The sequence below is a fragment of the Nocardia donostiensis genome, from assembly GCF_002081715.1.
Classification (GTDB): Bacteria; Actinomycetota; Actinomycetes; order Mycobacteriales; family Mycobacteriaceae; genus Nocardia; species Nocardia donostiensis.
This window is the reverse complement of record NZ_MUKP01000013.1, coordinates 1-54,759: the sequence shown is the minus strand read 5'-3', so window position 1 is coordinate 54,759 and position 54,759 is coordinate 1. Positions and strand designations below refer to the sequence as shown.

Annotated in this window: 60 protein-coding genes and 1 pseudogene (1 of these 61 only partly in view); 25 read left to right on the top strand and 36 right to left on the bottom strand. The window is 65.8% G+C overall.

Annotation, left to right across the window (positions count from 1 at the left end):
* From B0T44_RS11225 to B0T44_RS11215, 3 genes are all read right to left on the bottom strand, one after another.
* A protein-coding gene (locus B0T44_RS11225) for an SUKH-4 family immunity protein (RefSeq protein ID WP_077119383.1) crosses the window boundary here: on the bottom strand, nucleotides 1-15 show its 5' portion. It extends 564 nt beyond the left edge of the window; the window shows 15 of its 579 coding nt (coding positions 1-15); its start codon is at nucleotides 13-15; the stop codon falls past the left edge of the window.
* A gap of 55 nt (nucleotides 16-70) precedes the next feature.
* A complete protein-coding gene (locus tag B0T44_RS11220) occupies nucleotides 71-385 on the bottom strand; it encodes a GNAT family N-acetyltransferase (protein WP_077119381.1) in 315 nt (104 codons plus the stop codon).
* A 189-nt stretch (nucleotides 386-574) separates the two neighbouring features.
* A complete protein-coding gene (locus B0T44_RS11215; RefSeq protein ID WP_077119379.1) occupies nucleotides 575-943 on the bottom strand; it encodes a VOC family protein in 369 nt (122 codons plus the stop codon).
* A 58-nt stretch (nucleotides 944-1,001) separates the two neighbouring features.
* Here B0T44_RS11215 and B0T44_RS11210 point away from each other — a divergent pair, with 58 nt between their 5' ends.
* Complete coding sequence (locus tag B0T44_RS11210) at nucleotides 1,002-1,202, top strand: hypothetical protein (RefSeq protein WP_077119377.1); 201 nt, start codon at nucleotides 1,002-1,004, stop codon at nucleotides 1,200-1,202.
* Nucleotides 1,203-1,210: 8 nt separating this feature from the next.
* Here the strand turns inward: B0T44_RS11210 and B0T44_RS11205 are convergent, their stop codons facing one another.
* Nucleotides 1,211-1,702 (bottom strand): SixA phosphatase family protein, encoded by a 492-nt coding sequence (locus tag B0T44_RS11205; RefSeq protein WP_077119375.1) that lies wholly within the window; start codon nucleotides 1,700-1,702, stop codon nucleotides 1,211-1,213.
* Nucleotides 1,703-1,874: 172 nt separating this feature from the next.
* Here B0T44_RS11205 and B0T44_RS11200 point away from each other — a divergent pair, with 172 nt between their 5' ends.
* Nucleotides 1,875-3,545, top strand: a complete 1,671-nt coding sequence (locus tag B0T44_RS11200) for an FAD-dependent oxidoreductase (protein WP_077119373.1) — start codon at nucleotides 1,875-1,877, stop codon at nucleotides 3,543-3,545.
* Between the two features lie 64 nt (nucleotides 3,546-3,609).
* On the opposite strand, the gene B0T44_RS11195 is transcribed toward B0T44_RS11200, so the two are convergent.
* Nucleotides 3,610-4,404 (bottom strand): acyl-[acyl-carrier-protein] thioesterase, encoded by a 795-nt coding sequence (locus B0T44_RS11195; protein ID WP_217697533.1) that lies wholly within the window; start codon nucleotides 4,402-4,404, stop codon nucleotides 3,610-3,612.
* A gap of 300 nt (nucleotides 4,405-4,704) precedes the next feature.
* Here B0T44_RS11195 and B0T44_RS11190 point away from each other — a divergent pair, with 300 nt between their 5' ends.
* Complete coding sequence (locus B0T44_RS11190; RefSeq protein ID WP_077119369.1) at nucleotides 4,705-5,679, top strand: NADPH:quinone oxidoreductase family protein; 975 nt, start codon at nucleotides 4,705-4,707, stop codon at nucleotides 5,677-5,679.
* A 76-nt stretch (nucleotides 5,680-5,755) separates the two neighbouring features.
* Here the strand turns inward: B0T44_RS11190 and B0T44_RS11185 are convergent, their stop codons facing one another.
* A complete protein-coding gene (locus B0T44_RS11185) occupies nucleotides 5,756-6,280 on the bottom strand; it encodes an Lrp/AsnC family transcriptional regulator (protein WP_077119367.1) in 525 nt (174 codons plus the stop codon).
* A gap of 175 nt (nucleotides 6,281-6,455) precedes the next feature.
* Between B0T44_RS11185 and hppD the strand changes: the two genes are divergently transcribed.
* The 9 genes from hppD to B0T44_RS11140 all read left to right on the top strand — a co-directional run bounded on the left by hppD (nucleotide 6,456) and on the right by B0T44_RS11140 (nucleotide 14,420).
* Nucleotides 6,456-7,655, top strand: coding sequence for a 4-hydroxyphenylpyruvate dioxygenase (gene hppD / locus B0T44_RS11180; protein ID WP_077119365.1), 1,200 nt, complete (start codon nucleotides 6,456-6,458; stop codon nucleotides 7,653-7,655).
* A gap of 37 nt (nucleotides 7,656-7,692) precedes the next feature.
* Entirely contained in the window at nucleotides 7,693-8,220 is a 528-nt protein-coding gene (locus tag B0T44_RS11175) for a DUF3558 domain-containing protein (RefSeq protein WP_077119363.1), read from the top strand.
* A gap of 7 nt (nucleotides 8,221-8,227) precedes the next feature.
* A complete protein-coding gene (locus tag B0T44_RS11170) occupies nucleotides 8,228-8,779 on the top strand; it encodes a DUF3558 domain-containing protein (protein WP_254854225.1) in 552 nt (183 codons plus the stop codon).
* Nucleotides 8,780-9,111: 332 nt separating this feature from the next.
* The gene (gene rpsL / locus B0T44_RS11165) at nucleotides 9,112-9,486 is read left to right on the top strand and encodes a 30S ribosomal protein S12 (protein WP_077119361.1); all 375 of its coding nucleotides are present in this window, start codon (nucleotides 9,112-9,114) and stop codon (nucleotides 9,484-9,486) included.
* A gap of 1 nt (nucleotide 9,487) precedes the next feature.
* The gene (rpsG, locus tag B0T44_RS11160; RefSeq protein WP_077119359.1) at nucleotides 9,488-9,958 is read left to right on the top strand and encodes a 30S ribosomal protein S7; all 471 of its coding nucleotides are present in this window, start codon (nucleotides 9,488-9,490) and stop codon (nucleotides 9,956-9,958) included.
* Nucleotides 9,959-10,096: 138 nt separating this feature from the next.
* The gene (fusA, locus tag B0T44_RS11155) at nucleotides 10,097-12,199 is read left to right on the top strand and encodes an elongation factor G (protein WP_077119357.1); all 2,103 of its coding nucleotides are present in this window, start codon (nucleotides 10,097-10,099) and stop codon (nucleotides 12,197-12,199) included.
* A gap of 88 nt (nucleotides 12,200-12,287) precedes the next feature.
* Nucleotides 12,288-13,478 carry an elongation factor Tu gene (gene tuf, locus B0T44_RS11150; protein WP_077119355.1) on the top strand — a complete coding sequence of 397 codons (1,191 nt, stop codon included), beginning with the start codon at nucleotides 12,288-12,290 and terminating at the stop codon, nucleotides 13,476-13,478.
* Between the two features lie 109 nt (nucleotides 13,479-13,587).
* A complete protein-coding gene (locus tag B0T44_RS11145) occupies nucleotides 13,588-14,070 on the top strand; it encodes a DUF6247 family protein (protein ID WP_077119353.1) in 483 nt (160 codons plus the stop codon).
* Entirely contained in the window at nucleotides 14,067-14,420 is a 354-nt protein-coding gene (locus tag B0T44_RS11140) for a hypothetical protein (RefSeq protein WP_077119351.1), read from the top strand. The genes B0T44_RS11145 and B0T44_RS11140 overlap by 4 nt, the downstream gene beginning before the upstream one ends.
* 10 nt (nucleotides 14,421-14,430) lie before the next feature.
* On the opposite strand, the gene B0T44_RS11135 is transcribed toward B0T44_RS11140, so the two are convergent.
* The 4 genes from B0T44_RS11135 to B0T44_RS11115 form a co-directional block, all read right to left on the bottom strand.
* Entirely contained in the window at nucleotides 14,431-15,387 is a 957-nt protein-coding gene (locus B0T44_RS11135; protein ID WP_081514181.1) for a hypothetical protein, read from the bottom strand.
* 111 nt (nucleotides 15,388-15,498) lie between these two features.
* Nucleotides 15,499-16,707, bottom strand: coding sequence for a lipase family protein (locus B0T44_RS11125; RefSeq protein WP_077119344.1), 1,209 nt, complete (start codon nucleotides 16,705-16,707; stop codon nucleotides 15,499-15,501).
* Nucleotides 16,708-16,794: 87 nt separating this feature from the next.
* A complete protein-coding gene (locus B0T44_RS11120; protein ID WP_077119342.1) occupies nucleotides 16,795-17,412 on the bottom strand; it encodes a TetR/AcrR family transcriptional regulator in 618 nt (205 codons plus the stop codon).
* Between the two features lie 33 nt (nucleotides 17,413-17,445).
* Nucleotides 17,446-17,802: an SPW repeat protein gene (locus tag B0T44_RS11115; RefSeq protein WP_077119534.1), complete on the bottom strand. Its 357-nt coding sequence runs from the start codon at nucleotides 17,800-17,802 to the stop codon at nucleotides 17,446-17,448.
* A gap of 236 nt (nucleotides 17,803-18,038) precedes the next feature.
* Between B0T44_RS11115 and B0T44_RS11110 the strand changes: the two genes are divergently transcribed.
* The 3 genes from B0T44_RS11110 to B0T44_RS11100 all read left to right on the top strand — a co-directional run bounded on the left by B0T44_RS11110 (nucleotide 18,039) and on the right by B0T44_RS11100 (nucleotide 20,830).
* A complete protein-coding gene (locus B0T44_RS11110) occupies nucleotides 18,039-19,238 on the top strand; it encodes an NAD(P)/FAD-dependent oxidoreductase (protein WP_077119339.1) in 1,200 nt (399 codons plus the stop codon).
* A 10-nt stretch (nucleotides 19,239-19,248) separates the two neighbouring features.
* Nucleotides 19,249-20,010 carry a glutamate racemase gene (locus B0T44_RS11105; RefSeq protein ID WP_077119337.1) on the top strand — a complete coding sequence of 254 codons (762 nt, stop codon included), beginning with the start codon at nucleotides 19,249-19,251 and terminating at the stop codon, nucleotides 20,008-20,010.
* 91 nt (nucleotides 20,011-20,101) lie between these two features.
* A complete protein-coding gene (locus B0T44_RS11100) occupies nucleotides 20,102-20,830 on the top strand; it encodes a DNA alkylation repair protein (RefSeq protein WP_077119532.1) in 729 nt (242 codons plus the stop codon).
* 171 nt (nucleotides 20,831-21,001) lie between these two features.
* Here the strand turns inward: B0T44_RS11100 and B0T44_RS11095 are convergent, their stop codons facing one another.
* Complete coding sequence (locus B0T44_RS11095) at nucleotides 21,002-22,057, bottom strand: ferredoxin--NADP reductase (protein ID WP_077119334.1); 1,056 nt, start codon at nucleotides 22,055-22,057, stop codon at nucleotides 21,002-21,004.
* Nucleotides 22,058-22,142: 85 nt separating this feature from the next.
* Nucleotides 22,143-22,751, bottom strand: a complete 609-nt coding sequence (gene mftR2, locus B0T44_RS11090) for a mycofactocin system transcriptional regulator MftR2 (RefSeq protein ID WP_077119332.1) — start codon at nucleotides 22,749-22,751, stop codon at nucleotides 22,143-22,145.
* Nucleotides 22,752-22,963: 212 nt separating this feature from the next.
* Here mftR2 and mftA point away from each other — a divergent pair, with 212 nt between their 5' ends.
* The 6 genes from mftA (at nucleotide 22,964) to B0T44_RS11055 (ending at nucleotide 30,323) form a co-directional block, all read left to right on the top strand.
* Nucleotides 22,964-23,113, top strand: a complete 150-nt coding sequence (mftA, locus tag B0T44_RS28695; RefSeq protein WP_077119330.1) for a mycofactocin precursor MftA — start codon at nucleotides 22,964-22,966, stop codon at nucleotides 23,111-23,113.
* A gap of 13 nt (nucleotides 23,114-23,126) precedes the next feature.
* Nucleotides 23,127-24,635 carry a mycofactocin radical SAM maturase gene (gene mftC / locus B0T44_RS11080; RefSeq protein ID WP_077119327.1) on the top strand — a complete coding sequence of 503 codons (1,509 nt, stop codon included), beginning with the start codon at nucleotides 23,127-23,129 and terminating at the stop codon, nucleotides 24,633-24,635.
* Nucleotides 24,636-24,851: 216 nt separating this feature from the next.
* Nucleotides 24,852-26,249 (top strand): mycofactocin biosynthesis glycosyltransferase MftF, encoded by a 1,398-nt coding sequence (mftF, locus tag B0T44_RS11075; RefSeq protein WP_077119323.1) that lies wholly within the window; start codon nucleotides 24,852-24,854, stop codon nucleotides 26,247-26,249.
* Nucleotides 26,250-26,261: 12 nt separating this feature from the next.
* Entirely contained in the window at nucleotides 26,262-27,740 is a 1,479-nt protein-coding gene (gene mftG, locus B0T44_RS11070; protein WP_077119320.1) for a mycofactocin dehydrogenase MftG, read from the top strand.
* Between the two features lie 1,186 nt (nucleotides 27,741-28,926).
* Complete coding sequence (locus B0T44_RS11060) at nucleotides 28,927-29,142, top strand: MbtH family protein (protein WP_077119315.1); 216 nt, start codon at nucleotides 28,927-28,929, stop codon at nucleotides 29,140-29,142.
* Nucleotides 29,143-29,300: 158 nt separating this feature from the next.
* Nucleotides 29,301-30,323, top strand: a complete 1,023-nt coding sequence (locus tag B0T44_RS11055; RefSeq protein WP_077119313.1) for an alpha/beta hydrolase — start codon at nucleotides 29,301-29,303, stop codon at nucleotides 30,321-30,323.
* A 28-nt stretch (nucleotides 30,324-30,351) separates the two neighbouring features.
* Here B0T44_RS11055 and B0T44_RS11050 read toward each other — a convergent pair whose 3' ends face one another.
* The 7 genes from B0T44_RS11050 to B0T44_RS11020 form a co-directional block, all read right to left on the bottom strand.
* Complete coding sequence (locus B0T44_RS11050) at nucleotides 30,352-31,659, bottom strand: TetR/AcrR family transcriptional regulator (protein ID WP_077119311.1); 1,308 nt, start codon at nucleotides 31,657-31,659, stop codon at nucleotides 30,352-30,354.
* A 41-nt stretch (nucleotides 31,660-31,700) separates the two neighbouring features.
* The gene (locus B0T44_RS11045; RefSeq protein ID WP_077119308.1) at nucleotides 31,701-33,659 is read right to left on the bottom strand and encodes an acetoacetate--CoA ligase; all 1,959 of its coding nucleotides are present in this window, start codon (nucleotides 33,657-33,659) and stop codon (nucleotides 31,701-31,703) included.
* A gap of 31 nt (nucleotides 33,660-33,690) precedes the next feature.
* Nucleotides 33,691-34,524: an HpcH/HpaI aldolase/citrate lyase family protein gene (locus B0T44_RS11040; protein ID WP_077119306.1), complete on the bottom strand. Its 834-nt coding sequence runs from the start codon at nucleotides 34,522-34,524 to the stop codon at nucleotides 33,691-33,693.
* Nucleotides 34,521-35,006 (bottom strand): MaoC family dehydratase, encoded by a 486-nt coding sequence (locus B0T44_RS11035; protein ID WP_077119530.1) that lies wholly within the window; start codon nucleotides 35,004-35,006, stop codon nucleotides 34,521-34,523. Before B0T44_RS11035 ends, B0T44_RS11040 begins: the two co-directional genes overlap by 4 nt.
* 20 nt (nucleotides 35,007-35,026) lie before the next feature.
* Nucleotides 35,027-36,187 (bottom strand): acyl-CoA dehydrogenase family protein, encoded by a 1,161-nt coding sequence (locus B0T44_RS11030; protein ID WP_077119304.1) that lies wholly within the window; start codon nucleotides 36,185-36,187, stop codon nucleotides 35,027-35,029.
* Between the two features lie 166 nt (nucleotides 36,188-36,353).
* Nucleotides 36,354-38,426 (bottom strand): acetyl-CoA carboxylase biotin carboxylase subunit, encoded by a 2,073-nt coding sequence (locus B0T44_RS11025; protein WP_077119528.1) that lies wholly within the window; start codon nucleotides 38,424-38,426, stop codon nucleotides 36,354-36,356.
* Nucleotides 38,427-38,431: 5 nt separating this feature from the next.
* On the bottom strand, nucleotides 38,432-40,051 hold the full coding sequence (locus B0T44_RS11020) for a carboxyl transferase domain-containing protein (RefSeq protein ID WP_077119302.1): 1,620 nt from the start codon (nucleotides 40,049-40,051) through the stop codon (nucleotides 38,432-38,434).
* 92 nt (nucleotides 40,052-40,143) lie between these two features.
* On the opposite strand from B0T44_RS11020, the gene B0T44_RS11015 reads away from it, so the two are divergent.
* Entirely contained in the window at nucleotides 40,144-40,731 is a 588-nt protein-coding gene (locus tag B0T44_RS11015) for an SACE_7040 family transcriptional regulator (RefSeq protein ID WP_081511943.1), read from the top strand.
* A gap of 32 nt (nucleotides 40,732-40,763) precedes the next feature.
* On the opposite strand, the gene B0T44_RS11010 is transcribed toward B0T44_RS11015, so the two are convergent.
* The 11 genes from B0T44_RS11010 to B0T44_RS10960 form a co-directional block, all read right to left on the bottom strand.
* A complete protein-coding gene (locus B0T44_RS11010; RefSeq protein ID WP_077119298.1) occupies nucleotides 40,764-41,057 on the bottom strand; it encodes a gas vesicle protein K in 294 nt (97 codons plus the stop codon).
* A gap of 19 nt (nucleotides 41,058-41,076) precedes the next feature.
* The gene (locus B0T44_RS11005; protein WP_077119296.1) at nucleotides 41,077-41,304 is read right to left on the bottom strand and encodes a gas vesicle protein; all 228 of its coding nucleotides are present in this window, start codon (nucleotides 41,302-41,304) and stop codon (nucleotides 41,077-41,079) included.
* Entirely contained in the window at nucleotides 41,301-42,083 is a 783-nt protein-coding gene (locus B0T44_RS11000) for a GvpL/GvpF family gas vesicle protein (protein ID WP_077119294.1), read from the bottom strand. Before B0T44_RS11000 ends, B0T44_RS11005 begins: the two co-directional genes overlap by 4 nt.
* Nucleotides 42,076-42,468, bottom strand: coding sequence for a gas vesicle protein GvpJ (gvpJ, locus tag B0T44_RS10995; protein WP_077119291.1), 393 nt, complete (start codon nucleotides 42,466-42,468; stop codon nucleotides 42,076-42,078). Before gvpJ (B0T44_RS10995) ends, B0T44_RS11000 begins: the two co-directional genes overlap by 8 nt.
* Nucleotides 42,465-42,791, bottom strand: a complete 327-nt coding sequence (locus B0T44_RS10990; RefSeq protein WP_425436837.1) for a gas vesicle protein GvpO — start codon at nucleotides 42,789-42,791, stop codon at nucleotides 42,465-42,467. Before B0T44_RS10990 ends, gvpJ (B0T44_RS10995) begins: the two co-directional genes overlap by 4 nt.
* Before the next feature lie 8 nt (nucleotides 42,792-42,799).
* A complete protein-coding gene (locus B0T44_RS10985; protein ID WP_077119289.1) occupies nucleotides 42,800-43,066 on the bottom strand; it encodes a gas vesicle protein GvpG in 267 nt (88 codons plus the stop codon).
* Nucleotides 43,067-43,069: 3 nt separating this feature from the next.
* The gene (locus B0T44_RS10980; protein ID WP_077119285.1) at nucleotides 43,070-43,861 is read right to left on the bottom strand and encodes a GvpL/GvpF family gas vesicle protein; all 792 of its coding nucleotides are present in this window, start codon (nucleotides 43,859-43,861) and stop codon (nucleotides 43,070-43,072) included.
* Nucleotides 43,861-44,265, bottom strand: coding sequence for a gas vesicle protein GvpJ (gene gvpJ, locus B0T44_RS10975; RefSeq protein WP_175648088.1), 405 nt, complete (start codon nucleotides 44,263-44,265; stop codon nucleotides 43,861-43,863). Before gvpJ (B0T44_RS10975) ends, B0T44_RS10980 begins: the two co-directional genes overlap by 1 nt.
* On the bottom strand, nucleotides 44,262-45,476 hold the full coding sequence (locus tag B0T44_RS10970) for an SRPBCC family protein (RefSeq protein WP_217697534.1): 1,215 nt from the start codon (nucleotides 45,474-45,476) through the stop codon (nucleotides 44,262-44,264). The genes gvpJ (B0T44_RS10975) and B0T44_RS10970 overlap by 4 nt, the downstream gene beginning before the upstream one ends.
* 9 nt (nucleotides 45,477-45,485) lie before the next feature.
* Nucleotides 45,486-46,046: a hypothetical protein gene (locus B0T44_RS10965; RefSeq protein ID WP_077119283.1), complete on the bottom strand. Its 561-nt coding sequence runs from the start codon at nucleotides 46,044-46,046 to the stop codon at nucleotides 45,486-45,488.
* A 138-nt stretch (nucleotides 46,047-46,184) separates the two neighbouring features.
* Nucleotides 46,185-47,579: an MFS transporter gene (locus tag B0T44_RS10960; RefSeq protein ID WP_077119280.1), complete on the bottom strand. Its 1,395-nt coding sequence runs from the start codon at nucleotides 47,577-47,579 to the stop codon at nucleotides 46,185-46,187.
* Between the two features lie 371 nt (nucleotides 47,580-47,950).
* Here B0T44_RS10960 and cobM point away from each other — a divergent pair, with 371 nt between their 5' ends.
* Nucleotides 47,951-48,703, top strand: a complete 753-nt coding sequence (gene cobM / locus B0T44_RS10955) for a precorrin-4 C(11)-methyltransferase (protein ID WP_077119277.1) — start codon at nucleotides 47,951-47,953, stop codon at nucleotides 48,701-48,703.
* A 17-nt stretch (nucleotides 48,704-48,720) separates the two neighbouring features.
* On the opposite strand, the gene B0T44_RS10950 is transcribed toward cobM, so the two are convergent.
* Entirely contained in the window at nucleotides 48,721-49,665 is a 945-nt protein-coding gene (locus B0T44_RS10950) for a helix-turn-helix transcriptional regulator (protein ID WP_077119274.1), read from the bottom strand.
* Nucleotides 49,666-49,752: 87 nt separating this feature from the next.
* On the opposite strand from B0T44_RS10950, the gene B0T44_RS10945 reads away from it, so the two are divergent.
* Nucleotides 49,753-50,115 carry a VOC family protein gene (locus B0T44_RS10945; RefSeq protein WP_077119270.1) on the top strand — a complete coding sequence of 121 codons (363 nt, stop codon included), beginning with the start codon at nucleotides 49,753-49,755 and terminating at the stop codon, nucleotides 50,113-50,115.
* Nucleotides 50,116-50,520: 405 nt separating this feature from the next.
* The gene (locus B0T44_RS10940) at nucleotides 50,521-51,054 is read left to right on the top strand and encodes a COG1361 family protein (protein WP_139347923.1); all 534 of its coding nucleotides are present in this window, start codon (nucleotides 50,521-50,523) and stop codon (nucleotides 51,052-51,054) included.
* A gap of 26 nt (nucleotides 51,055-51,080) precedes the next feature.
* Here B0T44_RS10940 and B0T44_RS26500 read toward each other — a convergent pair whose 3' ends face one another.
* From B0T44_RS26500 to B0T44_RS27985, 5 genes and pseudogenes are all read right to left on the bottom strand, one after another.
* Nucleotides 51,081-51,374: a hypothetical protein gene (locus B0T44_RS26500; protein WP_139347922.1), complete on the bottom strand. Its 294-nt coding sequence runs from the start codon at nucleotides 51,372-51,374 to the stop codon at nucleotides 51,081-51,083.
* An 83-nt stretch (nucleotides 51,375-51,457) separates the two neighbouring features.
* Nucleotides 51,458-51,946, bottom strand: coding sequence for a hypothetical protein (locus B0T44_RS10935; RefSeq protein ID WP_077119264.1), 489 nt, complete (start codon nucleotides 51,944-51,946; stop codon nucleotides 51,458-51,460).
* 27 nt (nucleotides 51,947-51,973) lie between these two features.
* The gene (locus B0T44_RS28545) at nucleotides 51,974-52,312 is read right to left on the bottom strand and encodes a deaminase domain-containing protein (RefSeq protein ID WP_367947000.1); all 339 of its coding nucleotides are present in this window, start codon (nucleotides 52,310-52,312) and stop codon (nucleotides 51,974-51,976) included.
* A gap of 404 nt (nucleotides 52,313-52,716) precedes the next feature.
* A complete protein-coding gene (locus B0T44_RS27990; protein WP_077119261.1) occupies nucleotides 52,717-53,259 on the bottom strand; it encodes a hypothetical protein in 543 nt (180 codons plus the stop codon).
* Nucleotides 53,260-53,365: 106 nt separating this feature from the next.
* Nucleotides 53,366-54,046, bottom strand: a pseudogene (locus tag B0T44_RS27985) (toxin glutamine deamidase domain-containing protein); the annotation flags it as partial.
* Between the last annotated feature and the right edge of the window lie 713 nt (nucleotides 54,047-54,759).

Genomic DNA, 54,759 nt, shown 5'->3' with positions numbered 1-54,759 from the left:
GGCGTCTCGATCCATCGGATATCACTCGACGTTCGCGCGGCACCTGCCCAGAGTTGCTGTCCAGATCCGGTTACGCACGTTCGACGCCCTTACCGACCACATGGGCATCGTGTTCGGGATGCTGGTCCAGATAGGACTTGATGAACGAGCACACCGGCCGAATCACGCGATCACGCCCGATCGCCTCGCGCACCGCCGCCGCGGCCAGCGTGCTGCCCAGCCCTTTCCCGCCGAAAGCCTTGTCGATCTCGGTATGGGTGAATACCGTTTCGTCGCCGCGCTCGGAGTAATCGGCGAATCCGGCGAGGTCGTCGCCGTAGAAGATCTCGTAGCGGTTCCGGTCGCTGTTGCGCACCACTTTGCTGTTCACGGTCGATTCGGCCATGGTCCGACTCTCCTTCCGCGCACCGGGTGTCTGCTCGGATCGGCGCGCAGTTGTACGCGCCGACCGTGATGGCGGCCCAGATCACTTGTCGTGCCCCAGGGTACTCACGCTCGATGACCGTTTCCTCCGGAAGCGGCGCCACGGCATCGGCCAGGTCGGGCAGGGCGTTCCGAAGGGGCCGGGCGAGGATCACTCCCGCTTCGGCAGCTCCTGGACGGCCCACTGGTTGCCATCGGGGTCGGCGAAAAAGGTGAACAGCCCCCAACCCATATCCCGGACCGGGGTGGCGTCCACGCCGGCGGCGACCAATTGCTGATATGCCTGTTCGGCGCTGGGCACCACCATTTGCATACCCTGCACGCTGCCGGGCGCGGCCTCGGTGATTCCCCGGCCGATACAGATGGAACAGCTGGAGCCAGGTGGGGTCAACTGCACGAAACGGACATCCTCGGTGGGGGATGCATCGTGGTCGGCATTGAAGCCGATGCCGGTATAGAAATCCTTGGCACGATCGACATCGGTGACGGGGATGGCGACGAGCTCGATTCTCCAGTCCATGTGATCAGGATCGCATCGAGCACCGACGTATTCACCGGACGCGCCCTACCCTGGGTTCATGGGTAAAGAAATCGACCGGGTCAGGGCGCGTTCGGCGTGGGCCACGGTCAAAGAGAATCCGGTCATCACCGCGATCGCGGTCGCGCCGTTCGTGCTGGCGCTCGGCATCGTGTGGTGGTTGTTCGGTGGGTTCGCCGCGTTCGTGCTGCTGGTGCTGCTCGGGGCGGGCGTCGTCTTCGGGGGCAAACTGCTGCGCTGACCGGCCGGTCAGCGCGGTACGTGGAACTCGACCAGGTCCCCGGTCCCTGCGGCGACCTCGGTCCACGGGCCAGCGAAACGCAGCACCGCGAGGGCGGATGTCGGGAACTTGCGGCTCAGGCGTTCCGCGGCCTCGCTGCGATGATCGCTCGCCAGTTCCCAGGTGGTATACGGCATCCCGGGCGCGTGCCCGATCACCAGCAGCGTCGCCACCTCGTCACCGGTCAGCCAGATCAGTTCGAGCAACGTGCGGGGGGACGCCTCGTAAATATCGGATACGAACTCCACCGGTGCGGTGATTCCGGTCGCCGCCAATGTCTCGCGGGTGCGTTTCGCGGTGGAACAGCGCACCGCATCGATCGGCGGCTGGGTTTCGCGCAACCACTGTCCGGCCAGCCCGGCCTCTCGGATGCCGCGCGGTGCGAGCGGCCGTTCGTGATCGTCGATTCCCACTGGGTACGCCGATTTACCGTGCCGCATCAGGATCAAAGTCCGCTCCATGGCGACACCGTAAGCCCTCCTGTCCGGAGACGGCCAACACACTCGAGGCAAACTGAAAGCAGCGTCACAATGGAGAGGGCACCGGAGAACCCGGGCACTCGTCCAGGTGCCGCCTGTCCACCGCGCCCCCTGGTGGCAACAGCCCACGTATAGTTTCGAGGATCTGCACAATATGGCCTACGTCATCACGCAGCGTTGTTGCAACGACGCCAGCTGCGTTTCCGAGTGCCCGGTCGACTGCATCCGTCCCACCCCGGACCAGCCGGAATTCGCGACGACCGAGATGCTCTACATCGACCCCGACACTTGCATCGATTGCGGCGCCTGTGTCGACGCGTGCCCGGTGGAGGCCATCTTCTCCGAGGATGATCTGACCGCATCGCTGGCCCGGTTCCGCGAGATCAACGCCGAATACTTCCAGCGGCATCCACTGGAATCGAACCTGGACCCCCTCCCCACGCCGGTGCGCCCACCGAAGGACCTGGGCACGCTGCGGGTGGCGATAGTCGGCGCCGGACCAGCCGCCTGTTACGCCGCCGATGAACTGCTGCGCCGGGCCGATGTGCAGGTGGAGCTGTTCGACCGGGTACCAACCCCGTGGGGGCTGGTGCGCACAGGTGTCGCGCCCGATCACCCGGGCACCAAAACGGTGTCGAACATGTTCGAGTCGGCGTTCCGCCGCGACACCATGCAGTACTACCTCAACGTCGAGGTCGGTACGCACATCACTCATGCGGAACTGCTCGCCCACCACCATGCGGTCATCTACGCGGTCGGTGCGGCCTCCGACCGGAGGATGGGCGTGCCGGGGGAAGACCTGCCCGGCAGCCACTCGGCCACCGAATTCGTCGCCTGGTACAACGGTCACCCCGATTACGCCGATCGGCAGTTCGATCTGTCCGGCGAGCGGGCCGTGATCGTCGGCAACGGCAATGTCGCGCTCGACGTCGCCCGGGTGCTGACCGTCGACCCGGACGAGCTGGCCACCACCGATATCGCCGACCACGCGCTGGACGCGCTGCGCGACAGCAAGATCCGTGAGGTCGTCGTGCTCGGCAGGCGCGGGCCGCTGCAGGCCGCCTACACGTCGCCGGAGTTCATGGCTCTGACCCATCTCCAGGGCGTCGACGTTGTGGTCGACCCGGCCGAGCTGGAACTCGATCCGGCCAGCCAGGCGCTGCTCGACGACCCGGATATCGAACCGTCGCTGCGGCTCAAGTACACGCTGGCGCGCGAATACGCCGAAGCGCCGCGCGATCCGGCCAATAAGCGGATCGTCTTCCGCTATCTCGCCTCGCCGTCGGCGGTGACCGGCACGGACCAGGTCGAGGGACTCGAGTACGTGCGCAACGAGCTGGTCGAAGAGGGCGGCCAGGTGGTGGCCAGGGCCACCGACCGGACCGACAACCTGCCCGCCTCGCTGGTGCTGCGTTCCATCGGATACCGCGGTAAGGCGGTGGCCGACCTGCCGTTCGACGAACGTCGCGCCGTGGTGCCCAACGAGCACGGCCGGGTGACCGGGCCGGACGGCACGCCGCTGACCGGTGTGTACGTCAGCGGCTGGATCAAACGCGGCCCGCGTGGGGTGATCGGCTCCAACCGGGTCGATTCCGAGGAAACCGTCGAAGCGCTGATCGCCGATTTCATCGCGGGCAAGCTGAACACGCCGTCGGGCGACCGGGACGCCCTGCGCACACTCGTGCGGGAGCGCAAACCGGACATGGTCGACAAGGACCGGTGGCGGGCGATCGACCGGGCGGAGCGCGACGCCGGTAAATCGGCGGGCCGCCCGCGGGTCAAGTTCACCACCCGGGAGGATCTGCTGAAGGCCGCCGAAAGCTGAACCGAACCGGGACACCGGCCGCGGACGGTCTCGACCGACCTCCGCGGCCGGTGTTTCGCTCGAATCAGGTCCGGCCCGGCTGCTGACCGGGCAGCGGCATGATCCGCACGATGGTGGTGGTCGTGCCGCCGACGACGAACCACAGGCGCAGTGTCGGGTTTCCCGTCCCTCGGTCTCCGGGTTCGTAGCGGCTGCGCACACTGATGTGCTGGCGGGCCAGCACCGGGGCCACGTATTCGATCACGGCGCGGTGCGGTGCGGCCACCAGCTTGGGGTAGTCGACCAGGTACTGCTCGACGGCCTGCCAGTAGCAGGCGTTGTTGACGTGGTTGTACTGGTCGATATCGGTCGCGCGCAGCGGGAACGGCAGGTCGGTGTCCGATTCCGGTGGGGTGGTGTCGGTGAGCCAGGGCCGCCAGCGCAGCCGGTGCTCGTCGGTGGTGCGGCCCAGATAGGTCAGCCCCTCGTCGCTGATCCGGGCGGGCATATTGTTCGACTCGTTGATATTGATCCAGAACCCTTCGGTCTCGATCAGGCCGCCGTTGTCGCTGGTGATGCGCACCCGCATATTGGCCCAGCGGGTCGACATGCTCGAACACCAGCGCAGCAGCCGCACCTGGTCGGGCCACAGCACCGGCCGGATCACATCGATGACGGTGCGCCGCACGATCCAGCTCGGGTCGGTTCGTTCGAGGAAAGTTTGCTGAAGCTGCTCCCAGGCGATGTCCTGCAGATATCGGGCGACGCCGTCGAGCCGCAGCCGGTTGTAGGGGTCCACGTCGCCGGCCCGTACGGGCCACGCTGAAGCAAAGCCCATGCCCTCCTGGGGAAGCGGGGCGAGTGGCTGATCGAGTGACACTTGTGCTCCTCGCGCTGCACGGTGTGCCGCGTTACTCATACGGTGCTTCTTGTGACACGACTTTACGGGTCATATGTCACACCCTCGCGTCGAGTCGTCGATAACCGGACCGCGGGCCGTCGGTCCGGTAGCCGACGTATCCGCCGTTTGCCATGAATTCGCGCTCGCACTGGTCTCGGTGGGCTCGACAAAGCCGGGCGGTCTGGACAGGAACCGAGCGGAGGCGGTTAGGTGGGTCGGGAAACGCCGGTCGGCCAGTGGGCGCGGCCGGTGCCGTCGGATGGACAGAGAGGTCGGCATATGCGCGCAGCCCAGGTCGGCAAGCTGGAAGGACCGGACGCGATCGAGGTCGTCGAGATCGACGAGCCGAAGGCGTTCCCGGGCGGCGTGGTCATCGACGTGCACGCGGCCGGTGTGGCTTTTCCCGATGTGCTGATGACCCGCGGTCAGTACCAGATGAAGCCGGAGCTGCCGTTCGTGGTCGGCGGCGAGGTTGCAGGCATCGTGCGCCAGGCGCCCGAGGGCGCGCATGTGCGGCCGGGAGACCGGGTGCTCGCGTTGACCCTGCTCGGCAACGCCATCGCCGAGGTGGCCGTGGCGCCGGTGGATATGGTCTTCCGGCTACCGGACAACATCTCCCTCCAGGCCGGGGCCGGGATCCTGTTCAACGACCTGACCGTGCATTTCTGCCTGCGTAATCGGGGCAGGCTCGCCGAGGGCGAGACAGTACTGGTGCACGGTGCGGCGGGCGGTATCGGCACCTCCACGCTGCGCATGGCGGGTGCACTCGGCGCGGGCCGGGTGATCGCCGTGGTGAGCACCGAGGCCAAGGCGGAGGTGGCGCGCGCCAACGGTGCCACCGATGTGGTGCTCACCGACGGCTGGCTGGCTGCGGTCAAGGAACTGACCGACGGTCGCGGCGTGGATATCGTGCTCGACCCGGTCGGCGGTGACCGGTTCACCGACAGCATCCGTTCGCTCGCCTCCGCGGGCCGGCTGCTGGTGGTCGGCTTCACCGCGGGCAAGATCCCCACGGTGAAGGTGAACCGGCTGCTGCTCAAGAACGTCGAGGTGGTCGGCGCCGCCTGGGGCGAATGGGTGATGAGTCACCCGGGTTATCTGGCCGAACAGTGGGCCGAAGTGGAGCCGCTGCTCGCGTCGGGAAAGATTGCGCCACCGGAGCCGGTGCTGTTCCCGCTGGAGGAGACCGCAGCAGCGGTGGCGTCGCTGGACAACCGCACCGCGAAAGGAAAAGTTGTCGTCACCCTGCGCTGAACCACTCCCTACCCGCACCGACCGCGCCGAGGTGGAAGCCGCGGCCACCGCGCGGCCGTGCGCCCGGGAACGTTGTTCAGTGTTCCCGGGCCACCCGGTAGGCAGGCGCTTTCGCGGTCCCGGCGGCGGTGCGGGTACGCAGCAGCGGCAGGGTTCGGTGCGGGACCACCGTGGACAGCACGACCACGCTGTGTGACCGAACCACCGAATGCGTGCGGTCGATGCTGAGCAGCACCGCCTGCAAACCGGCATGGGAATCGGCGGCAATGCGGCACAGCACGTCACCGGAACCGGTGGTCGCGTACGCCTCCAGCACACCGGGTATCGCCTCCAGTTCGGCGGCGACCGCATCCAGCGCGCCCTGCGCTATTTCCAATGTGACGAACGCCTGCACATCGAAACCGGCGGCGCCGACATCGATCTGCGGATCGTAGGAGGAGATGACCCCGGCTTCCTCCATCCGGGTGATCCGCGATTGCACCGTCGCCCGCGCCACCCTGGTGCGGCGAGACAGTTCGAGAATCCCGGCCCGCTGATAGTCGTGCATAGCGGTGAGGATCGCGAGATCGAGTTCGTCCAGTTTCGCCGGTATGCGTGACATGGCGGGCCTTTCATCTGCCGTTGCGGATCGCAGGCGGCGGCGAGCGGACGCGCCTACCGGGCGCTGCTATTCAAATTGTCCAGCATTTCCCGGCTGGAACTAGGCCGAATCGCCACAATGTTCACCGAAAGGCGACGTTGTTGCCCAGCCGCGTGGGCAAGGATTTCCTGGAGGCATGACCCTGGAACAGGCGCCGCGGAACCGGCAGGCCACACCGGACGAGACGGAGTTGCGCACCCTCGTCGGCCTGGTCGATCACGACAACAGCAGCGATCCCTTCCCGGTGCTCGGCTGGGACGCGCTGGTCTGGGTGGTCGGTAACGCCACTCAGACCGCGCACTTCCTGCAATCGGCGTTCGGAATGCGCTGGGAGGCCTATTCCGGGCCGGAAACCGGTAATCGCGATCACAAGGCGTTCGTACTGCGCAGCGGCGGCGTCAGATTCGTGGTCACCGGCGCGGTGGACCCGGACAGCCCGCTGGTCGCCCAGCATGCTAGGCACGGCGACGGCGTGGTCGATATCGCCCTAGAGGTGCCCGATGTGGACCGCTGTATCGCCTGGGCGCGCAGGCACGGCGCGACAGTGCTCGTGGAACCGCACGACCGGACCGACGAATTCGGCACCGTCCGCTCGGCCGCGCTGGCCACCTACGGCGACACCAGGCACAGCCTGGTCGATCGTTCCCGGTACGCGGGCCCGTACCTGCCCGGATATATCGCCCGCAGCTCCACCTACCAACCGCGCGAGGGCGCACCGAAACGGTTGTTCCAGGCGATCGACCACGTGGTGGGCAATGTAGAGCTGGGCCGGATGGACGAATGGGTCGAGTTCTACCGCCGCGTCATGGGTTTCACGAATATGGCCGAATTCGTCGGCGACGATATCGCCACCGAATATTCGGCATTGATGAGCAAGGTGGTGGCCAACGGCAACCATCGAGTGAAATTCCCGCTCAACGAACCGGCGATGGGGCGCAAGCGTTCTCAGATCGACGAATACCTCGAGTTCTATCGCGGCCCCGGTGTGCAGCATATAGCGCTCGCTACGGCGGACATCCTGTCGTGTGTGGACAATCTGCGCCGCGAAGGCGTGGAATTCCTCGCCACCCCAGACGCTTACTACGACGATCCGGAACTGCGCGCCCGCATCGGCCGGGTCCGTGTCCCCGTCGAGGAATTGCGGCGCCGCGGCATCCTGGTCGACCGTGACGAAGACGGCTACCTGTTGCAGATCTTCTGCAAACCGCTCACCGACCGGCCCACCGTCTTCTTCGAACTCATCGAACGTCACGGTTCTCTCGGCTTCGGCAAAGGCAACTTCAAAGCTCTCTTCCAGGCCATCGAACGCGAACAGCAGGCCCGCGGCAATCTGTGAGCCGGTGTGGTTGTGCCGCGCCGGTAGAGTTCAACTCATGCGGATTCCGTCGGCGATCGTGACCGGGCTGGCGCTGGCATTGCTGTTGTCGGCGTGCGGTGGTGACGGTGACTCCGACTCCACCGATGCGCCGCTGCGTCCGCCGCCCAAGGTGGCCGCGCTCGGGCCGTTCGTCGGTGAGTGCGGGCACGTCACCGACGAGGAGGTCAGCCGGATCTCTGGAATCGGCCAGATCGCCCAGGTATTCAAGAATTCAGTGGGTTGCAACTGGCAGGCGGGTGGAATGAGTTCGCCCAGTGTTACTTTCGCCTCCTATCGGGGCAGCCCGATCGAGCGGGAGAAGGCGTGGGTGTCCAGTGTCGGACGCGCGCCGGAGACGATCGAGGTGGGCGGCCACACCGGGTTCCAGGCGCTGGATCCCAGCGGTTCGGTCTGCGACCTGGCCGTGCAGCTCGGCGACGACTTCTTCGAATGGTCGATGTCCTACGGCTGGTTCCCCCCCGCCGGGGACCCGTGTGACAAGACGCGCGAGCTGGCCGAGCTGACCGTGCAGCGGCTCGGATGAGGGGGCGATGATGTCAGGGAAGACAGCAGGAGCACGGCGCACGGTGCGGGCCGTGGCGCTGGCCGTCGCCGGTGTCGCGGTGGCGGCGTCCGCGGTGGGCTGCGGCAGAACTATCGAGGGCTCGGCGCAGCCGGTGGGCGCAGGCGAGACGGTGAACACCGAATTCGACAAACTGCTGCGGGAATGCGAGGTCGTGGCGATGGACAAGATCGCAGAAACGGTCGGCGCGGACTCCATCAACTCCTCGTTCAACGGCGCGATCTGTATGTGGGATCTGGGCAACGGTATGGTGACGCTCAACTGGTACGAAATCGGCTCCTTGACCAACGAGAAGACCAACAACGACCGACTCGGCTATCTCACCGAAAGCGTCACCGTCGAGGGCAGGCGGGCATTGCAGAGTCGCAGGCCCAACGATCCGCATTCCTGCGGGGTGAGCGCGAGCGCCGCCGATACCGGCATCATCGGCTGGTGGGTCAACTATCGGCCGGGTGGGCACAAAGACCCGTGTGAGGCGGCGAAGAAACTGGTGGAGCTGACCTTGAATCTCGCGCGATGATCGGCGGTCGCCCCCGCGTAGCACGCCGGACGTAGCGTTTATGGTGTCGGTGCAGGTCGGCCAGGGTGCGCGCCGAAGGCCCCACTTTGACCCTCGTCGCTACGCCCGAGTACAGTGGACCGCTGTGCCCGGAAGGATGCGGGCAAGTTCGAGCGCAGATGTAGGCCAGCGAGAGCGGCTGACAGTTTCAGCGCGCCTGAAATCAGGCCCTGACCTGCGTGCGACACGCCCGACCTCGGGTCGCGAGAAACGTGGTTGGACGTGCGGGTGAAAGCTCGACGAACAGACCTGAAAGTCCACACACCGCAATAACCAATAAGGAAAGCCGGTCTATGCCAACCATCAACCAGCTGGTCCGCAAGGGTCGTCACGCCAAAGTCGGCACGACCAAAGTCGCGGCCCTCAAGGGGAGCCCGCAGCGTCGTGGCGTGTGCACCCGCGTGTACACCACGACCCCGAAGAAGCCGAACTCCGCGCTGCGTAAGGTCGCGCGTGTTCGCCTGACCAGCGCGGTCGAGGTCACGGCCTACATCCCGGGCGAAGGCCACAACCTGCAGGAGCACTCGATGGTGCTCGTCCGCGGCGGCCGTGTGAAGGACCTCCCCGGTGTGCGCTACAAGATCATCCGCGGCTCGCTCGACACCCAGGGTGTGAAGAACCGCAAGCAGGCCCGCAGCCGTTACGGCGCCAAGAAGGAGAAGAGCTGATATGCCGCGCAAGGGCCCCGCACCCAAGCGTCCGTTGATCAACGACCCGGTCTATGGGTCGCCGCTGGTGAGCCAGCTGGTCAACAAGATCCTGCTCGACGGTAAGAAGTCGACCGCCGAGCGCATCGTGTACGGCGCGCTGGAGCAGGCGCGTGAAAAGACCGGCACCGACCCGGTTGTCACTCTCAAACGCGCGCTGGACAACGTCAAGCCGTCGCTCGAGGTCAAGCCGCGCCGCGTCGGTGGCGCCACCTACCAGGTGCCGGTCGAGGTCCGTCCCGGCCGCGCCAACACCCTGGCCCTGCGCTGGCTGGTCAACTTCTCCCGGGCCCGCCGGGAAAAGACCATGGTCGAGCGTCTGGCCAACGAGCTGCTCGACGCCAGCAACGGCCTCGGCGCCTCGGTGAAGCGCCGCGAGGACACCCACAAGATGGCCGAGTCCAACCGGGCCTTCGCGCACTACCGCTGGTGACGTCTACCCGGCCCGTTGTCGGTGGGCCGGAAGGCATACAGCTGGACGCGGCACCACGGTGTCGTATCCGACGACATAGCGGCGGCCACACCGGTCGTCGGTGAAGATCCCAACTAGCTACGAGCGGGGAAGATTTCCGTGGCACAGGACGTGCTCACCGACCTGAACAAGGTCCGCAACATCGGCATCATGGCCCACATCGATGCGGGCAAGACGACGACAACCGAACGCATCCTCTTCTACACCGGTGTGAACTACAAGCTCGGCGAGACGCACGACGGTGCGTCGACCACCGACTGGATGGAACAGGAACAGGAACGTGGCATCACCATCACCTCTGCCGCGGTGACCTGCTTCTGGAACAACAACCAGATCAATATCATCGACACACCGGGCCACGTCGACTTCACCGTCGAGGTGGAGCGCAGCCTGCGCGTGCTCGACGGTGCCGTCGCTGTTTTCGACGGCAAGGAAGGCGTCGAGCCGCAGTCCGAGCAGGTGTGGCGGCAGGCCGACAAGTACGACGTGCCTCGGATCTGCTTCGTCAACAAGATGGACAAGCTCGGTGCGGACTTCTACTTCACCGTGCAGACCATCAAAGACCGCCTTGGCGCCAAGCCGCTGGTCATCCAGCTGCCGATCGGTGCGGAGGACACCTTCGAAGGCGTTGTCGACCTGGTCGAGATGAACGCCAAGGTGTGGACCGGTGAAACCAAGCTCGGGGAGAAGTACGAGGTCCGCGAGATCCCGGCCGAGCTGGCGGAGAAAGCCGAACAGTACCGGCAGGAACTGCTGGAAACCGTCGCCGAGTCCGATGAGGCGCTGCTGGACAAGTTCTTCGGCGGTGAAGAGCTGACGGTCTCCGAGATCAAGGGCGCGATCCGCAAGATGACGGTCGGCTCCGAGCTCTACCCCGTGCTGTGTGGTTCGGCGTTCAAGAACAAGGGCGTGCAGCCCATGCTCGACGCGGTCGTGGACTACCTGCCTTCGCCGCTGGACGTCGAGTCCGTGCAGGGCCATGCCCCCGGCAAAGAGGACGAGGTCCTCACCCGCAAGCCGAGCGCCGACGAGCCGTTCGCCGCGCTGGCCTTCAAGATCGCGGTGCACCCGTTCTTCGGCAAGCTGACCTACATCCGTGTCTACTCGGGCAAGGTCGACTCCGGCGCTCAGGTCATCAACGCGACCAAGGGCAAGAAGGAGCGGCTGGGCAAGCTGTTCCAGATGCACTCCAACAAGGAGAACGCGGTTCCTTCGGTGAGCGCGGGCCACATCTACGCGGTGATCGGCCTCAAGGACACCACCACCGGTGACACCCTGTGCGATGCGAACAGCCAGATCGTGCTCGAGTCCATGACCTTCCCGGACCCGGTCATCGAGGTCTCCATCGAGCCCAAGACCAAGTCCGACCAGGAGAAGCTGGGCACCGCCATCCAGAAACTGGCCGAGGAGGACCCGACCTTCTCGGTGAAGCTGGACGCCGAGACCGGCCAGACCGTCATCGGCGGTATGGGCGAGCTGCACCTCGACATCCTGGTCGACCGCATGAAGCGCGAATTCAAGGTCGAGGCGAACGTTGGTAAGCCGCAGGTGGCCTACCGCGAGACGATCACCAAGAAGGTCGAGAAGCTCGAGTTCACCCACAAGAAGCAGACGGGTGGTTCGGGCCAGTTCGCGAAGGTCATCATCGCCCTGGAGCCGTTCGTCGGCGAGGACGGCGCGCACTACGAGTTCGAGAACAAGGTCACCGGTGGCCGTGTGCCGAAGGAGTACATCCCTTCGGTCGACGCGGGTGCACAGGACGCCATGCAGTACGGTGTGCTCGCCGGTTACCCGCTGGTGAACCTCAAAGTGACCCTGCTCGACGGTGCGTACCACGACGTCGACTCCTCGGAGATGGCGTTCAAGATCGCCGGCGCGCAGGCGCTCAAGGAGGCCGCCCGCAAAGCCGGTCCGGTGATCCTCGAACCGATGATGGCGGTCGAGGTGATCACGCCCGAGGACTACATGGGCGATGTGATCGGCGACCTGAACTCCCGCCGTGGCCAGATCCAGGCCATGGAGGAACGCAGTGGTGCCCGTGTCGTCAAGGCGCTGGTTCCGCTCTCGGAGATGTTCGGCTACATCGGTGACCTGCGGTCGAAGACCCAGGGCCGGGCGAACTACTCCATGGTGTTCGATTCGTACGCGGAGGTTCCGACCAACGTGTCGAAGGAGATCATCGCCAAGGCGACCGGGGAGTAACCCTCCCGGATCGTCAGCACGACCCCTGAAGTAAACAAATCCGCACTGCTGCAACTGCAAGCACCAACAAGTCCAGGAGGACACCACAGTGGCGAAGGCGAAGTTCGAGCGGACGAAGCCGCACGTCAACATCGGCACCATCGGTCACGTCGACCACGGCAAGACCACGCTGACCGCAGCGATCACCAAGGTGCTGGCGGACAAGTACCCGGACCTGAACGAGAGCTTTGCGTTCGATGCGATCGACAAGGCTCCCGAGGAGAAGGCTCGTGGTATCACGATCAACATCTCCCACGTCGAGTACCAGACCGAGAAGCGTCACTACGCGCACGTCGACGCCCCCGGTCACGCGGACTACATCAAGAACATGATCACCGGTGCGGCGCAGATGGACGGCGCCATCCTGGTGGTCGCCGCCACCGACGGCCCGATGCCGCAGACCCGTGAGCACGTGCTGCTCGCCCGTCAGGTCGGCGTGCCCTACATCCTGGTCGCGCTGAACAAGTCGGATATGGTCGACGACGAGGAAATCCTCGAGCTCGTCGAGATGGAGGTCCGCGAACTGCTGGCCTCGCAGGAGTTCGACGAGGAAGCCCCCGTCGTGCGCGTCTCCGGCCTCAAGGCCCTCGAGGGCGACGAGAAGTGGGCCGAGTCCATCATCGAGCTGATGAACGCGGTCGACGAGTCGATCCCGGACCCGGTCCGTGAGACCGACAAGCCGTTCCTGATGCCGATCGAGGACGTGTTCACCATCACCGGTCGTGGCACTGTCGTCACCGGCCGTGTCGAGCGTGGCGTGGTCAACCTCAACGAGGAAGTCGAGATCGTCGGCATCCGCCCGGAGAAGACCAAGACCACCATCACCGGTATCGAGATGTTCCGCAAGATGCTGGACACCGCTCAGGCCGGTGACAACGCCGGTCTGCTGATCCGCGGCATCAAGCGCGAGGATGTCGAGCGCGGCCAGGTTGTGATCAAGCCCGGCACCACCACCCCGCACACCGAGTTCGAGGGTCAGGCCTACATCCTGTCGAAGGACGAGGGTGGCCGCCACACTCCGTTCTTCAACAACTACCGTCCGCAGTTCTACTTCCGGACCACGGACGTGACGGGTGTGGTGACCCTGCCCGAGGGCACCGAAATGGTTATGCCCGGCGACAACACCGAGATGTCGGTGAAGTTGATCCAGCCGGTCGCCATGGACGAGGGCCTGCGCTTCGCGATCCGCGAAGGCGGCCGCACCGTCGGCGCCGGTCGCGTCACCAAGATCATCAAGTGATCTGACGCATCGCCATAACGGCGCCACCCCGTACGGGGTGGCGCCGTTATGCGTTTTACGCTTTCCGAGTTACCGAATTCGACTGGACATCCGAGGTAGTGTGGATGCCATGACCGCAGCATATGACGAGGTCCCGTTCAGCGAGCTACTACACAAGCCGGCATCGACGGCGGGTCGGCTCGACCATGTGCGCGCGCTGCGATTGCGGCGACGTGATGCCGGTGACTTGGCGCTGATGCGAATCGAGCAGCTCGCCGCCGAGGGAACAGTTGTCGACTTCACCGCTCGGCTGCTCGCCGGACTGGTGAACAAGGTCGGCGTGGAATCGTTGCGGTCGCTGCTGCCGGACGCCGTTCCGTGGGCGGCGTTCCTGCCTGCCGACGATCTCGACGAATTCGCAGCCGAACTGGTTACGGTGGCGCAGGGAGCCACCGCGCTGGCGAATCTTGCTCCGCTGGCAACGCTGATCGCCCAGTGGCGGCACACGGCAGAGGTATACGCCGACCCCGCCCTGTTCGAGCTGATCACGCGTGAGCCGGAAGGAGACCTCGGCCCTGTCCCTGCCCCGGATGCCCTGGAGCCACCGAAGTGAGCCCCAAGCGCGGTGATCGTGCTGCCCCACCTGCGGTCGGCACCGAATTCGATATCAGGTTCGCCACGACAGACGCCTCCGTCGGCTGGGAGCACTTGGCGCAGCAAGCCGGAACCGGGCTGAGACGTGCCTTCGACGCCATCCGCGCCCAACCGCGAGCAACCACCAATCCGGACCGGCAGCATCGGCTCAAAGGATCTCTGGGCTCTGCTGTGTGGAAGGGCGTGACGCTGGAACGGTGGCAGTACGAGGTCACCGGCGCAGGGCGCATCTGGTATCTCGTGGATGACGAGCGGCGCACGATCTGGATCAGCTACGCCGGCGTCGGACATCCGAAGGCTACCGAGTGACCGGCTGCGGTCAGTCGGTTTCGGCGGCTGCCTGTAACAGTGCTTGGGCGAATTCGACCATCTGATCGGTGCCGCCGTACCAGGCCGATACCACCGCGAGGGCGGCGCTGCGGGAGGTGCGGGCGGCCTGGGCCAATTCCTGGATCGAGGCTTCGCCGGATTCGGCTTTGGCAGCGAGGGCGCCCAGGCGGTCGCTGGCGAGCAGCAGGTGCATGATCAGGCGGACGTCGAGTTCGGTTGGAGCAGCCCCGGAACGGGGTTCGGTGTGGGGGTGCCGCTCGGTGTCCGGTTTGGCGCGGCGACGTCCCGGGGTGTCCTGTGACCGGGTGCGGGGGCTGGGTTCCGCGGTCGGGTTCCCCAGTGCAGGCTCGGGTTCTGCGGTCGTGTTTCGGAGCTGCGGGCTCGGCTCGGCGGTCGTAGTCCGGAGTTGGGTGCTGGGGTTCAGGGTGGCGTTCTGGATTCGATGCCCATGTTCCGGGGTTTCGTCGGATCGGCTGTGTCTACGAGGGGAATCGTTGCCCGGCTGGCTGTGCTGGTTCTCCGCTGGAACCGGGTCCGGTGCCGGTAGTCGGCCGGAGGTGTGCGGTTCAGTGCTGGCGGCTGCTGCGGTGCTGGAGGTACTCGATGTCGAGGGTGCAGTGAACAGCGAACCGTTCACCACCGACGCCGTCGGGTTCGTCGCGGTGGGGGAGCCATTGGTGGTGGATGTTTCCGACAATGTCGGTGCGCTGGCGGGACCGGGATCGACGGCCGGTTGTGGGACCGGCGGTGTCGCAGGGAACGACGGTGACGTCCAGTGGAAACCGTTCTGCGAGGGCTCGGTGCTACCGGACCCATTCGTCCTTGGGTCGACCCCGGTCAACCCAACGCCCGAGAAACCCCGGGAATCGGAATCCCGTTGGCTGCGGCGGTATTCCTCCTGGCGGGCACGAAGTTCTTCCCCGAGGCTGGCGTAATCGGCATCCATACAGCCATTCTTACCGGCCCATACCGGTTACGTCGCATGGAGGAGTGGGCCGTTGTCTACGGGTAGGCGCCGCTTCCAGGGAGGGAGCGGCGCCTACCGAGCGGTTCCGGGTCAGCAGTTGGACGGGGCAGGCTCGCCGCGAAAGCGGGCGTCGAGCCAGTTGATCATCGACGGGACACCGAGCACGGCGGCGCTGAGGTGTTCGGGGGAGTTGGTGAGTTCGGATTGCAACCGGACACCTGCTTCGCAGTAGCGGCGGTTGGTGTTGACGATGGAATCGACGGGGATGAGCGGGTCGGTGGGGGAATGCCATTCGTAAATCGGGATATTGGGCACGCCTTCGTAGAGTTCGAGGCTGTTCTCCTCCACCACGGCCCTGGCATCGGCATCGTTGATGAGGGTGGTGCTGCGGGCGTAGTCGCGGATGCTGCGGCCTGCGCCGGTGGCCAGGATTTCGTTGGTGCAGCCGTTGCCCATCTGGTTGCGGGCGGTCAGGCCTGCTTCATTGAGGTAGTCGCTGATCGGGAAGCGTTCCGGGTATTCGCGTTCCAGGCCGATACCGGCGGCCATCACCAGTCCGAACGCCGGATGCGGGTTGAACTGCAACGCTTCGAGCATTTTCACCAGGTTCGCCGGGACACCGCCTGTCGCGGCGCCTGCGAGCTTCAGTTCCGGTGCGTAGGTCGGCGCCAGCGCGGCCGCCCATGCGGTCGCCATCCCGCCGCCGGAGTAGCCTGCCATCGCAACCGGGCTGTTACGCACCCGGAGTTCGTCGACTTGCTGGGCCGCGCGGATACCGTCCAGCGTGATCTGGCCGCCCAGGCGTGCCGCACCGTAAGCGAAGGTGGGGCCAAGATGGTCGGGGAGCGCGATACTCCAACCGCGGCCGAGCAGAGCGTTGAGCGCTACGGCCTCTTTCACTTGGAGGTTGGGGTCGTGGGTGTAAAGGACGCGCGATATCGCGCAGTCGGGTCCGAGACCGTTGATGATGTGCTGGTAGCTCAGCAGCGGCCCATCGGGCCGGTGCAGTGCGGGGGTCAGAACGGTAGTGGTGGCCGCGATCGGCAGCCCGCGCGAGTTGGTCGAGCGGAACTTCACCAGGGTCACCTTGGTGTTGGGGAAGGTCAGCAGCGACGGCAGTTGTTTGACCCCGAGCACCTCACCCGGTTCACGGGTGGCGAGATCGGGCGGCGGCAAATAGAAGGGATCGGGGTCGGATGCCGGGTACATCGGAAGCGCCGGGGCAGGAGCAGTCCCGACCAGGAGCGTAGCGACGGCACTGAGTAGGGCGCCGGCTATCAGGCGCTGGATAACCTGCATGGAGGGTATTGGTATCACGGATCCGGTCGGTCAGGCGACCAGACACCGGGAATAACCCTCTGAACTGGGGGTATTCACAATCCGAAGTCAACCGAGCTGTGTCATCGCCGCAGCGATCACCTGTGCGACGCCGATGACCTCGTCCGCATCGGGTAGCGGCCCGCCGTCGAGGGCGTGCAGTCGGTCCAGGCCCGCGATTCCGAGCATGGTCGACACCCACGCAGCCGCGCATGCCTTCACCGTGCCCGGTCGCACCGGTGTGGGGGTGCTGGCCTGCAGGACTCGCGCCGTCACGTCGAGCAGTTGATCGCGCCAGCGGCGCAACTGCCTGCACACGTCGGGATGGGTGTCGGCCTCGCGCCACATGATCACCCGCAGTACCGGCGAATGGTGGCCGCGCACGTTGAGCGCGGTGCCCAGGTTGACCAGGCTGGCCGCTGGATCACCCGGCATGATGACGGAGGTGATATCGGTGATCGGCTGGGCAGGCATACGTTCGGCCACCAGGGCAGACAGGATCGCGTCCTTGGTGGGGAAGTAGTAGAAGATCAGTCCTTTGGGAACTCCGGCGGCATCGGCGATCGCCGCGGTGCCGGTGGCATCGAAACCCTGTGCTGCGAAGAGTTTCTCGGCGGCATCCAGGATGAGCCGCCGGGCGTCGCCCGCTGCAGCAGTGCGGCGACGCCCGTGCCGTGCTTTCGGCATGGAAGGGTGCCGGTGGTCGGTGGTATGCGACGGTCAGTGGTGCGCGGCGGGCCGGTGCATGCGTCCGGCAACCATGGGCAGTGCGACGACCGCGAGCACCACCGTGACGATGCCGACGATCCACGCCGTCCACGAGGCCCCGTTGTAACCGGTGAAGTCCATGACCCACGGGGACAGGAACATCAGTACGCCGAACAGCCCCATCGCGTAGTCGGCTGCCGACATCGCAGGTCGGTACATCTGGGCGAGGCCGGTGAGCGCGATCAGCACACCGAGCACGACCAGCGTCCAGGTAGCCCTATCGTTGGTTTCGAGCCATAGCGGTGACAGTGCGGCGAAGGCGCCGAGGAGCACGGCGAGTAGATCCTGGGTACGGCTTTCGGTGAACATTTCTTTCTGCCTCCCTTTGACTGGAGATAGACCGGAAACGGCCCTGACCTCGGTATAGACCTGATTGACCGGTCGGTCGACATCGTCGGGGATACGAATATGCGGCATTACGGGCGCGGTGACGTGACGCTGGTCACCGTATGGTGACGCGTTCGCGAGTCCAGGGCAGCCCTATGGCAAAATTTGTAACGTGTTCTAGTTTGGCGGCGCTGCTGCCACTGTAGAAGGGAGTCGGTATGACCGCGCCGATCGTGATCGTCGGCGCCGGCCTGGCCGGGTTGCGCACTGCCGAGGAACTGCGCCGCGTCGGATACGACGGCGAGCTGGTGTTGTTCGGCGACGAGGCGCGCCCGCCCTACGACCGGCCGCCGTTGTCGAAACAGTTCGTGCGCGGCGAAACCGACGACACCACATTGCGGCCCGCCGACTTCTTCGCCGACAAGCGCATCGACCTGCGGGTGAACACCGCAGCCGTCGGGGTCGACCCCGCAGTCCGCCGGGTGCTGCTTGCCGACGGCTCAGAGGTCGAATATCACCACCTGATCATCGCCACGGGGCTGCGCCCGCGTCGGTTGCCCGGGCTGGCGGCGCTGGCAGGGGTGCACGTGTTGCGCAGCCACGACGACGCTGTCGCGCTGCGCGCGGACCTGGTCGGTGCGGGCCGAGCGCTGGTGATCGGCGCCGGTTTCATCGGCTGTGAGCTGGCGGCCAGTTTCCGTGCCGGTGGCTTGCCCGTGGTGTTGGTCGAGCCGCAGCCGACTCCGCTGGCCGGGGTGCTCGGCGAACAGGTGGGGTCGCTGGTGGGGCGGCTGCACCGAGCCGAAGGCGTTGATCTGCGCTGCGGCGTCGGGGTCGATTCGCTGCTGTCGGATACTACGGGGCGGGTGCGCGGGGCCGTGCTCACCAACGGGGTCGAGGTGCTGGCTGATCTGGTGGTCGTCGGGATCGGTTCCCGGCCGGTGACCGAATGGCTGGAGGGGTCCGGTATCGCACTGGTGGAACCGTCGGCCGGGGGCGGTGTGCTCGCCGATGAGGCGGGACGCACCGGTGTCGACGGTGTATGGGCAGTCGGGGACGTGGCCGCCTGGAGGTACTCCAGCGGCGGCTGTACCCGAATCGAGCACTGGACCAACGCCGGTGAGCAGGCGAAACTCCTCGCCTGCGCGCTGCTGGGCGCCGAACCGCCGAGCGCCGCCCAGGTGCCGTACTTCTGGAGCGACCAGTACGACGTGAAGGTGCAAGCGCTTGGCACCCCGAGGGCCGGCGACGATATCCGTATCGTCGCCGACGACGGCAGGAAATTCCTCGCCTACTACTCCCGCGAGGAGCGGCTCACCGGTGTGGTCGGCGGTGGGATGCCCGGTCAGGTGATGAAGACGCGCGCGAAGATCGCGGCCGGTGCCCCGGTCGCCGAGTTGCTCGGGGCTGCCAAATAACCTTGTCGATGTGATCGTCGCGCTCATCGACTCCGGTTTCGGCCTGCTGCCCACTGCTGCGTGGGTGCGCAAGCTGCGCCCCGATGTGGATCTGCTGCTGCAGCTGGACCCCGACGGCGCCCCATGGGGGCCGAAACCGGAGCAGTGGGTCGTCGATCGGGTGGTCTCGGCTGCCCGCACCGCACTGGAGTCGGGTGCGGAGGTGATCGTGCTGCCGTGCAACACGGCCAGCGTCACCGCGCTCGACCATGTTCGCGCCGATGTCGGACCCGACGTCCCGGTGGTCGGCACCGTGCCCGCGATCAAACCGGCCGCCGCGGTATGCCGTTCGGTGGCAGTGTGGGCGACCGCCGCCACCACCGCCAGCCGCTATCAGGCGGATCTGATCGCCCGTTTCGCCTGCGCGGCGAAGGTGACCAGCGTGGCCTGCCACGGCCTCGCCGAAGCCGTCGATCGCGGTGATCTGGTGGCGGTCTCGGAGAGCATCGCCCGCGCCGCCGAACAAACCCCCGACGATGTGGAGGGCGTGGTGCTCGGCTGCACCCACTACCCGCTGGTGGTCGACAACATCGTGGCCGCGCTGCCCGACGGTGTGCGCCTGTTCGACAGCGCCCAAGCCGTGGCCACCCAGACGATCCGGCGCATGGATGCCCTTGGCAGGCCGAGTACCGGCAACGGCGAAGTGCGCGTGCTCAACAGTGGCCGCCCCGGCGAGCTTCCCGCTGGGGCGGCAGCGTATGAGCCGGGCAGGATATTGGGCGCAACGGCTTGATCGTGCCGCCGCCCGGCATTCGGGCGGGGCGCCTGCTGTGCGCTGCCGAATGGTGTTTCCGGAGGACGGGGTGAGCGTGGTAGCCGATCATATGACAGCCGGCCAGGTGCGAAAAGCGCTGGCCGAATACGCGAACCCGGACGACGCGGCGAATCTGCAGCGCTTTTTCAAAACCGGCCCCGGCGAGTACGGCGAAGGTGATGTGTTCATCGGCGTCCGCGTGCCGGTCACCCGTTCGGTGGCGAAACGTTTCTCCACCCTCTCGCTCGTCGAAATAGACGAGCTGCTGAACGACCCGGTACACGAGCACCGCATGGCCGCTCTGGTTATCCTCGGCAACCTCTTCACCCGCGTATCCACGCCTCGCGCCTACGACGCCGCCGCTCGCGACGAGATCGCCGCCCGGTACCTGGCCGCCGTTCGCCGCGGCTGCGTGAACAACTGGGACCTCGTCGATGTCTCCGCCGAAAAGATCATCGGCCCCTGGCTGTTCGGTAAACCCATCGACCTGCTGATGGAATTGGCTGCCGCGGATTCGCTGTGGGAGCGCCGAGTAGCCCTGCTCGCCACCTTCGCCTTCATCAAATCCGGTGACCCTGCGCCGACTTTCACCGTTGCCGAACACCTACTGGACGACCGCCGCGACCTGATCCAAAAAGCCCTCGGCTGGATGCTCCGAGAAGTAGGAAAACGAATAGACCAGCGCCTACTCACCGACTTCTTGAACCACCACGCCCCCGGCCTCGGCCGCACCGCCCTCAGCTACGCCACCGAACACCTGACCCCGGAACAACGCGCCCGCTACCGCGCCCTCCGCTGAGCCCCCTGGCGGCACAGAAGAAACAACAGGGCGAGCGGCAGCGCCGCCGTCGTCTCCGGACGTCCTGCATCCTGCACCCGGCATCATCCAGTGTGCGGCCCAGCCAGCGTGTCGGCGCCGCATCGCGCAGGGCCCCGCGCCGGAGGCGCTGCCATCAATACCGCGCGGCCATTAAAACTGTATGCGCAGCCTGTCGGTCAGGGGATGTGCTTGGCATCCGAGGATGTACCCGTTTTCGATGTCCTCGGGGTCGAGGATCTCCGAGTTGTCCATCTCGACCTTGCCCTCGAGAACGGTGCATGCGCAGGACCCGCATTCCCCTTCTTGGCAGGAGTAGGGCACGTCGAGCCCTTTGTCGAGCATGATGTCGACCAGCGTTTGCTTCCGCGGCCATTTCAGTTCGTGTACTTCCCCGTCGAGTTCTACCTCGACGGTCGCGGCGTCGGCGGCTTCCTCATCGCTGATTTCGACAGGTGCTTGGTCGGCGAACGGGTCTCCGGCCAGTGAGTTGAAGATCTCGGCGTGAGTGCGGTTGCGTGGTACACCGATTTCGGCGAGTGCTTGGTGTACGCCGTCCATGAAGGGTTTCGGGCCGCACAGGAAGGCGGTGTGTTCGGTGTAGGGCCTGCTGAGGGCGGCCAGGGAGGCGACGCTGGGCAGTCCTTGTAGCTGTTCCAGCCAGTGGATGACGGTGAGCCGCTGCGGGTGTTTGTCGGCGAGTTCGCGCAGTTCAGCGGCGAAGATGACCGATTCTGGGTCGCGGTTGGCGTAGATCAGGACGATCCGGCCGGTGCCGCGGGCGATGGCGGATTTCAGGATCGACATCACGGGTGTGATCCCGCTGCCCGCGGCGAAGAGCAGCAGGTTTTCGTCGAGGTCTGCGGGGGTGAATACGCCGGACGGTGGCAGCACCTCGAGTTCGTGGCCTGCTCGGATGTTGTCGCACAGCCAGTTGGATCCGTAGCCGCCTTCGGTGCGTTTGACGGTCACTTTGGGCTGGTCGTCGGTGTGTGGGGAGCTGGCGAGGGAGTAGCAGCGGGCGACGGAGCCGGTTCGGTCGCTCGGGATGCGCAGGGTGAGGAATTGGCCGGGTTTGTAGGCGAAGCGTTCGCGCAGGTCGCTGGGTACTTCGAAGACCAGTGAGCGGGCGTCGGCGGTTTCGGTGATGACCTCGGCTACCCGCAGCACGACCGATCGCGAGCCGTGGGGAACTTCGACGGTGGTCATGTCGTCCTCTCGTACCTGGGCGCTGGCCGCGATGTGGTACCACAGCCAAAACTAGAACGTGTTTCAGTTTTCATCGTACGTCGGGTTACGGCTGCTGGACAAGCTGGGCTTCCAGCCCGGCGATCAGCACTTCCATACCGAAGTCGTAGGAGTACTTGCCGCGCAGATCGGGCATGTACCGGGTGGCGCGTGCCACGGTCTCGGGCAACGGCATATCGGGCGGGGTGGCGAGGTTGCGTGGGTTCACCCGCCTGCGACCGAACAGGTACGTATGGATGGTGGCGTAGGCGGCGAGCACATTGCGGTCGCTGAACCCCGCCTCGTACAGGATCTCCATCACCGCGGCGATCAGATCGAGCTGTTTGCCCAGCATTTGTTCGATCAGCACATCACCGAGGCCGGGATGTTTGCGCAGCCGTTCGTCGATCTGGTCGATGAGCTCACGCAACCGCTGCTGCCACGGTCCGGTTTCCGGGGGCGGTTTGCGCACGCCGGCCAGTGCGGCGGAGGCCACCAGGTCGAGCAGCTCGCGTTTGTCGGCGACGTAATAGTAGGGAGCCATCGGCGAAACGCCCAGTTCGCGCGAGAGTCGCCGCATGGAGAGTTTTTCGACGCCGTCGGCGCGGACGACGCGTAGAGCCGCCTCGACGATCTCGGTTTCCGACAGCGTATTGCCGCCCCCGTTCGTCTGCATTCGCACGACTCCCATGCCACCTCTACCACGCCGAGCGGATGTGCTCGCCACGTTCTGTTCAGCTGCTTGCCATCGGAAAGTCTAGAGCGCCCGGTATTCGCGGTGTCGGCCCGCAGTTGCGGAAACAGGTTCCATTTTGTCAGCCGATGACGTTATCGTGGGGCAGGCGACCGCAGCGAGCGGTCGTCAGCGCCAACCTTGTGGAGGTAGCCATGTCGGACAACCGCTCCTTCGGACACGCCGATACCGATCACCGCGGCCCGGTCGGGACCGTCGAGGCACGCAACGGCGAGGACGCGCCGCTGGTCGAGGAATCCCTGATCGAAGAGGTATCCATCGACGGTATGTGCGGCGTCTACTGATCGGCGGTAGATCATGCTCGACCTGGATACCCGCTGGCAGCTGCATCCGCGAGTTGCCCTGCGACCGGAGCCGTTCGGCGCACTGCTGTATCACTTCGGCACGCGCAAACTGTCCTTTTTGAAGAACCCACGCATCGTCGAGATCGTGCGCTCGCTGCCCGGTCACGTCTCGGCCCGCTCCGCGCTCCGTGCGGCGGGCGTCCGGGACGAGAACGCCGATCCCTATGTCAAGGCCCTTGCTCAGCTCGTGGACTCCGACATGATCGTCGGCGCACCACCCGACACCGAACTCAGCGCACCGGCGCCGTTCGCGCCCGCCGCCCCGGCCGACCCGGCGGTGCGGCTGGTCGATCGATTCGAGTCGGGGCTGGCCGCGCCGATCTGTCTGACCTGGGAATTGACGTATGCGTGCAACCTGTCCTGTGTGCACTGCCTGTCCTCGTCGGGCAGACGTGACCCGCGGGAACTGAGCACCGAACAGTGCAAGGCGCTGATCGACGAGTTCCAGCGCATGCAGGTGTTCTACGTCAATATCGGCGGCGGTGAACCCACCGTGCGGCCGGATTTCTGGGAGCTGGTCGATTACGCGACGGCGCATCAGGTGGGCGTGAAGTTCTCCACCAACGGTGTGCGCATCACGCCCGAGGTCGCGCAGCGATTGGCGGCCAGCGACTATGTGGACGTCCAGATCTCGCTGGACGGCGCCGACGCCGAGGTCAACGACGCGGTGCGCGGGCCGGGTTCCTACGATACGGCGATCCGCGCCCTGGAGAATCTGGCGAATGCCGGGTTCTCCGACGCGAAACTGTCGGTGGTCGCGACCAGGCACAATATCGCGCAGCTCGACCAGTTCCGGGAGATCGCCGAACGGTACGGCGCCACATTGCGGTTGACCAGGCTGCGCCCTTCGGGCCGCGGTGCCGACGTCTGGGATGAACTGCATCCACTCCCCGAACAGCAGCGCGAACTCTACGAGTGGCTGCTGCGCAACGGTGAGGGCGTGCTCACCGGGGATTCGTTCTTCCACCTGTCCGCCTATGGTGCAGCGCTGCCCGGCCTGAACATGTGCGGGGCAGGCCGGGTGGTGTGCCTGGTGGATCCGGTGGGCGATGTGTACGCCTGCCCGTTTGCGATTCATGAGCGGTTCCACGCCGGAAACGTGGTCACCGACGGTGGTTTCGCCACGGTGTGGCGGGAATCGGAACTGTTCACCGAATTGCGTGAGCCCAGCGGCGGCGGCGCCTGCTCGTCGTGTGCGCATTACGACTCGTGCCGGGGCGGCTGTATGGCGGCGAAGTTCTTCACCGGGCTGCCCGTCGACGGCCCCGACCCGGAATGTGTACAGGGCTACGGCGAGGCGGCGCTGGCCGATACCGGGCGGGTCATTCCGCGTCCCGCGGTAGACCATTCCCGCCGCAGCTCGCGCAAGCCCGGATCGCGGAAATCGGGTCCGGTGCCGTTGACGCTGTTGCCGCCTGTGCGCAGGCCGTCGCGCGCCTGCGACGAAAGCCCGCTGGCGTAAGGCGGTACGGTAGCCGGATGCGTTACCACCCGCAGCGACCCGTACGCACACTGATTGCTGGTTCGTTGCTGCGGGCGGGTTCATCGCATCCGGCTATCGTCCGGCTACGGAAGACGTGCCCGCTTCGCCGGGTGGGCACGATAAATCCTCCGGAACCGGCTACTTTTTCGCTCACTGATGATGTCGACCGCTGAATTGCCAGTTAACATGCCAGGAATGCGCCATGATCGCCTGCCCGATGGTTTCGGGGTGCGGATCGACCCGCGGGTACGCGCATACTCGGGGGGCCGCATCCTGATCGGAGGTTCGCCCGCCCGGTTGCTGCGCCTCGCCCCGGAAGCCGCCGAAATGATCGGTGACGGGTACCTCGAGGTGAACGGCCCGAAATCCGCTGTCGTCGCCAGACGGCTGCTGGATTCCGGCGTCGCCAATCCCCGGCCGCGGCTGCTGCCGAAACCGGAGGACGTCACCATCATCGTCCCGCTACACAACAACGCCGACGGTTTGGCGCGGCTGCTGTCGGCCCTGCGCGGGCACAACGTGATCGTGGTCGACGACGGCTCCGATCAACCGGTGCGCGTCCCCGAACACGGGGGCCGCTGTCGGGTCACGGTGCTGCGGCACGAACGCACGCTCGGTCCGGCCGCTGCCCGCAACACCGGTTTGCGTGCGGCAGCAACCGAGTTCGTCGCGTTTCTCGACTCCGATGTGGTGCCGCGCAGCGGTTGGCTGGAAGTGATGCTCGGCCATTTCAGTGACCCCGAGGTCGCTCTGGTCGCGCCGCGGATCGTCGCGCTGGACCCGGAGTCCACTGCGCTGGCCCGCTACGAGCACACCCGTTCGTCGCTGGATCTGGGCAGACGGGAATCGGCGGTGCAGTCGCGCGGTGTGGTGTCGTATGTGCCGAGCGCAGCGCTGCTGGTGCGCCGCGCTGTGCTGGTGGCCGAGGGCGGTTTCGACGAGACGATGCGGGTCGCCGAGGATGTGGACCTGTGCTGGCGGCTGGAACGGGCGGGCTGGCGGTTGCGGTACGAACCGGCCGCCCATGTTGCGCACGACCACCGGGTTTCCTTCCGCGACTGGTTCCGCCGGAAACTGTTCTATGGCACCGGCGCTGCACCGTTGAGCGAACGGCACGCCGGAATGGTGTCGCCGCTGTCGGTACCGAAATGGACGGTGCTGTCGGCGGTGCTGCTGGCCACCCGCACGCGCTGGGGGTTGTTCGGCGCGCTGATCACGCTGCTGACCGCGTTGCGCAGGCTGCGGCGGGTGTTCACCGGTGTCGACAACCCGACCCGGATCGCGGCGATCTATCTGGCGCGCGGTTTCTTCGCCGGACTGTGGCGGTTGGCTTCGGCGATGTGCCGGCATTACTGGCCGGTCACCGTGGTGGCGATGTTGTTTTCCCGCCGCATCCGCCATATCGCCCTGGCCATGGCATTGGCCGACGGTGTCGCCGACTGGTACACCCACCGTGACTCCGGCGGGCTCGGACCGCTCCGCTATATCGTGTTCCGGCGGATCGACGATATCGGCTACGGCGCCGGGCTGTGGCTCGGCGCGATCCGGGCGCGCAGCGTGGAAGCACTGAAACCCACGCTGCCACCACACTGATCCGCGGCTGGGATGGTCGACACCCTCGTCATCGGCGCCGGTACCGCCGGATGTGTGGTGGCCGCCCGCGCCAGTGCCGATCCGCGGCATACGGTTCGTGTGGTGGAGGCCGGGCCGGTATGGGCTTCGGCAGCGCAGTTCCCGCCGCAACTGCGGGACGCGACACGATTGCCGCTCGACGACGCCGCGCCGTGGTTGTGGCGTTATCCGGTCGCGCTGACCGAGGAGCGGCCGGGAAGTATTGTGCGCGGTAGGGTGGCCGGCGGTTCCGGTACGATCAACGGCTGCTATTTCGTGCGCCCGCCCGCCGCGGATTTCACGGCGTGGAGCCAGGTGGCGCCGGGCTGGTCCACCGACGAGGTGCTGCCGCACTTCCGGGAGCTGGAACACGATTACGACTACGGCGATCAGCCCGGCCACGGCAACGCTGGCCCGGTGCCGGTGCGGCGGACCACCACACCCGCCCCGCTGACCGAGCAGTTCCTCCAAGCGTGCACGGCCGCCGGGTTCACCGAGCTAGCCGATCTGAACGCGTTGCCCGCGGATTCGGCCGCCTCTGGTGCCGGTCTGGTGCCGTGCAATGTCGGTCCCGTCGCCGGCGACGGTTTCCGGGCACGGGTCGCCACCGCGCAGTCGTATCTGCTGCCCGCGCTGTCGCGCCCGAACCTCACGGTCACCGGTGGCACGACGGTGAGCACGATCCGTTTCCGCGGCGGGCGGGCGATCGGTGCGGACTGTGTACGAGACGGGGTGCCGGAGACGGTGTGGGCCGACCGGGTGGTGGTGTGTGCGGGCGCGATCGAATCGGCCGCGCTGCTGCTGCGTTCCGGTATCGGGCCGCCCGAGCAGTTACGTGCGTTGGGGATTCCCGTGGTGCAGGCAGCACCCGTCGGCCGATGGTGCACCGACCATCCCGAAATCGGCATCGAGTACCGGCACCGTGCTCAGCTCGACCGCACCGTCGCCCTCGAATCCGTGCTCGAACTAGGCGATATCGAAATCCGCCCCTACACCGTGGCTTTCGCACCGGATACCCGCCATCTGGGGATCGCTCTGATGCGACCGCATGCATCCGGCACGCTCCGGTTGCGGTCCGCGGACCCGCTGGCGTCCCCGATCATCGAATATCGCTATCTCGCCAATGCCGTCGACCGGACCCGGTTGCATGAGGCAGCCGAAGTGGCGGGGCGTCTGCTGGACCGGATGGGCGCCGAGCCGGTGGGTGATATCCCGGATCGCGATGCCGCCGGGGCCGAGCATGCCGATGGATGGCTGCTGCGGCTGCTGGGTACTTCGCAGCATCTTTCGGGGACCTGCCGGATGGGTGTCTCCGGTGATCCGCGTGCCGTCGTGGACGAACGCTGCCGGGTGCACGGTGTGCCAGGTCTGTCGGTGGCGGATTTGTCGATCGTCCCGGTTCCGCTGGGGCGGGGGCCGCAGGCGACGACGGTGATGCTCGCCGAGCGTGCCGCCACCTTCCTGCGAGGCTGAGGGCTTGGCGCGGCTCAGCTGTCTCTAGCACTTGTCCAGATTTTTGCTCAAAGTATTCCTTTTTATTCTGTTCTGTCTTAAAGTTCGCGGTACCTGATTCGCAATCAGGTGAGGCCGGTATCGCCGCGGCGCCCGTGCGCTGCGGTAATGGAGTTGGAGGAACGATCACGCGCTAGCACCAGGCGTTCCGAACCGACCCCGGCCAGGGAACGCGATGCTCCGGCGGGCATCACCGTTCATCACGCATCCGCCGGAAATCATCCGCGGTTGTCGCCTCGTGTGAATTTCCGCGGTGGCCCTCAGGTTTCACGACCGGACGCACCCCAGCGGGCACGCGCGCCTGCGCCGTCCGGTCCGCGCTGCTCACACTGTTCGGTGCAGCGCGTTGTTCGTAGTGAGGAGGATCCGTGTATCGGACGAACGCGGCTCCGGCACAGGGGGAACGGGCCCACGGATACGACCGTGTGCGGAAACATATCCGGCACGAGACTGCGCTATTCGCACCGGGCCCTACCTGCGCTGATCCGGTCTATGTCGCTAACGTGTCGACATCCATCGAGCAGTGGACGATATTCACGCGGCGGTTATGGGTACTCGATCGGCTGCTGCCACCACTTTCGGTCGTAGCAAGGGGCGAGCTGTATCCGTCGGGGGTACAGCTCGCTTTCGAAGCGGGCGGAGACGAGGCGTTCGCGGCGCGGTTCGGCACCGATATCGCTGCGCCGCAGTATTTCACCCGCGACACGGGCGACACCCGCCTCGAACTCCCCGCGATATCGGCGATTGCCAGTACGCTGGACATCGGTGTGGCTGAGTCGGTTCCATGGCTCGAGGCCACCGACACCCCCGCCGGCGCCGGACACGGGGAAGGTTCGGCACCGGCGGGGATAAATTTCGGGTTGCGCTACTACCCTTGCTATTTCGGCTCTTTCTCGGTTGGACATCGACCCCTGTTGCCGAAACATCACCTGAAGAGAACCGCAACAACGGGCGGCGGGTCGTCGAATCACTCGCGGCGGTTTTCCGAACAGTTGTGGCGCAGCTCATTTCGTAGACCGCACCGGCCTGGTACTGCCGCGAACGCCTTCTGCGGTACCGGCGAGCCCGAGCGAAAAGGGTGGCAGCCCAACATGTCCGGCGTAGACCGTCTCCAAGTCGTCATGTGCCGCAGACAGAAAGTAACCAGATGACCAATCCGTTCGACAATGAAGCCGGCCAGTTCTATGTCCTGGTCAACGCCGACGGCGAACACTCCTTGTGGCCCACCTTCGCCGCAGTCCCCGGCGGCTGGACCATCACCCACGGCCCGGCGTCCCGCAAAATATGCCTGGACTATGTGGAAACCCACTGGGTCGATATGCGCCCGAAGTCCCTCATCGACGCCACCCGCGAAACCAACTGAAACTCCGCACCCGGCGGTCGATGTGTCCAGGTCCCGGCAACAGTGCTGCTTGACAGGGATGCGGGAGCGCTGAATAGTCGTTTCGGACGAATGCTGTCTCGATGAAGTACCTCCTGCAAGCTCCTCGGCGTTGCCGTCGACCGTAGAAGGAGATCATCATGACCGAGCTTTCCGATCCCGGCGAACCAGTGCTGGAGCCGGCGGCGCGGCAGTTGGCCGAGGAAACTTCCCCACACCCGCGGATCTATGAGGTGCCGCCGGAGCAGGGGCGCGCGATCCTGGTGGGATTACAGTCCGGGGAGGGGGTGGACAAACCAGGGGTCGAGGAACAGTGGGTGGATGTGCCCGACGGACCGACCGGGCGGATACGGACCCGGATCGTGCGACCAGAAGGATTGTCGGGGCGGCTGCCGGTGGTGCTCTACCTGCACGGCGCCGGATGGGTGTTCGGCGACGAGACCACCCACGACCGCTTGGTGCGGGAACTGGCAGTAGGGGTGCAGGCGGCGGTGGTGTTCCCGGTGTACGACCGAGCGCCAGAAGCCAAGTATCCGATCGCGGTGGAACAGTGCTACGCGGTCGGACGGTGGGTGACCCAGCACGGGAACGAGCACGACCTGGACGGATCCAGGCTGGCCGTCTGTGGTGACTCGGTCGGCGGCAATATGGCGGCCGCGTTCGCGCTCATGTGCTCCGAACGCGGCGATATCGAACCGAAAGCCCAGGTGCTGCTGTATCCGGTGACCGACGCGAACTTCGAAACAGCCTCCTACCGGCAGTTCGCCGACGGCTACTACCTCACCCGTGACGGGATGAAATGGTTCTGGGACCAATACACCACCGAGCCCGCGCAACGAGCCGAACCACACGCCGCTCCGCTGCGCGCGAGCATCGACCAGCTGCGCGGCCTGCCCCCCACCCTGGTGATCACCGGCGAAGCCGATGTCCTCCGCGATGAAGGGGAGGCCTACGCTGCGAAACTGCGCGCGGCGGGTGTCGAAGTGACCGCGGTCCGCGTGCTCGGCATGGTGCACGACTTCCTCATGCTCGACAGCCTCCGCGACTGCCACGCCACCAAGCTTGCCCGCAACCTGGCCGTGGAAGCGCTGGCCGAGGCACTGCACGGACCGATCGCCCGCACCACGATCCCGCACTGGTTCACCGAGCCAACGCGCGTCTGAGCCCCGCGGGACACCGGCAGCGGTCCCGCTATGTCGGCGGGGCCGCGGTCGTGTCATCGTCTGCCGGTCGCCCGAACAACACCGTCTGCATCAGCAGCCGCACCCGCGGCTGGGAGGCGATCGGATCGTTGTCGAACGAGCGGCCTAGGTCGACGACCAGTGCGAACGCGGCGTGGACCAGGAAGCGGGCCTGGGCGCCGGACAGGTCGGGGCGAACCTCGCGGACCAGCCGCGCCCATTCCTCGACGCTGAGCCGCTGGATATTGCGCAGCGCGGTCCGCTCCTCCGGCGGGACATGCTGGAATTCGGTGTAGTAGACGAAGGTCAGGGCGCGTTCGGCGAAGGAACCGGCGACGAACTGCGCGATCAGCGTGGTCAGCGCGGCTTCCGGGCTGGCGGCGGCGGATACGGCGGGGCCGATCGCGCTGGACACCCGGTCGGCTGCACGGCGGAAAGCGGCCGCGAGCAGGTCACTTTTGCTGCGGTAGAAGCGGTACACCGCAGACGCCGCCGACAACCCGGCCGCGGTGGCGATGTCCTCTACGCTCACATTCGGATACCCGCGGGCGTGGAACAGGTCGACCGCTTTGTGTAGCAGCAGTTCGTGTTTGAACGAATCGGGGATCTCGACCCGGGGCGCGGGTTCGGCAGCGCCGGGGGCGGGCAGGTGCGCGTTCGCCAAGTCCCAGCAGGCCGAACCCAGCAGGGCGGTCAGCGTTTTCGCGGGCAGCGCCGCGTGATGGTCGGCGATGCTGGTGATCACCGACAGCATGGCGGCCACGAGAACGCGACGGTCGTCGGTGGCGAGTTCGGGACGTAGTTGCGCGAGTTCGGTGCCGAGGGCGGCGAGTATCTCGGTCTGCTGGTCGATCAGTAGCGCCCGGTCTTCGTCGGCGAGGTAGCGGGCCTCCCAGCGGACCAGGGTGACGCTGGCACGGTTGCTCACGGTGGCGGTGATCAATGCGTCCAGCACCCGGCGCAAACGCTGCTCGGGGGTCGTGTCCGTCGCGACGGTGTCGACGTCGGCGTTGCCGGGTGTCCGCACCGATTCGGTCATCGCCTGGCCGACGCGCAGCAACTCTTCCCGGAACAGCGCGTATTTGCTCGGATAGTGCCGGTAGAGGGCAGCGGAGCTGATGCCGAGGCCGGAGGCGATGTCCTCCATGCTCACCCCGTGGTAGCCGAGCGAACCGAAGGCGGAGGCAGCGGCCGCCGCGATCTGGGCCCTGCGGTTCTTCGGCCTGCGCCGGATTTCACGTCGGTCCGAGTCGCCGTCTCCTTTCACGAGGCTGCCGTTGTCCCTCGCGCGAACAGAACGGCGATTGTCGACACTCATTCGCTTATGGTATCGCTGGCTAACAGGCGGCTACGTCCCGGTCACGATCGTGGCGGGCGGATGCGGGCATACCAATCGAGCAGGTCGGGGTCGTCGACGGCGCTGCGTTCCACCACCCGCGCCGGGTCCGCGCCCTGGAACAATTTCTTGATCGGCACCTCGAGTTTCTTGCCGGTGCGGGTGTGCGGGACGGCGGGGGCGGCCAGGATCTCATCGGGTACATGGCGTGGCGACACCTGGGTGCGGATCACCTCGTTGATCTGTTCCCGCAGCTGGTCGGTGAGTTCCGCGCCGGGTGCGAGCACCACGAACAGTGGCATCCAGTAGCCGCCTTCGGCCTGCTCCACCCCGATCACCAGTGCTTCGGCGACCTCCGGCAGCCGTTCCACGACCTGATAGATATCGGCGCTGCCCATCCTGATGCCGTGCCGGTTCAGTGTGGAATCGGAGCGACCGTGCACGATAACGCTGCCGTGGTCGGTGATGGTTATCCAGTCCCCGTGCCGCCACACACCGGGAAAGGTGCCGAAATAGGCGTCGTGGTAGCGCTTCCCGTCCGGGTCGCGCCAGAAGTAGATCGGCATGGACGGCATGGGCGCGGTGACCACCAGTTCACCTACTTCGCCCCGCACCGAGCGTCCCTGTTCGTCGTAGGCGTCCAACGCCACTCCCAGATACGGGGCGGACAGTTCGCCCGGCCACACCGGCACCGTGCGCGCCCCGCCGATGAACGCCGACACCACATCGGTTCCGCCGCTGATGGAGGCGACCGGGATGTGCGCGCCCACCTTGTCACGCAACCACAGCGACGAACTCTGCGGCAGCGACGACCCGGTGATGCCGATCAACCGCAGCGCCGAGAGATTGTGGTCGGTGCCCGGCACCGCGCCGGCTTTGCTGCAGGCCAGCACGTAGCCGGGGCTGGTGCCCACCACCGTGGCGCCGACGCGGGCAGCGATCCGCCACAGCGCGTCCGGGGACGGGTAGGTGGGGCTGCCGTCGTAGCAGACGATGGTCGAGCCGGTGAGCAGGCCCGCGATCTGGAAGTTCCACATCATCCAGCTGGGGCTGGTGTACCAGAAGAACGTGTCTTCGGGCCCGATATCCGATTGCAGGCCAACGGCTTTGAGGTGTTCCAGCAGGACACCACCGTGACCGTGCACGATACCTTTCGGCAGGCCGGTGGTGCCGGAGGAGAAGACGATCCACAGCGGGTGATCGAAGTCGACGGAAGCGGTGTCGATGATCGCGGCAGCGTTATCGGTGTTGTCACTGGCCTGGGCCCACGGCAGGGAATCGGGAATCTCGTTACCGAGGCGGCAGACGGCGATGGTGGCGCGCACGGTGGGGAGCCCGACGCGCAGTGCGGCGACATCGTCGCGTTTGTCATGTGTTTTGCCGCCGTAGCGGTAGCCGTCTGCGGTGACCAGCACGCTCGGTTCGAGCTGGCCGAGCCGGTCCAGCGCCGCCTTGGCCGAATAGTCCTGCCCGCAGGCACTCCACACCGCACCGACAGCGGCGGTGCCAAGGAAAGCGACCACTGCTTCGGGGATATTGGGCAGATACCCGGCCACCCGGTCGCCCGGCCCCACCCCCAGAGAGCGCAGCGTGCGCGCGAACGCCGCGACGCGGTCGATCAGCTCCGTCCAGGACACTTCCTGCATCCGGACCTCTTCGGTGTCGCTTTCGGTGACCGCGATGATGGCGGGCCGGTCGGTGCGGAACTGCCGGACGACCTGATCCACATAGTTCAGCCGGGTCCCGGGAAACCAGTGCGCGCCCGGCATTTCGGTGCTGGTCAGCACATCTCCGGCGATGTCGCCGAGTTCGAAATAATCCCAGACCGCATGCCAGAACGCGGGTAGATGATCCACCGACCATTGCCACAGTGTGTGGTAGTCCGGCAGCGTCGCACCGGTGCGCGCTGCGACGAACCGCGCGAAGTCGGTGATCCTGGCCTCGGCGATATCGCGTTCGGTGGGCGTCCACTGTGGCTGCACCGCTGGTCCTCCTGGTGTCGGGTCGATCGGTTCAAGCGGTGGTGCCACCGTGGGCCCGACCGCGCCGGACGATCTGTTCGGCGTGACGCAGCAGCGGCGCGTCGACCATTCGACCATCGAAGGCGAAAACCCCGCGATGCTGCGCTGCTTCCGCCAATACCGCTTGCGCCCAGGTATATTCGTCGCCGGATGGCGCGTAGGCGGCGCGGATCACCGGCACCTGGTTCGGGTGGATGGCGACCTTGACATCGAAACCGACCGCCACCGCGTCCTCGGCTTCCGCTTGCAGCCCGTCGAGGTCGCCGATGTTCAGATACACCCCGTCGAGCGCGAGCCGCCCGTACGCCTTGGCGGCCACCAGAGTGCCCGACCGCAGGTATTTCGCCACGTCCCGGTATGCGCCGTCGGATCTCCTGCTCGAGGTGCCGCCGAGCCCGGCGACCAGGTCTTCCGCCCCCCACATCAGGCCGATGGTGTTGTCGGCGCGGGCGATCCGCTCGGCAGCCAGCACGCCGAGCGGCGACTCGACCAGGGCGAGGACCTCGAAATCGGCGAGCGCGGCGACCTGTTCGCCGGTTTCGGTTTTCGGCAGCATCAGCCGCCGGTAGCCGGTGTTCTCCAGCGCGGCCAGATCGAGCTCTAGATCGGGTGTTTGCACCGGATTCACCCGCACCACAGTGGTTTCCGGGTCGAGCGGGTTCGCGGCGAGTGCGCTACGTGCGGCGTCCTTGTCTGCGGCGGCGACACCGTCCTCCAGATCCAGGATCACCACATCGGCCACGGCCGCCGCCTTCTGGTAGCGCTCGGGGCGGTCGGCGGGGCAGAACAGCCACGCCGGTCCCGGCGGAACCCACGCTGCGGTCACGACTTGTCCTCGGCAGTGGGGCGTAGCCGGATCAGCGCGCTGCGCACGGCGACCGCGACCACCGTGCCGTGCTGGTTGCGTGCGGTGTGGCGGAAAGTGACAACGCCCTCGCCCGGCCTGCTCTTGGAGCGGCGTTTGTCCAGCACCACCGTTTCGGCGTACACGGTGTCGCCGTGGAACAGTGGCGCCGGGAACTTCACCTCGCTGAACCCGAGGTTGGCGACGGTGGTGCCCTGCGTGAGGTGTGCGACGGCGAGCCCGACCATGGTGCCGAGCGTGAACAGCGAATTCACCAGCCGCTGATGGAACGGTCCCTGCGCTTCGCTGTAGGCGGCGTCGATATGCAAGCCCTGCGGGTTCATGGTGAGCGTGCTGAACAGCACATTATCGGTTTCGGTCATGGTGCGGCCCGGCCGATGCTCGTACACCACGCCGGTTTCCAGTTCCTCGAACCAGAGTCCGGTCTGAACCACTCGGCGCATCCCGGTCGTCTCGTCTGCGCTCACAGCCCCAGCTCCCGTCCGATCAGCATCAACTGCACCTCCGTTGTGCCCTCGCCGATTTCCAGGATCTTGCTGTCCCGGTAGTGCCTGGCCACAGGGTATTCGTTCATGAAGCCGTAGCCGCCGAAGATTTGCGTCCCGTCACGGGCGTTGTCCATGGCGGCCTCACCGGCGATGAGCTTGGCGATGGCGGCCTGCTTCTTGAACGGTTTCCCGGCGAGCAGCAGCGCCGCCGCGTCGTAGTAGGCGGTGCGGGCGGTGTGTGCGCGGGCCTCCATGCGGGCGATCTTGAACGCGATGGCTTGGTTGCGTCCGATGGGCTTGCCGAACGCCTCGCGTTCCCCCGCATACCGCACGCATTCGTCGACGCAGCCCTGTGCCACCCCGGTGGCCAGGGCCGCGATCGCGATCCGGCCCTCGTCGAGGATGCTCAGGAAGTTGGCGTATCCGCGGCCGCGTGCACCGAGCAGATTTTCCCGGGGAACCCGGACGTCGGTGAAGCTGAGCGGATGGGTGTCGGAGGCATTCCAGCCGACCTTGTTGTACGCCGGTTCGGCGACGAAACCGGATGTGCCGGTGGGCACCAGGATGGTGGAGATCTCCTTCTTGCCGTCGCGCTGTCCGGTCACGGCGGTCACCGTCACCAGTTCGGTGATATCGGTACCAGAATTGGTGATGAACTGTTTGCTGCCGTTGATCACCCAGTCGCCGCCGTCTTCGGCAGCGGTGGTGCGGGTACCGCCCGCATCGCTGCCCGCGCCCGGCTCGGTGAGCCCGAACGCGGCCAGGCTGCGACCACTGGTCAGCCGCGGCAGCCACTGCTGCTTCTGTTCGTCATTACCGAACCGGTAGATCGGCATCGCACCCAGCGACACGCCCGCTTCCAGCGTGATCGCCACGCTCTGGTCGATCTTGCCCAGTTCCTCCAGGGCAAGGCACAACGCGAAATAGTCGCCGCCCATCCCGCCGTACTCCTCTGGGAACGGCAACCCGAACAACCCCATCTCCGCCATTCCGGCGACCACCTCGTAGGGGAAACTGTGTTCGGCATCATGTTGCGCCGCCACCGGTGCGACGACCTGGTTCGCAAAATCCCGGACCGTCAGCGCGAGATCACGGTAATGGTCGGGAAGAGTTCCGGTGGAAAGGAAATCGGCCACGTCAGGCTTGCCTCTCGGGTCAGGTCGTCGGGACAGCCGACGCCCGGTGCGGGTTCGGATGGTGGGGAGATGACACTGCGCTGTTGATGGTTCAGGTGCAGCGTGTGGGGTAGGCCGCGCGGGGCCCGGCGGCTGGAATGCACCCATCTGCTGTGCGGTGTGCCGATCACTGCGGGGGCTCCCCGCTAGGAAGAGCGGATTGCGCTGCGGGATCGGGTGGCGAGGCGGCGGGTACGTCTTCGACCGGCGAAGTGTGGACCCGCGCGAGCACCTGGTCCAGGCTCACCTGGGTTCCTGGGGTGACGAGTACTTCGATGATGCCCGCAACGGGTGCGGTGAGGGTGTGTTCCATCTTCATCGCTTCCACGACGACCACCGGCGCACCTGAGGTGACCTGGGTGCCCGAGACGACCGGGACGGCGATAACCGAGCCCGGCATGGGGCTGCGGATATCGGTGTCGCCCACCTGAGTGTCGTCCCCGCGTACTGCGGCTTCAGCGATCTGGTGCAGGACGGCGATGCCGAACGACCCGGCCAGCCACAGCCGGTTGTCGTGTTCGGCGACGCGGTAGTCGTTGCTGACACCGTCGAGGGTCAGGGAGAGCACACCGGGTGCTGGGTGTGCCGTCGAGACCGGTACCGGGTCCGTATCGCCGATACGGAGTTCGGCGGAATCAGGGCTGCCGGTGAGGTAGACGTGCTCGGCCCGGTCGCCGCTCGCGAGCCGGATGGGTACAGGTGCGGGCGTGCCGACCCGCCAGCCGGACGGGATATGCCACGGGTCGCCGGGCGCGTCCGGCCACAGTTGGAGCCAGTGGTAGACGGCCGCAGCGGCGAAGGCCTCGTCGGGGGCAGGGGAGGGGGTGAAGTCGGCGGAGCGGGTATCCAGGAGGGCGGTGTCGAGGCGGCCCGCGGCAACGTCAGGGTCGGCGAGCAGGAAACGCAGGAACTCGATATTGGTGGTCACGCCGAGCAGCACGGTGTCGGCGAGCGCACGATCGAGTGTCGCGAGCGCGGCAGCGCGGTCGGCGCCGTACGCGATCACCTTCGACAGCATCGGGTCGTAATCGCTGCCGACGACAGTTCCGGTGCGCAGACCCGAGTCGACCCGCACCCCCCGGCTTTCGGGTTCGGACAGTTCCAGCACGGTGCCGCCGGTGGGCAGGAAGCCGCGCGCCGGGTCCTCGGCATACACCCGCGCTTCGATGGCGTGACCGACGAGGCGAATCTCGTCTTGGGCAACCGTGATCCGCTGCCCGTCGGCGATCCGCACCTGGCATTCGACGAGGTCGAACCCGGTCACCATCTCCGTCACCGGATGCTCGACCTGCAGACGGGTGTTCATCTCCATGAAGAAGAACTCCTCGGGCCGGTCGGCGGAGACGATGAACTCCACTGTTCCCGCGCCGACATAGTCGACGCTGCGGGCGGTGTCGCAGGCGGCCGCGCCGATCCTGGCCCGCGTCGCGGCATCCAGCAGTGGTGACGGCGCTTCCTCGATCACCTTCTGGTGCCGTCGCTGCAGGCTGCATTCGCGCTCGCCCAGGTGCACGACGTTGCCGTGCTGGTCGGCGAGAATCTGCACCTCGATATGGCGGGGGCGGGTGACGAAACGCTCCAGGAACAGGGTGTCGTCACCGAACGCGGCGGCGGCCTCCCGGCGCGCGCTGGTCAGCGCGTCGGGCAGCTGTCCGGGTTCGGTGACCAGCCGCATCCCTTTTCCGCCGCCGCCCGCGGACGGTTTGATCAACACCGGGTAACCGATATCGGTGGCCGCCGCGATGAGCGCCGTATCGGTGAGTCCGGGTTCGGCGATACCCGGCACCACCGGAACACCGGATGCTGACACCGTGGTCTTGGCGGCGATCTTGTCGCCCATCACCTCGATCGCCTTCGCAGGCGGGCCGAGGAACACGATCCCCGCCTCTGCCAGCGCCGCAGCGAACGCGGCGTTCTCGGACAGGAACCCGTAACCCGGGTGCACCGCTTGCGCGCCGCTGCGGACCGCCGCATCCACGACCCTGTCGATATTCAGGTAACTGTCCCGGGCCGGTGCAGGACCGAGCCGCACCGCGGTGTCGGCGTCGTGCACGTGCCTGGCGTCGGCGTCGGCGTCGCTGTAGACGGCGACCGAGCGGATGCCCAGGCGACGCAGCGTGCGAATAACGCGCACCGCGATCTCGCCGCGGTTGGCGACCAGTACGGTGCCGAAACCGAGGGGATGATTCGAATCCAGCATTGCCATCACATCCGGAAAACGCCGTAGGAGACTGGTTCCAGGGGCGCTTGCGCGCACACCGACAACGCCAGCCCGAGCACGGTTCTGGTGTCGGCCGGGTCGATGACGCCGTCGTCCCAGATCCGCGCGGTCGAATAGTAGGGGTTGCCCTGTTCTTCGTACTGCTGCCGGATCGGCGCCTTGAACGCCTCCTGGTCGGCCTCGCTCCACGGTTCACCGCGGCTGTCGAGCTGGTCGCCGCGCACTGTCGCCAGCACCGACGCCGCCTGTTCGCCGCCCATCACCGAAATCCTGGCATTCGGCCACATCCACAGGAACCGCGGCGAATACGCCCGCCCGCACATCGAATAGTTGCCCGCACCGTAGGAACCTCCGATCACCACTGTCAGTTTCGGCACCCGCGCGCAGGCCACGGCGGTCACCATCTTCGCACCGTGTTTGGCGATACCGCCCGCCTCGTAGTCGCGGCCGACCATGAAGCCGGTGATGTTCTGCAGGAACAGCAGCGGTATGGCGCGTTTATCGCAGAGTTCGATGAAATGCGCGCCCTTCATGGCAGATTCGCTGAACAGCACCCCGTTGTTGGCGACAATCCCCACCGGATGCCCGTGGATGCGGGCGAACCCGGTGACCAGTGTTTTCCCGTATTCGGCTTTGAATTCGTGGAATCCGTCGCCTCCGTCGTCTGCGGCACCCGCGTCTATGACGCGCCGGATCACTTCGCGTACGTCGTAGGGGGTGCGCGCATCCACGGGAACCACGTCGTACAGCTCGTCCGGCGGCGCCGCGGGTTCCTGCGGCGGCAGCACCTGCCAGGGCGCGGGCGGCCGAGGTCCGAGTGTGGCGACGATACGGCGGACGATACGCAGCGCGTCCTGGTCGTCTTCGGCCAGATGATCGGTAACGCCTGAAGTGCGCGAATGCAATTCGCCGCCGCCCAGTTCCTCGGCGGTCACCACCTCGCCGGTCGCCGCTTTCACCAGCGGCGGACCGCCGAGGAAGATGGTGCCCTGGTTGCGCACGATCACCGCTTCATCGCTCATCGCAGGCACATACGCCCCGCCCGCCGTGCAGGAACCGAGCACCGCCGCGATCTGCGCGATACCGTGGGCGCTCAGCTGGGCTTGGTTGTAGAAGATGCGGCCGAAATGCTCTCGATCCGGGAACACCTCGTCCTGGTGCGGCAGGTACGCGCCGCCGGAATCGACCAGGTAGAGGCAGGGCAACTGATTTTGCAGCGCGATCTCCTGGGCGCGCAGATGTTTTTTGACGCTGATCGGGTAGTAGGTGCCGCCCTTGACGGTCGCGTCGTTGGCGACGATCACGCATTCCCGGCCCGATACCCGGCCGATACCGGCGATAACGCCCGCACCGGGGCTTTCGTCGTCGTACATGCCGTTCGCGGCCAGCGGCGACAGTTCCAGGAACGGGCTGCCCGGGTCGAGCAGTTGATCGACCCGCTGTCTGGGCAGGAGTTTGCCGCGCGCGATATGGCGTTGCCGCGCCTTCTCCGGCCCGCCGAGGGCGGCCGCGGCGAGCCGGGCGCGCAGCTCGCCGACGAGCGCCAGATGGGCCGTCCGATTATCGGCCGGTGCACCTGCGCGGGCATCATTGGTTACCGTCATCACGCGATCCTGTCATCCAGTTAGTCACCGATAACTGGAATCAGGTTAATATTGACTAACTGAGTTGTCTACCCGCCGGGGAAGGAGTTGCGGTGACCGGCACCGAATCCATCACCCCGACCCGCCGTGAACTGCAGAAAGCCCAACGCCGCAAGCAATTGCTCGCCGCGGGCGCCCGGTTGATCGCCGAACGAGGCTTCCTCGGCATGCGGCTGGACGACCTGGGTGCGGCGGTCGGAATCAGCGGCCCCGCCGTCTACCGGCATTTCCCCAACAAGGAAGCCCTGCTCGTCGAACTGCTCGTCGGGATAAGCCGCCGCCTGCTCGAAGGCGGACAAACAGTCGTCGAGTCCACCGCATCCCCCGCCGAAGCGCTGGCCGGGCTCATCGACGTCCACCTCGACTTCGCGCTCAACGAACCGGAACTCATCAGCATCCAGGACCGCGACCTGGACAACGTGCCCCCCGAGGCGCGTCGCGAGATCCGCCGCACCCAGCGCCGCTATGTCGAGATCTGGGTGCGGGTGCTGCGTGAGCTGCGGCCCGAGCTCGCCGAAGACTCCGCCCGCGTGCAGGCGCACGCCGCGTTCGGCCTGCTCAACTCCACCCCGTACAGTGCGGGACCCATCGGGCGCACTCGGCCGATCCTGCGCCGGATGGCGCTGGCCGCGCTGACATGAATGTCGCCGTCCGCACTCGGCTCAGGCGATCCTCATTCCCGGGGCAGCAGCGTTCCCAGCGGACCCAGATCGATATTGAGGTCCTCGGGTGTGAGCCCGAAGTGGTCCCGCAACTCCGCCATACGTTCCTCGAGCAGCATCAGGGTGGTGCCGATCCGCTCGATCTGCGCCTCGCTCAGATCGCCCTCGTCGACCCGCCGCAACGCCTGGCGTTCCATCAGCTGCCGCAGCAGCTCCACCAGGGTCAGCACGAGCGTGACGAGGCCGCGCTCAACCGATTCCGGGTCCGAGTCGATCCGGGGCGATAAACCGTCGAAATCAGCCATCCCAGCCCTCTCCGGCATCTCAGCTCGATTCCAGTTCGTCACGTGGGGCGGCGGATTCCGGTCCCAACCCGGGAAGGGCACTGATCGAGGAGATCAGCGCACGCAGCGAGATCTGCACCATGTCGACGTCGGCGACCGAAAGCCTGATATCGCCCGTGATGACGACGCCACCGGCCAGCACCCGGTCCAAGAGATCGATGAGGGCGATGCGGCGCTCGCCGTCGACGCCCGCATCGAGCTGTCTCATACGGCCTCCCGTTCCACACCCGCGAACGAATACGGCGGCCACGGACCGGTGATCTCCAGCCGGATCCCGGCATATTCTTTGCCGAGCTCTCCGACCGTTGCGGCGAACTCGTCGGCCCGCTCATCGTCCACCAGGTAGGTGCCGTTGAGTACCATCCAGTCCCGGCTGCCGCTCAACACCGGATCTGTCGCCGCCTGACGCCTGCCCGCTGCGGCCTGGCGGACGAGGCGGGCGTGGATCTCGTCGGCGCGCACCGCAGCGTCGTGTTCGACGGTCTCCTGCGCGGACAGCTGCGCGCGGCGACGGAGCAGATACGCTGTGCCCGCGCCCTTGGCGCTGCTCGCCGCCCGCGCCTCGGCCACTGCGGTGGTGAGGGCGGCGCGGTCACCGTACGCCTTGACGCCCCATTCCGTGCGGCCGGTCACCAGGGCCAGCGCCGATTCGAAATCCGGCCGCCGCTCGTCGAGCAGCTCACGCACTCGGGCATCGTCGAGATAGACGGTGGCCAGGCGCAGCGGAATGGTCGGACCCCGTCGCGCCACAGCGGAGACAACGGCGTCGTGTGCTCGGGCGGTCGCCTCTAGCCAGGGCAGGTCTTCCAGGTTGCGCCGCAGTGGCTCGGCCCCGAACACCGCGAGCGGCACCGATCCGACAACCGCCACCAGACGGTCCGATACGACGGTACGCACCGTTTCACCCGCGATCCCGGTCATCTCGGGTGGCTCGCTTGCGGTGGCACTCGTCACGGCGTAGAGCCACACCCCGGCGCCGTCAGTCATGGTCCCGCTCTTCCACCGGTGCCCGCGTGCGCTCTATGGCCGCACCGCGGTCGCGTCCGGCCTCGAGTTCGGCAATCCGGTCGCGCAGTTCCCGGTTCTCTAGTTCGAGGTCGCGATCCTGCCGTTCGAGGGTGCGGGCCTTGCTGTTGAGCCAGGGGTCGGTTTCCCACCAGTCGATACCCACTGCCTTCGCGGTTTCCAGCGAGGCGATCACCAACCGCAATTTGATGGTGAGCAGCTCGATATCGAGCAGATTCACTTGGATATCGCCCGCGATCACCAGGCCCTTGTCGAGGACACGCTCGAGAATATCGCCGAGATTCGTCGACTGATGCCCGCCGCCGTACGGCTGCGGTGCCGATGTCCCGCCCCCTACGACGGTCATGTCCTGCCTCCTGCACCGATATCGCTGCTGCCGCGCCCGTAGCGCTTGGTTCTGCGGTAGGCCAGCAGGTTTCCGTCCAGGTCGATCTCCACCTCGTACAGCGCCAGCATGTCCGCCGTGGAAGGGATACGCCGGTCCTCGACCACCTCGATCTCCACCACCCAGCCCACCTCCGTCGGCTCGACCGAGGTGGCTCCCTGCACGTGTTTCGACGTCAGCTCCGCGAGGTGTTCGATCGCCGCGGCGCCCGCCTGTGCCGCGGTCAGGGGAGGCAGCCGACCCGATTCGGATTCGTGGACGTCGCCGGAATCTTCGGAGGTAATGCGGCCACTCACCCGGGCCCCTCCCTTCCTTCGGTCGGTGTCGTGGCGCCGGGCGGGCGGATCATGCGGTCGAGGACCGCCTGCTGCGCTCGCGCCCGCTCCTCTTCGGACAGCTGACCTGCTGCTGCCGCCCGATCGATATCCTCGAGTTCGCGCCGGATGGTCGCCGGGTCGTGGAGTTGCTGCTCGACCTGATCCTGAATCAGCTCACCCAGCCAGATCACTCCACGGATCGGAGCGAGCGGCAACGTGAGCAGCGCCGAGACCAACCCCATGGGTCAGCCCTCCGGTTCTCGCTTCATCACGAAGTCGTAGGCCGCCATCGGGCCGAGCAGGCTCAGCACCACGCGGCCGTCCCACTCCTGCGCGAGACTGCCCAGCATCTCCTCTAGTTCGCCCTGCCGCGACAGATCGAGCAGAACCGCGATATGGACCGCGTCCTCCTCATGGGTGGGCCGCCGCTCGTTCACCATGGGATCGAACGGGGCGAGCATATCGATCACCCGGCGCGTGTCCGCGACGCGTGCGGCCTCGACCCCCTGGTTGATGAGCTCGCCCAGCGCCATCCGGGCGTCGCGGGTGGCATCTTCCGGCTTATCGCGAATCTCCTCCCGCAACCGGCCGGCCTGGGGGTTGGCGTCGAGCAGCTCGCGCAAGATCTGCTCCTCGACGTAGCGTCCCTTGATCACGAACTGCGCTCGGCCCTCCAGTTGTTCCAGGGCGGCACGGAATTCTTCGTGATTGGCTTCCAGCAGCTCTTTTTCCACCGCCGCCGTATCGGTCATGACCGCACCGAACCGCAACGGCAGTACCGGGACGACGGCCGCGGAACCGTCCAATAGTTCCGCGTGGGCCGTGAGGTCGGTGGGGGTGCCGAGGGGCCGTTCGGCCGGGACCTCGCTGACCAGGGCAGCGACTTCGCCGTGCCGCACCACCGAGACTTTGCCCGGGGGATCACCGACACCCGAGGCGCGCTCCTCGGGCTGCACATCGGCAGGCACGATGCCGTACACATACACTGCGGTGCTACGGCCGGTGGCGGGTGCCTCGGTGGCCGGCTCGGCAGACATCACGGCTCCCTTCGTTGCGATGGCCTGCTCGCCTGCTGACGTTTGCCCTCGACGTCGTCGAGAAAGCCCATGACCTTTTCCCCAGCGGCCTCGATAGCGCCCTTGGTCTTGTGCTTCGCGCCGCCCTCGGTGATATCGCTGACCAGATCCGGCAGACCTTTCGGCTCGGTCTCGGATATTTCGAGTCGGTTGACCGCTTCGGCGAAACGTAGATAAGTGTCGACACTGGCCACCACGACCCGTGCGTCGACGGTCACCAGTTCGATGCCGACCAGCGACACGCGGACGAACGCGTCGATGACCAGTCCTTTGTCGAGGATCGTATCGATGACGTCGGCTAGGCCCGAAGAGTTCGGGCGGGCCATGGTGCCGCCACCACCTCCGCCTGCTGGTTCGATGCTCATGCCCGTGCTCCTCTTCGTCCGGCAGTCGCTCTGGTCCGGCGTGTGGTGCTGCGCTGGGCCTGCGGGCGGCGGCGGGGACGCTCGATGTCTTCGTCCTCTTGGTCCGGTGTTTCGTCTTCGGCGGAGTCGTCCGCTGCTTCCTCGCCTTCCTGTTCGCCGAAGTCGGTGTCTTCGGCGTCTTCTGGGTACGTCGTGTATTCCTCGTAGTCCTCGGCTTCCGCCGCTTCGTCTTCGGCGTTGCTGTCGCGCTCCTTACGGCGGGCGGTCTCGTCGTCCTCGACAACTTCGCTGTCCCGGATCTCGCCGTGCCATCCCGATAGGTCGTCCGGATGCAATACGGCCTCGGTCATGACATGACGCTGGAAATGCTTGAGCTCGAGGCGGGACCGGCGACCTGCCGCACGCCACAGATTGGCGGTCTTCTCGAAGACCCCGTTGGGGTGGTACTCGAGCACCACGATGATGCGCGTCAAATCGGAAGTGATCTCGTGGAAGGACACCGCTCCGTCGATATAGCCTTTGTGTCCCTTCGAACGCCACACGATCCGCTCGAACGGTACCTGCTCCAGGATCGTGGATTCCCAGGTTCGCCGCGACCAGAACACCTTTCCGGTCCACTGGAGTTTCTCGTCGGCGGCCTGCTCGACCTGTTCGACTTTTTTCATGAACTTCGGGAAGTCCGCGAACTGGGTCCACTGGTCGTAGGCGAGCCGGACCGGCACCCCGACGTCGATCTGCTCGACAATATTCGTCAGACGCAGCTTCTTGCCGCCGCCTTTGCCCTTACCGCCGCCGAGAGCGTTCTTCACATCCTCGAACTTCTGCTCGGCCGTGCGCTTGACCCCCGCCAGCCCAGCGCTCATCGCCGCCTTGAACGGCGATGCACCGTGGGCGAGCTTGTCGACCCCGGTCATGGTCGCCAGCAGGCTGCCGCCACCGCCTTCGGCGTAGCGATTCAGCCGTTCAGCGGTCCCGGCCACCCGGTCCGACACCCCGGAGAGCGCCCGTTCGGTCACTGTTGCGGCCAGACCCTGCAGCGATTGCTGCAGGTGCGCGGTGGGAGTGGTCTGCTCGGCCGTTCCGGCGGCGAGTTCGCCGACCCGGCTCGCGGTTCCGGTAGCGGTCTTGCCTACTCCAGTAGTAGCGGTTTTGCCCACTCCGGTAGCGGTTTTACCCACTTTCTCAGCGACGTCGCCGAGCGATTTCCGCACCATCGCCTATCACCTCGAGGTGCGCCGCACCGGCGCCGCGATATCGTTTTCGGCGCGTACCCGACGCCGGCGCGGCGAAGACCGGTCGGACGCTTCGCTCGATGCGCGCGCACCGGATCTGCTCGTTCGTGACCGGGCAGCCGTTACCGTGCGTTTGCGGGTGGGCTGCGGGGCTGCCCCGGAATCTTCGTCGGCCGGTTCCTCTTCAGCGGGTGCACGCTCGTCGTCCGAATACTCGTCCTCGGCCGGCTCCGGTGGCTCTTCGGGTTCTTGTCGATCCGCGGTCTGCTGTTGCAGGCGGGCGTTCAACGAATCGATGCGGTTGCTCGCGGCGGTCACCGCCGCGGCACGCGCTGCCTGCAGCAACTGTCCGCGCACCGTCTCGGTGAGCTGGGTCAGATCTGCGGATGAACCGAGCATCGAGGCACCGCGCTGCAGCAGGTCCCCCGCCCCCGGAGATCGTCTGGTCACCGCTGCGCCCGCCAGCGCAAATGCCAGCCGCATCTTATGTGTGCGGCCGAGTACGTACCCGATTCCCACCCCCGTCGCTAGCCGTGCTCCACCCTTCATGGGGATCACTCCTTGTTTGCCCCTTCGACTGCGACGCGCCGAACAGGCGGATTCATCAGTGGCGCCACGTGGTCATGAATGTGGTGTAAGCCACAGAGTAATCCTCTGAAACCGCCCATGGGCCGCGGTAGCGACCTGTTATCGACTCGCCGTCGGCTCGCGGTGCGGTTCGGTGACGCGGCTCTCGGCATCGCTGAGATCGATATCGGCCAGATCCAGGCCGCGCGTCTCCCGAGCGGCGGCCACGGAGACCGCGGACACCGCAGCGGCCGCGGCCAGATACCAGGCGATCGGCACCGACGAATCGAATATGTCCAGCAACCGCACCGCGATGATCGGGGCCAGCGACCCGGCGACGATCGACGTCACCTGGTAGCCGAGCGACACACCGGAATACCGCATCCGGGTCGGGAACATCTCCGCCATAATCGCCGGCTGCGGCGCGTACATGAGCGCATGACACACCAGGCCGATAATGATGGCGGCCACGATGAGCACGGCGTGGCCGCTGTTCATCAACGGAAACGCGAAGAAACCCCACGTCCCGGTGGCTATCGCGCCCACCAGATACACCGGCCGCCTGCCCACCCGGTCGGTGAGCCCACCCGCCAGCGGGATGACCACGAAATGCACCGCGTGCGCGACGAGCAGCCACCACAGGATGTCGTCGGTGTCCAAGCCCACCTGCACCTTCAAATAGGTGATGGTGAACGTCACCACCAGGTAGTACATGATGTTCTCGCCGAACCGCAGTCCCATCGCGGTCAGCACACCGCGCGGATACCGCCGCAACACCTCGAACGCGTGGAACGAGCTCGCCCGCACCTGCTCGGCCTCCTGCTGCGCCGCCACGAAAATCGGCGCATCGGTGACCTTGGTACGCACGTAGTAGCCAACCAGCACCACCACTGCGGACAGCCAGAACGCCACCCGCCAACCCCAGCTCAGGAACGCATCCTCCGACAGCGTCGACGTCAACGCCAAGAGCACCACCGTCGCCAGCAGATTCCCCGCGGGCACACCCGCTTGCGGCCAGCTCGCCCAGAACCCGCGCCCCCGGGCCGGACTGTGCTCGGCCACCAGCAACACCGCACCGCCCCATTCGCCGCCGACCGCGAAACCCTGCACGAACCGCAGCAGCACCAGCAGCGCGGGTGCCCAATACCCGATCTGCCCGAAAGTCGGCAGACAGCCCATCAGGAATGTTGCGCTGCCCACCAGCAGCAGACTGAACTGCAGCAGCTTCTTGCGACCGTATTTGTCCCCGAAATGCCCGAACACCACCCCGCCCAGCGGCCGGGCCGCGAACCCCACCGCATAGGTGACGAACGCTGCCAGAATCGCGTCCAGTTCACCGGTGGTCTCGGCGAAGAACACCTTGCTGAACACCAGCGTCGCCGCCGTGCCGTAGAGGAAGAACTCGTACCACTCCACCACCGTGCCCGCCATCGAGGCGGCAACCACCCGGCGCAGTCCGGCCGGTACGCCCCCGGCTCCCTCATCCTTCGGCGGCGCCCCGTTCTGCACCCTCATCGGTAACTCCTCATCGCACAGCTGTGACAACCGGCTCCGGTCGTCTCAAATGAGTCTTACTAGCTACCCCCTCCGGCTCGGGTGGTTTTGGCGGAGGTCGTACCACCGCAACCGTCTTCGCAGGCTGTCCTCGATTTCACGGGCGACGAGTCGGCGAGGTTTTGCCGGGTGGTCATACGCTCGTCAGCCACCGGTGCGCAGTCTCGGGTCGGACCGGAACCGCGTCCAACTGGTGAGGTGATGTGGTGCGCGAAGGCGGCTGGGCTGGTGAGACGGCCTGGTCGCAACCGTGTGCAACCGCTCGATGGTGCAAGGCTAGGCATCGGACCGGCCCGAGGGGACGAGTCGCCGCCCCTGCCTACACTCACCCCATGACTGTGCACTTCATCGGGGCCGGGCCCGGCGCCGCGGACCTGCTGACGGTTCGCGCGGTCGAACTTTTACGCAACAGCCCGGTGTGTCTCTACGCGGGCACCTACCTCGACCCCGACGTGCTCGCCCACTGCGCTCCCGGTACCGAACTGATCGACACCCAGCACCTGAATCTCGACCAGATCACCGACCACCTGGTGCGAGCCCACCGCGCAGGCCGCGACGTCGCCCGCCTCTGCTCCGGCGATCCGTCGATCTACTCGGCCCTCACCGAACAAACCCGCCGCCTCGACGCCCACGGTGTCCCCTGGGACGTCACTCCCGGCGTCCCCGCCTACGCCGCTGCGGCCGCCGCCCTCGGCACCGAGCTCACCGTTCCCGAAGTCGTGCAATCGGTGGTACTCACCCGCACCCAGGCCCGCTCCACCGCCATGCCGGGCACCGAATCCCTCAACGCCTTCGCCCGCACCCGTGCGACGCTGGCCCTGCATTTGGCGATCACCCGAACCCGCACTCTGGCAGCCGAATTGGCCGAGGAGTACGGGTCCGATTGCCCGGTTGCCGTGGTGTATCGGGCCAGCCAACCCGAGCAGTTGATCCTGCGGGGAACGCTCGCCGATATCGCCGACCAGGTGGAAGCCGCCGGGTTGCGGCAGGCGGCGGTGGTTCTGGTCGGGCGGGCGCTCGAGACCGGGGTGTCGTGCACGGAATCGCATTTGTACGCCCCGGGGCGCGTGCGCAGCGCGGAGTAGCGGGTCCGCACTATGGCCTACCCATACTGCTGGAGGGTTTGCGCGGCCAGTTCCCGGATTCGTGTGCGAGCCTCCGGTGGGTCGACGACCGTCATATGGTCGCCGAACTGGAGCAGCTGACGTACGGCTTCCAGCTCCCGGCAGGCCACCGTGATGCGGATACGTCCTTCCGCTACCGGTTCGTGCACAGTCATCCGGCTGCCCAGGATGCGCTGGGCGCGGTCGAGTTGCCGCGCGTTCAGTTCGCAGTGGACGGCGATACCGCCCGGGGCTTCCCACTTCGAGGTCAACTGAGCCGCGACACTGTGCAAGGTTGCCCCGCTGCGTAACCGTCGCGGCGAGCGCAGCGGCCGCCATTCGCTGATCCGGCCGAGCAGAAACAACCGCGGTGCCGCGTGCTCGTCGGCCACCAGATACCAGCGGCCCGCCTTCGCCAGCAGCCCATATGGGTCGACTACACACCAGGTCGGCTGTGGTTCCGCGGACCTGCGGTAGCGCAGCCGCAGCCGCACCCCTCGCCGCAGGTCTGCGACGAGTTCCGCAGGCGTGACGCCGTGGTCCGATTCCGGCTCGAACCAGGGCTGATTGTCGGTGGTGACCACTTCGCTGAGCGAGAGCAGAGCCTGCGCTGACTTTGCGGGCGCCACCTTCTGCCGCGCCCGCTCACTGTCCGCCGCTGCTCCCAACCGTTGACGTTGCCGATCGTCCAGCCCGCTCAAAGTGAGGTGATCGCGCTCGCTCGGCGTGAGGCGGGAGATGTCGAGCGCGCCTCCCGGCAGCAGCGTCACCCCGCCCGTGCGACCCCGCTGCACGTGCACCGGAAATCCCGCTTCCTGCAACCACTGGATATCGCGGATCACCGTGCGGGCCGAGACACCGAGGCGGTCAGCCAACTGTGCCGTCGTGGTGCCGTGCCTGCTCTGCAACGCAAGCAGCAACGAAAAGAACCGGTCAGGAGTCACAGCAAAGATTTTCGAATATATGACGGATCCTGTCACCTATGACCGGCAAGGTGCTGTCGTCCAACACAAACCAAAGGAGACACACCCGTGCCCACCCCGAACATGTTCATCCTCTACGTCAGCGATGCCCCCGCCTCCGCCCGCTTCTATGGGGACCTGTTCGAGATGAAGCCCAGCTTCGAAACCCCCCGCTTCATCGCATTCGACCTGGCCCCCACGATCCAGTTGGCCCTGTGGGCGGGCAGCGAAGGCGACCTCACGACCAGCGTTCGCACCAACGAGGTATGCCTCGCCCTCCCTGGTGCGCCCGAGTCCATCGATGAACTGTTCACCGAGTGGACCGCCCGAGGGGTGAAGGTCGTGTCCGAACCGCACGACGAGGTCTTCGGACGCACGTTCGTCATCGCAGACCCCGACGGAAACCTGATACGCGTCGCGCCGGTCGATTGACCCGGATCGCTCCGACGGGTGCACGCGGCGTCGTCGTCCGGTGCCGCCGCGTGCACCCTCCGCTCTTGTTCGTCCAGGGCGCTTCACTCGGCCTCGGCGAATGCCCACTCACCGGAGGGGAGTCGTGAGCGAGTCGCCCGCTGCTGGTGGTTCGACCCTTTCTCCTCACTACCACGAGCTTGCTCCCCCAGCCTGGGAAGGATTGGGAGGGTCGGTTGCGTATGCGGTGTCGTGACGGCGGAGTGTGGACGAAAGTGCTCATGCGCAGGACAGTCCGTAGATCGGTAGCCCAGTGAGCGGTGCGGCGAACGGTTCGGGCGCCCGCCCGCCGGGTTTGCTGCGGGTTACCATGCTGGCGCCCCGGGGACATAGGGGTATTCACACACAGAAAGAAGGTTTATGACCGTGACGAATACAGCATGGACGCGGCCGTTGATCGGTGTCGCAGTAGGAGCACTGGCCGCGGGGGCGTGGGGTGTAGGAACTGCGGGTGTGGCATCGGCGGACCCGGAAATGCCACACGTGTTGCAGGTCGAGCTCACGCAGCCTGCTCCAGTGGCGCCCGGCGCAGGCGGCACAGTCCACATCGAGGTCACCAATACCGGCGAAACGGCAACGGAAGCCCTCCTGGTCAACTTCTCGCTGCCGCCTTCGATGACCCTCGACCACAGCGATGATTGCCAGGAAACCGGGCGGAATGCCGAAAACGGTGTCCTGCTCAGCTGCAACATCGACGACGACATCGCCAAACTGGCTCCTGGGCAAACGAACAAGGCCGATCTCCCGTTCCGCATCGCCGAGGACGCACCTGCGGGCGCCGAACTCGGCACGATGACGGTCGTAGCCGTACCGATCGGAAGCCCCGAGGAGAAGGATGGCTGGAAAGACCAGGACAAGGACGATCCCCACTTCGCTGAAACGCAGATAACCACCAGCTGACCACCAGCTGTCGTTTCGGCTCTGCTCTACAGGGCGGCGGGTCGAGCCGGCGTCAATCTGATACACGTGACGCCGGTCGGTTGACCCGGATCGTTCCGATGGTGCGCGTGGCGGCCGACGCCGCCGCGCGCACCATCCATTCCTGTTTCCGGCAGCTTCAAGGCCTCGTTCAGGTCTTGGTACTGGTTCTCCAGAGTGGGGTTGAAAGATGGTCGTTTAGTCAAGGTATTAACGACTTTCTCGACGGTCCCATCATCGAGGGGGTATTGAATGCTGTACAGTACACCGTTCGCAACCCCTTGTTGCAGCGTCGCGGACATTCGAACTCCTACGGTTATTGCGAGGGTGTGGAGGCGCCTTGTCTACCTGCCGTTGAGCTGAGTCGTGATAAGCGCCACGCTCTTTACTCTAGGTTCATTCTCTTTCGTGCCGCGATCTCTACTGGAAGGTAGTCCGCTAGTTGGCGAAGCCAGCCGCTGAATGGCCTGTCGCTGATCCGTACCGGTTGGTATCCGCTGTATATCCAGAAGTGAGGATCGGCTTTCTGTAAATCTTCTTGTCGGAAATAGTAGAACATGTATCCCTGGTGGGTTTGAAAAATGAAGGATTGAGCGAATGGTGTAAAGTCACGCTCGTAGTCTTCAACCACGATTTCACGTGCGAGTTCCTTCGCCTCGAGTAGCCATTCGTAATCCCATTCCCCGGTCTGTGACAGCCAGTATGGATTCTTGCCTCCTCGGAGCAAGAACTCTATGTACCTTTGGGGTAGCGAGGATACGCCCTGCGAGTCCATCAGCGCGGATATTTCACTGCTGGTGCAGCCTTGTATCTTGCTCGGGTCGACTATTCCTTTTGCGATCAAGCCCTGGGTTAGATCATCTATGAAGCTCATATGGCTCCGTTCTGGTGGCTAGGTTTTCTATAGCGTTGGTCGGTCTTTGCGTACGGGTGGGTACGAAGTCACATAGAAGACCTCTATTTGGAGATCTGGGTACATTCTGCGAAATGTGTCAATTGTATCTGAACAGGAGGGGCATGGCGTCTGTTCTACGAATAGGCGTACATGTCCCGTTACTCGGTTTATCCCGTCGGGTCCGGCGGGATAAGTTTCTTCTATTTGTCGGTGGAGATGCTCTAGCATGTTGTTTTCTGCATCGTTCTGCCGGAGTCCTTGAGGGGGCTCGTGAGCGGGAACGATTGCATTGCCAGTTGAGGGAGGGGCGATGCTGGGCAGTTCAGTACCGCGAGGTGCATTCATTGCGATATCGCGCTCACCGCTAAAACCCACGAACATGCCGGAAGCGTCCCCGATGTGGTACTCCACTGCGCCGCCCATGGTTCGCCATCCAACCCGTGCAGCGTGGCGAACGGTGCGCTGCATCTCAACAAGATGACTAATTCGGGGATCATCTACTGCCACCTGCCGATGTGATATCTCCAGCGCCTGGGGAGAACCAGTCGAGTCGCTGGGAAGTTCCGGCTGTTCGCTTCGTGTCTGGATTTGGGCTGACGGAGGGTCGCTTCGGTTGTCGCTCGGCGACGTGGCTCGTTCGGGTTGGGGACCTGCATCAGTTGCAGCAGGCTCGAATGGATGAACCGGCGGGAGTTGGGTGTCTGGCGGGAAATTTGGAGGCTGGTGGGCGCTGGTGACCGTAGAAGGTGCTAGAACTCGAACGTTCCGGTCTGGGGCCAGGTTCCGTTCCGGTGGCTCTGCCATTCGGCCCAGGCTGTTGCTTGGGCGCAGGTGTGATGGATCCCGGGGACGTTGGTTCGGGATCGGAGTGTGTGTTTGTTGATCACCAGTTGGCGTTGTACTGGCGGTTCTGGTGGTTGGGTCAGTGATTGGGCTTGGACGTTGTACTCGATCTCCTCCGAGGTTTCCCGGGTTCGTTCGATCTGTACTCGCCACATCGGTGGGTAGACCTGGTGCCCCTGAACGGGTTGGCCAGTCTGGATCGCTTCGTCGAATTCCTCCCCGATCAGGTGTGGTGGCAGGCTGCGGTGTGCTGTTACCACTCCGGTGTGTTTGTTGATCACGTAGTTCCCCAGGCCCAGGTCTTGGCCCCTGTCGATCTCCTCCTGGGTCAGGACCGGACGGCATACCCAGCCGTGTTGGGTCGGGTATATCTCGTGCTGCTGATTCGGTCCGAATACCTGAATCAGGTATTCCTGCACTTGTTGTTCCGTGTGGAGCTGGGGTGGCATCGGTTGGGCCTCCTTGGTTTTGGGGCGGAATCTGTATAGACGCGAGGCGACATGAATTGGCCACCATTCGTGCGGGTGGTGCGTCGGATGTTGCGCCGCTTTGAGGGTCCCACCAGACGGGACCGGATGCGCCCGGCGGGTAGACGATGACGGTGGCATGGCCTCCAGCGACAACGGGATTGCCGTTTTGGTCGTAGCGGGGTTGGCCGTTGGCATCGCGGGCGTGCCACTGGTTGACAACAAGGGCGGATGACCCTGGGCCGAGTGCGGCGACCTGGTTATGCAGTTCAGCGAACTGACTGGACATCGGGGCACCCGTGCTGGAATGGTCATGCCACGGATGGTTCAACCATCTGGTTGCGCGTTCGACGCCACCGACCTCGCCGTTCCTGCGATCCAAACTGCCGTCGGGTAGCCTGTCCGGCCAGCGCGGCGCAGATACCTGGGGGTTGCCGTAGAAGGACGACAGTGCTGAGAGGGAGCAATCGAGACAGTTATTGCTGCGTCCAGGATAGGTTGGGCCGCCGTCGTTGATCAGCCTGCCATAAGGGTGATTCCGTGGGTCGGCGCCCACTTCGTACTGGTTGCCGGTGCGTAGAGCGTCTTCGACGTATGCCTGGTAGGACGGGTGTTCAACCCCAGTCAGTCGCCGTCGGCCTTCGATTCGGGTCTCCGATGGGTTGCTGAACCTGGTGGGTGTATGGGCGGCAGCGATGTCGTTGCTGATTTGGCGCAGGTCATCGGCGGTCAGGTTAGGAACGGGGTTTGTGGAGGTTGCAGCGGGCATGAGGCCCATATGCATGCGGAGATCGTCGGCGATCGTCCCAGGGCTGTGGACGAGTGACCAGTTGTTGCGTACGAACTCGCCTCTACCCATGTTGACGTGCAGGTGAGCATCCGCAGGGTCGGACGTGAAGACGACGTCGACTAGAAGGCGGTCGTCGCTCAGGAGTTGCGGAGCGGTATTGAAGGCGCGGTCAGCTGCTTCCTCGGTGTTGGTGACCAGACGGCGGAGATCCTCGGGGGTCATGTTCGGGCTGGGAGTCACGTGGACGCGAACTGTCAGCACGGTGAGGTTCTCACACGAATTGAGTGGGAACCTCCGCACATCGTAGGCAGGACGTCCTGGTGCGTAGCGGGTTCCAGTCGCCTCTACCTGAGTGATGCGGCCATCCTCTGGGGTTTGGCTGCGGTAGTAATGGCGCGCTGCCCGCGCCTGCTCGTTCGGGGACTGTTGGTGCGGCTGGTTGTTGACGGGGCGGTGGGGCTGGTGTGGACCTGGAGATGTGTTGGGAGGCTGAGGCGGGCCCGGTCGTCGTGGGGAAACTGGTTCTGGGCCGCGGTTGTGTGGGGGTTGGTTGGGGTCGGGCGCCCGGTGTCGTGATGGTGTGGATTGCGGAGTGGTGGGAGCCGGTGTCATCGTCGGAGTCATAGACTTCTCCGCCGACATCATCAAATGCGGGCTTCATATCGCGACTCCGATAGTCGAATGCCCGCTCT

What these genes read in the sequence shown, in the direction of transcription:
- B0T44_RS11220 (WP_077119381.1), bottom strand. Translation starts at nt 385, where the DNA reads ATGGCCGAATCGACCGTGAACAGCAAAGTGGTGCGCAACAGCGACCGG.
- B0T44_RS11215 (WP_077119379.1), bottom strand. Translation starts at nt 943, where the DNA reads ATGGACTGGAGAATCGAGCTCGTCGCCATCCCCGTCACCGATGTCGAT.
- B0T44_RS11210 (WP_077119377.1), top strand. Translation starts at nt 1,002, where the DNA reads ATGGGTAAAGAAATCGACCGGGTCAGGGCGCGTTCGGCGTGGGCCACG.
- B0T44_RS11205 (WP_077119375.1), bottom strand. Translation starts at nt 1,702, where the DNA reads ATGGAGCGGACTTTGATCCTGATGCGGCACGGTAAATCGGCGTACCCA.
- B0T44_RS11200 (WP_077119373.1), top strand. Translation starts at nt 1,875, where the DNA reads ATGGCCTACGTCATCACGCAGCGTTGTTGCAACGACGCCAGCTGCGTT.
- B0T44_RS11190 (WP_077119369.1), top strand. Translation starts at nt 4,705, where the DNA reads ATGCGCGCAGCCCAGGTCGGCAAGCTGGAAGGACCGGACGCGATCGAG.
- B0T44_RS11185 (WP_077119367.1), bottom strand. Translation starts at nt 6,280, where the DNA reads ATGTCACGCATACCGGCGAAACTGGACGAACTCGATCTCGCGATCCTC.
- hppD (WP_077119365.1), top strand. Translation starts at nt 6,456, where the DNA reads ATGACCCTGGAACAGGCGCCGCGGAACCGGCAGGCCACACCGGACGAG.
- B0T44_RS11175 (WP_077119363.1), top strand. Translation starts at nt 7,693, where the DNA reads ATGCGGATTCCGTCGGCGATCGTGACCGGGCTGGCGCTGGCATTGCTG.
- B0T44_RS11170 (WP_254854225.1), top strand. Translation starts at nt 8,228, where the DNA reads ATGATGTCAGGGAAGACAGCAGGAGCACGGCGCACGGTGCGGGCCGTG.
- rpsL (WP_077119361.1), top strand. Translation starts at nt 9,112, where the DNA reads ATGCCAACCATCAACCAGCTGGTCCGCAAGGGTCGTCACGCCAAAGTC.
- rpsG (WP_077119359.1), top strand. Translation starts at nt 9,488, where the DNA reads ATGCCGCGCAAGGGCCCCGCACCCAAGCGTCCGTTGATCAACGACCCG.
- B0T44_RS11145 (WP_077119353.1), top strand. Translation starts at nt 13,588, where the DNA reads ATGACCGCAGCATATGACGAGGTCCCGTTCAGCGAGCTACTACACAAG.
- B0T44_RS11135 (WP_081514181.1), bottom strand. Translation starts at nt 15,387, where the DNA reads ATGGATGCCGATTACGCCAGCCTCGGGGAAGAACTTCGTGCCCGCCAG.
- B0T44_RS11125 (WP_077119344.1), bottom strand. Translation starts at nt 16,707, where the DNA reads ATGCAGGTTATCCAGCGCCTGATAGCCGGCGCCCTACTCAGTGCCGTC.
- B0T44_RS11120 (WP_077119342.1), bottom strand. Translation starts at nt 17,412, where the DNA reads ATGCCGAAAGCACGGCACGGGCGTCGCCGCACTGCTGCAGCGGGCGAC.
- B0T44_RS11115 (WP_077119534.1), bottom strand. Translation starts at nt 17,802, where the DNA reads ATGTTCACCGAAAGCCGTACCCAGGATCTACTCGCCGTGCTCCTCGGC.
- B0T44_RS11110 (WP_077119339.1), top strand. Translation starts at nt 18,039, where the DNA reads ATGACCGCGCCGATCGTGATCGTCGGCGCCGGCCTGGCCGGGTTGCGC.
- B0T44_RS11100 (WP_077119532.1), top strand. Translation starts at nt 20,102, where the DNA reads ATGACAGCCGGCCAGGTGCGAAAAGCGCTGGCCGAATACGCGAACCCG.
- B0T44_RS11095 (WP_077119334.1), bottom strand. Translation starts at nt 22,057, where the DNA reads ATGACCACCGTCGAAGTTCCCCACGGCTCGCGATCGGTCGTGCTGCGG.
- mftR2 (WP_077119332.1), bottom strand. Translation starts at nt 22,751, where the DNA reads ATGCAGACGAACGGGGGCGGCAATACGCTGTCGGAAACCGAGATCGTC.
- mftA (WP_077119330.1), top strand. Translation starts at nt 22,964, where the DNA reads ATGTCGGACAACCGCTCCTTCGGACACGCCGATACCGATCACCGCGGC.
- mftC (WP_077119327.1), top strand. Translation starts at nt 23,127, where the DNA reads ATGCTCGACCTGGATACCCGCTGGCAGCTGCATCCGCGAGTTGCCCTG.
- mftF (WP_077119323.1), top strand. Translation starts at nt 24,852, where the DNA reads ATGCGCCATGATCGCCTGCCCGATGGTTTCGGGGTGCGGATCGACCCG.
- mftG (WP_077119320.1), top strand. Translation starts at nt 26,262, where the DNA reads ATGGTCGACACCCTCGTCATCGGCGCCGGTACCGCCGGATGTGTGGTG.
- B0T44_RS11060 (WP_077119315.1), top strand. Translation starts at nt 28,927, where the DNA reads ATGACCAATCCGTTCGACAATGAAGCCGGCCAGTTCTATGTCCTGGTC.
- B0T44_RS11055 (WP_077119313.1), top strand. Translation starts at nt 29,301, where the DNA reads ATGACCGAGCTTTCCGATCCCGGCGAACCAGTGCTGGAGCCGGCGGCG.
- B0T44_RS11050 (WP_077119311.1), bottom strand. Translation starts at nt 31,659, where the DNA reads ATGAGTGTCGACAATCGCCGTTCTGTTCGCGCGAGGGACAACGGCAGC.
- B0T44_RS11035 (WP_077119530.1), bottom strand. Translation starts at nt 35,006, where the DNA reads ATGCGCCGAGTGGTTCAGACCGGACTCTGGTTCGAGGAACTGGAAACC.
- B0T44_RS11025 (WP_077119528.1), bottom strand. Translation starts at nt 38,426, where the DNA reads ATGCTGGATTCGAATCATCCCCTCGGTTTCGGCACCGTACTGGTCGCC.
- B0T44_RS11020 (WP_077119302.1), bottom strand. Translation starts at nt 40,051, where the DNA reads ATGACGGTAACCAATGATGCCCGCGCAGGTGCACCGGCCGATAATCGG.
- B0T44_RS11010 (WP_077119298.1), bottom strand. Translation starts at nt 41,057, where the DNA reads ATGGCTGATTTCGACGGTTTATCGCCCCGGATCGACTCGGACCCGGAA.
- B0T44_RS11005 (WP_077119296.1), bottom strand. Translation starts at nt 41,304, where the DNA reads ATGAGACAGCTCGATGCGGGCGTCGACGGCGAGCGCCGCATCGCCCTC.
- B0T44_RS11000 (WP_077119294.1), bottom strand. Translation starts at nt 42,083, where the DNA reads ATGACTGACGGCGCCGGGGTGTGGCTCTACGCCGTGACGAGTGCCACC.
- gvpJ (WP_077119291.1), bottom strand. Translation starts at nt 42,468, where the DNA reads ATGACCGTCGTAGGGGGCGGGACATCGGCACCGCAGCCGTACGGCGGC.
- B0T44_RS10985 (WP_077119289.1), bottom strand. Translation starts at nt 43,066, where the DNA reads ATGGGGTTGGTCTCGGCGCTGCTCACGTTGCCGCTCGCTCCGATCCGT.
- B0T44_RS10980 (WP_077119285.1), bottom strand. Translation starts at nt 43,861, where the DNA reads ATGTCTGCCGAGCCGGCCACCGAGGCACCCGCCACCGGCCGTAGCACC.
- gvpJ (WP_175648088.1), bottom strand. Translation starts at nt 44,265, where the DNA reads ATGAGCATCGAACCAGCAGGCGGAGGTGGTGGCGGCACCATGGCCCGC.
- B0T44_RS10965 (WP_077119283.1), bottom strand. Translation starts at nt 46,046, where the DNA reads ATGAAGGGTGGAGCACGGCTAGCGACGGGGGTGGGAATCGGGTACGTA.
- B0T44_RS10960 (WP_077119280.1), bottom strand. Translation starts at nt 47,579, where the DNA reads ATGAGGGTGCAGAACGGGGCGCCGCCGAAGGATGAGGGAGCCGGGGGC.
- cobM (WP_077119277.1), top strand. Translation starts at nt 47,951, where the DNA reads ATGACTGTGCACTTCATCGGGGCCGGGCCCGGCGCCGCGGACCTGCTG.
- B0T44_RS26500 (WP_139347922.1), bottom strand. Translation starts at nt 51,374, where the DNA reads ATGTCCGCGACGCTGCAACAAGGGGTTGCGAACGGTGTACTGTACAGC.
- B0T44_RS10935 (WP_077119264.1), bottom strand. Translation starts at nt 51,946, where the DNA reads ATGAGCTTCATAGATGATCTAACCCAGGGCTTGATCGCAAAAGGAATA.
- B0T44_RS28545 (WP_367947000.1), bottom strand. Translation starts at nt 52,312, where the DNA reads ATGAATGCACCTCGCGGTACTGAACTGCCCAGCATCGCCCCTCCCTCA.
- B0T44_RS27990 (WP_077119261.1), bottom strand. Translation starts at nt 53,259, where the DNA reads ATGCCACCCCAGCTCCACACGGAACAACAAGTGCAGGAATACCTGATT.